The sequence below is a fragment of the Enterobacter cloacae complex sp. 6730903 genome (genome assembly GCF_048283985.1).
Classification (GTDB): Bacteria; Pseudomonadota; Gammaproteobacteria; order Enterobacterales; family Enterobacteriaceae; genus Enterobacter; species Enterobacter hormaechei_C.
Genome location: NZ_JBLVXX010000023.1, coordinates 1 through 57253 on the forward strand (window position 1 = coordinate 1; position 57253 = coordinate 57253).

Annotated in this window: 52 protein-coding genes and 1 pseudogene; 35 read left to right on the top strand and 18 right to left on the bottom strand. The window is 54.8% G+C overall.

Annotated features, from left to right (window positions below):
• Nucleotides 1–162 precede the first annotated feature (162 nt).
• The 7 genes from ACNQ0W_RS13620 to hha all read left to right on the top strand — a co-directional run bounded on the left by ACNQ0W_RS13620 (nucleotide 163) and on the right by hha (nucleotide 7067).
• Complete coding sequence (locus ACNQ0W_RS13620; protein WP_062932472.1) at nucleotides 163–942, top strand: EAL domain-containing protein; 780 nt, start codon at nucleotides 163–165, stop codon at nucleotides 940–942.
• Between the two features lie 13 nt (nucleotides 943–955).
• Nucleotides 956–1543 (top strand): hypothetical protein, encoded by a 588-nt coding sequence (locus ACNQ0W_RS13625; RefSeq protein ID WP_062932471.1) that lies wholly within the window; start codon nucleotides 956–958, stop codon nucleotides 1541–1543.
• 194 nt (nucleotides 1544–1737) lie between these two features.
• On the top strand, nucleotides 1738–2286 hold the full coding sequence (locus ACNQ0W_RS13630; protein ID WP_062932470.1) for a fimbrial protein: 549 nt from the start codon (nucleotides 1738–1740) through the stop codon (nucleotides 2284–2286).
• Nucleotides 2287–2345: 59 nt separating this feature from the next.
• Nucleotides 2346–3065 carry a molecular chaperone gene (locus ACNQ0W_RS13635; RefSeq protein ID WP_062932469.1) on the top strand — a complete coding sequence of 240 codons (720 nt, stop codon included), beginning with the start codon at nucleotides 2346–2348 and terminating at the stop codon, nucleotides 3063–3065.
• A 26-nt stretch (nucleotides 3066–3091) separates the two neighbouring features.
• A complete protein-coding gene (locus ACNQ0W_RS13640; protein WP_074135668.1) occupies nucleotides 3092–5674 on the top strand; it encodes a fimbria/pilus outer membrane usher protein in 2583 nt (860 codons plus the stop codon).
• A gap of 29 nt (nucleotides 5675–5703) precedes the next feature.
• The gene (locus tag ACNQ0W_RS13645; protein ID WP_160863343.1) at nucleotides 5704–6813 is read left to right on the top strand and encodes a fimbrial protein; all 1110 of its coding nucleotides are present in this window, start codon (nucleotides 5704–5706) and stop codon (nucleotides 6811–6813) included.
• Nucleotides 6814–6863: 50 nt separating this feature from the next.
• Complete coding sequence (gene hha, locus ACNQ0W_RS13650; RefSeq protein ID WP_062932466.1) at nucleotides 6864–7067, top strand: hemolysin expression modulator Hha; 204 nt, start codon at nucleotides 6864–6866, stop codon at nucleotides 7065–7067.
• Nucleotides 7068–7098: 31 nt separating this feature from the next.
• Here hha and ACNQ0W_RS13655 read toward each other — a convergent pair.
• Nucleotides 7099–7286 (bottom strand): annotated as a pseudogene (locus ACNQ0W_RS13655) (IS3 family transposase); the annotation flags it as partial.
• A gap of 92 nt (nucleotides 7287–7378) precedes the next feature.
• Here ACNQ0W_RS13655 and ACNQ0W_RS13660 point away from each other — a divergent pair.
• Nucleotides 7379–7765, top strand: coding sequence for a winged helix-turn-helix transcriptional regulator (locus ACNQ0W_RS13660; protein ID WP_062932465.1), 387 nt, complete (start codon nucleotides 7379–7381; stop codon nucleotides 7763–7765).
• 93 nt (nucleotides 7766–7858) lie between these two features.
• Here ACNQ0W_RS13660 and ACNQ0W_RS13665 read toward each other — a convergent pair whose 3' ends face one another.
• Nucleotides 7859–9802 carry a bifunctional 2',3'-cyclic-nucleotide 2'-phosphodiesterase/3'-nucleotidase gene (locus ACNQ0W_RS13665; RefSeq protein WP_062932464.1) on the bottom strand — a complete coding sequence of 648 codons (1944 nt, stop codon included), beginning with the start codon at nucleotides 9800–9802 and terminating at the stop codon, nucleotides 7859–7861.
• Nucleotides 9803–9992: 190 nt separating this feature from the next.
• On the opposite strand from ACNQ0W_RS13665, the gene cysQ reads away from it, so the two are divergent.
• Nucleotides 9993–10733, top strand: coding sequence for a 3'(2'),5'-bisphosphate nucleotidase CysQ (gene cysQ, locus ACNQ0W_RS13670; protein ID WP_015572488.1), 741 nt, complete (start codon nucleotides 9993–9995; stop codon nucleotides 10731–10733).
• On the opposite strand, the gene ACNQ0W_RS13675 is transcribed toward cysQ, so the two are convergent.
• On the bottom strand, nucleotides 10727–11284 hold the full coding sequence (locus tag ACNQ0W_RS13675; protein ID WP_017383934.1) for a YtfJ family protein: 558 nt from the start codon (nucleotides 11282–11284) through the stop codon (nucleotides 10727–10729). The two genes, cysQ and ACNQ0W_RS13675, sit on opposite strands and share 7 nt — an antisense overlap.
• 324 nt (nucleotides 11285–11608) lie before the next feature.
• Between ACNQ0W_RS13675 and ACNQ0W_RS13680 the strand changes: the two genes are divergently transcribed.
• The 4 genes from ACNQ0W_RS13680 to ACNQ0W_RS13695 all read left to right on the top strand — a co-directional run bounded on the left by ACNQ0W_RS13680 (nucleotide 11609) and on the right by ACNQ0W_RS13695 (nucleotide 13370).
• Nucleotides 11609–11815 (top strand): DUF1107 domain-containing protein, encoded by a 207-nt coding sequence (locus ACNQ0W_RS13680; RefSeq protein WP_003856054.1) that lies wholly within the window; start codon nucleotides 11609–11611, stop codon nucleotides 11813–11815.
• Nucleotides 11816–12083: 268 nt separating this feature from the next.
• The gene (locus ACNQ0W_RS13685) at nucleotides 12084–12575 is read left to right on the top strand and encodes an Hcp family type VI secretion system effector (RefSeq protein ID WP_033487883.1); all 492 of its coding nucleotides are present in this window, start codon (nucleotides 12084–12086) and stop codon (nucleotides 12573–12575) included.
• The gene (locus ACNQ0W_RS13690) at nucleotides 12572–12988 is read left to right on the top strand and encodes a polymorphic toxin type 44 domain-containing protein (protein ID WP_074135669.1); all 417 of its coding nucleotides are present in this window, start codon (nucleotides 12572–12574) and stop codon (nucleotides 12986–12988) included. The genes ACNQ0W_RS13685 and ACNQ0W_RS13690 overlap by 4 nt, the downstream gene beginning before the upstream one ends.
• Nucleotides 12966–13370 (top strand): hypothetical protein, encoded by a 405-nt coding sequence (locus ACNQ0W_RS13695; protein WP_033487884.1) that lies wholly within the window; start codon nucleotides 12966–12968, stop codon nucleotides 13368–13370. The genes ACNQ0W_RS13690 and ACNQ0W_RS13695 overlap by 23 nt, the downstream gene beginning before the upstream one ends.
• A 59-nt stretch (nucleotides 13371–13429) precedes the next feature.
• Here the strand turns inward: ACNQ0W_RS13695 and ACNQ0W_RS13700 are convergent, their stop codons facing one another.
• Entirely contained in the window at nucleotides 13430–14767 is a 1338-nt protein-coding gene (locus ACNQ0W_RS13700; protein ID WP_006810357.1) for a hemolysin family protein, read from the bottom strand.
• Between the two features lie 211 nt (nucleotides 14768–14978).
• Nucleotides 14979–15620, bottom strand: a complete 642-nt coding sequence (gene msrA, locus ACNQ0W_RS13705; protein WP_047052607.1) for a peptide-methionine (S)-S-oxide reductase MsrA — start codon at nucleotides 15618–15620, stop codon at nucleotides 14979–14981.
• 224 nt (nucleotides 15621–15844) lie between these two features.
• Between msrA and tamA the strand changes: the two genes are divergently transcribed.
• Genes tamA through ACNQ0W_RS13720 form a run of 3 tightly spaced genes read left to right on the top strand, consistent with a single transcriptional unit; the run spans nucleotide 15845 to nucleotide 21698 of the window.
• A complete protein-coding gene (gene tamA / locus ACNQ0W_RS13710) occupies nucleotides 15845–17578 on the top strand; it encodes an autotransporter assembly complex protein TamA (protein WP_022650273.1) in 1734 nt (577 codons plus the stop codon).
• Nucleotides 17575–21351, top strand: coding sequence for an autotransporter assembly complex protein TamB (gene tamB / locus ACNQ0W_RS13715; RefSeq protein WP_032608368.1), 3777 nt, complete (start codon nucleotides 17575–17577; stop codon nucleotides 21349–21351). The genes tamA and tamB overlap by 4 nt, the downstream gene beginning before the upstream one ends.
• Nucleotides 21352–21353: 2 nt before the next feature.
• A complete protein-coding gene (locus tag ACNQ0W_RS13720) occupies nucleotides 21354–21698 on the top strand; it encodes a gamma-glutamylcyclotransferase family protein (RefSeq protein WP_017383925.1) in 345 nt (114 codons plus the stop codon).
• Between the two features lie 143 nt (nucleotides 21699–21841).
• Here the strand turns inward: ACNQ0W_RS13720 and ppa are convergent, their stop codons facing one another.
• On the bottom strand, nucleotides 21842–22372 hold the full coding sequence (gene ppa, locus ACNQ0W_RS13725; protein WP_006810347.1) for an inorganic diphosphatase: 531 nt from the start codon (nucleotides 22370–22372) through the stop codon (nucleotides 21842–21844).
• A 309-nt stretch (nucleotides 22373–22681) separates the two neighbouring features.
• On the opposite strand from ppa, the gene ytfQ reads away from it, so the two are divergent.
• From ytfQ to ACNQ0W_RS13750, 5 genes are all read left to right on the top strand, one after another.
• On the top strand, nucleotides 22682–23638 hold the full coding sequence (gene ytfQ / locus ACNQ0W_RS13730) for a galactofuranose ABC transporter substrate-binding protein YtfQ (protein ID WP_017383924.1): 957 nt from the start codon (nucleotides 22682–22684) through the stop codon (nucleotides 23636–23638).
• A 132-nt stretch (nucleotides 23639–23770) separates the two neighbouring features.
• Nucleotides 23771–25273, top strand: a complete 1503-nt coding sequence (gene ytfR / locus ACNQ0W_RS13735; RefSeq protein WP_017383923.1) for a galactofuranose ABC transporter, ATP-binding protein YtfR — start codon at nucleotides 23771–23773, stop codon at nucleotides 25271–25273.
• 10 nt (nucleotides 25274–25283) lie between these two features.
• A complete protein-coding gene (gene ytfT, locus ACNQ0W_RS13740) occupies nucleotides 25284–26309 on the top strand; it encodes a galactofuranose ABC transporter, ATP-binding protein YtfT (RefSeq protein WP_160863346.1) in 1026 nt (341 codons plus the stop codon).
• A complete protein-coding gene (gene yjfF, locus ACNQ0W_RS13745) occupies nucleotides 26296–27297 on the top strand; it encodes a galactofuranose ABC transporter, permease protein YjfF (RefSeq protein ID WP_062932463.1) in 1002 nt (333 codons plus the stop codon). Before ytfT ends, yjfF begins: the two co-directional genes overlap by 14 nt.
• A gap of 93 nt (nucleotides 27298–27390) precedes the next feature.
• Entirely contained in the window at nucleotides 27391–28959 is a 1569-nt protein-coding gene (locus ACNQ0W_RS13750) for a methyl-accepting chemotaxis protein (RefSeq protein WP_062932462.1), read from the top strand.
• A 36-nt stretch (nucleotides 28960–28995) separates the two neighbouring features.
• On the opposite strand, the gene fbp is transcribed toward ACNQ0W_RS13750, so the two are convergent.
• Nucleotides 28996–29994: a class 1 fructose-bisphosphatase gene (gene fbp, locus ACNQ0W_RS13755; protein WP_003856070.1), complete on the bottom strand. Its 999-nt coding sequence runs from the start codon at nucleotides 29992–29994 to the stop codon at nucleotides 28996–28998.
• Between the two features lie 179 nt (nucleotides 29995–30173).
• On the opposite strand from fbp, the gene mpl reads away from it, so the two are divergent.
• Entirely contained in the window at nucleotides 30174–31547 is a 1374-nt protein-coding gene (gene mpl, locus ACNQ0W_RS13760; protein WP_017694649.1) for a UDP-N-acetylmuramate:L-alanyl-gamma-D-glutamyl-meso-diaminopimelate ligase, read from the top strand.
• 104 nt (nucleotides 31548–31651) lie between these two features.
• Here mpl and yjgA read toward each other — a convergent pair whose 3' ends face one another.
• Entirely contained in the window at nucleotides 31652–32203 is a 552-nt protein-coding gene (gene yjgA / locus ACNQ0W_RS13765; RefSeq protein WP_017383918.1) for a ribosome biogenesis factor YjgA, read from the bottom strand.
• Nucleotides 32204–32298: 95 nt separating this feature from the next.
• On the opposite strand from yjgA, the gene pmbA reads away from it, so the two are divergent.
• The gene (pmbA, locus tag ACNQ0W_RS13770) at nucleotides 32299–33651 is read left to right on the top strand and encodes a metalloprotease PmbA (protein WP_062932461.1); all 1353 of its coding nucleotides are present in this window, start codon (nucleotides 32299–32301) and stop codon (nucleotides 33649–33651) included.
• A 42-nt stretch (nucleotides 33652–33693) separates the two neighbouring features.
• Nucleotides 33694–34080 (top strand): cytochrome b562, encoded by a 387-nt coding sequence (cybC, locus tag ACNQ0W_RS13775; protein ID WP_062932460.1) that lies wholly within the window; start codon nucleotides 33694–33696, stop codon nucleotides 34078–34080.
• A gap of 70 nt (nucleotides 34081–34150) precedes the next feature.
• Here the strand turns inward: cybC and ACNQ0W_RS13780 are convergent, their stop codons facing one another.
• Nucleotides 34151–34306 (bottom strand): Hok/Gef family protein, encoded by a 156-nt coding sequence (locus ACNQ0W_RS13780; RefSeq protein WP_017383916.1) that lies wholly within the window; start codon nucleotides 34304–34306, stop codon nucleotides 34151–34153.
• A 416-nt stretch (nucleotides 34307–34722) separates the two neighbouring features.
• On the opposite strand from ACNQ0W_RS13780, the gene ACNQ0W_RS13785 reads away from it, so the two are divergent.
• The 10 genes from ACNQ0W_RS13785 (at nucleotide 34723) to ACNQ0W_RS13830 (ending at nucleotide 43387) form a co-directional block, all read left to right on the top strand.
• Entirely contained in the window at nucleotides 34723–35061 is a 339-nt protein-coding gene (locus ACNQ0W_RS13785; RefSeq protein WP_026080657.1) for a PRD domain-containing protein, read from the top strand.
• Between the two features lie 10 nt (nucleotides 35062–35071).
• The gene (locus tag ACNQ0W_RS13790) at nucleotides 35072–35434 is read left to right on the top strand and encodes an SFCGS family glycine-rich protein (RefSeq protein WP_006810339.1); all 363 of its coding nucleotides are present in this window, start codon (nucleotides 35072–35074) and stop codon (nucleotides 35432–35434) included.
• 2 nt (nucleotides 35435–35436) lie between these two features.
• The gene (locus ACNQ0W_RS13795) at nucleotides 35437–35736 is read left to right on the top strand and encodes a DUF4312 family protein (protein ID WP_062932459.1); all 300 of its coding nucleotides are present in this window, start codon (nucleotides 35437–35439) and stop codon (nucleotides 35734–35736) included.
• A gap of 22 nt (nucleotides 35737–35758) precedes the next feature.
• Complete coding sequence (locus ACNQ0W_RS13800; RefSeq protein ID WP_006810337.1) at nucleotides 35759–36535, top strand: DUF4311 domain-containing protein; 777 nt, start codon at nucleotides 35759–35761, stop codon at nucleotides 36533–36535.
• A gap of 13 nt (nucleotides 36536–36548) precedes the next feature.
• A complete protein-coding gene (locus ACNQ0W_RS13805) occupies nucleotides 36549–37190 on the top strand; it encodes a DUF4310 family protein (RefSeq protein ID WP_015572508.1) in 642 nt (213 codons plus the stop codon).
• A gap of 42 nt (nucleotides 37191–37232) precedes the next feature.
• A complete protein-coding gene (locus tag ACNQ0W_RS13810; RefSeq protein WP_062932458.1) occupies nucleotides 37233–38366 on the top strand; it encodes an amidohydrolase/deacetylase family metallohydrolase in 1134 nt (377 codons plus the stop codon).
• Nucleotides 38350–39468: a DgaE family pyridoxal phosphate-dependent ammonia lyase gene (locus ACNQ0W_RS13815; RefSeq protein WP_047052598.1), complete on the top strand. Its 1119-nt coding sequence runs from the start codon at nucleotides 38350–38352 to the stop codon at nucleotides 39466–39468. Before ACNQ0W_RS13810 ends, ACNQ0W_RS13815 begins: the two co-directional genes overlap by 17 nt.
• Nucleotides 39465–40205, top strand: a complete 741-nt coding sequence (gene dagF, locus ACNQ0W_RS13820; RefSeq protein WP_062932457.1) for a 2-dehydro-3-deoxy-phosphogluconate aldolase — start codon at nucleotides 39465–39467, stop codon at nucleotides 40203–40205. The genes ACNQ0W_RS13815 and dagF overlap by 4 nt, the downstream gene beginning before the upstream one ends.
• Nucleotides 40206–40320: 115 nt before the next feature.
• Nucleotides 40321–41457 carry a lactonase family protein gene (locus ACNQ0W_RS13825; RefSeq protein WP_062932456.1) on the top strand — a complete coding sequence of 379 codons (1137 nt, stop codon included), beginning with the start codon at nucleotides 40321–40323 and terminating at the stop codon, nucleotides 41455–41457.
• Between the two features lie 19 nt (nucleotides 41458–41476).
• Nucleotides 41477–43387 carry a BglG family transcription antiterminator gene (locus tag ACNQ0W_RS13830; protein WP_116329935.1) on the top strand — a complete coding sequence of 637 codons (1911 nt, stop codon included), beginning with the start codon at nucleotides 41477–41479 and terminating at the stop codon, nucleotides 43385–43387.
• Nucleotides 43388–43419: 32 nt separating this feature from the next.
• On the opposite strand, the gene nrdG is transcribed toward ACNQ0W_RS13830, so the two are convergent.
• The 5 genes from nrdG to ACNQ0W_RS13855 form a co-directional block, all read right to left on the bottom strand.
• Nucleotides 43420–43884: an anaerobic ribonucleoside-triphosphate reductase-activating protein gene (nrdG, locus tag ACNQ0W_RS13835; RefSeq protein ID WP_047637814.1), complete on the bottom strand. Its 465-nt coding sequence runs from the start codon at nucleotides 43882–43884 to the stop codon at nucleotides 43420–43422.
• Nucleotides 43885–44011: 127 nt separating this feature from the next.
• Nucleotides 44012–46150, bottom strand: coding sequence for an anaerobic ribonucleoside-triphosphate reductase (gene nrdD / locus ACNQ0W_RS13840; RefSeq protein ID WP_062932454.1), 2139 nt, complete (start codon nucleotides 46148–46150; stop codon nucleotides 44012–44014).
• Between the two features lie 368 nt (nucleotides 46151–46518).
• Nucleotides 46519–47091: a fructose PTS transporter subunit IIA gene (locus ACNQ0W_RS13845; protein WP_062932453.1), complete on the bottom strand. Its 573-nt coding sequence runs from the start codon at nucleotides 47089–47091 to the stop codon at nucleotides 46519–46521.
• 1 nt (nucleotide 47092) lies between these two features.
• Complete coding sequence (locus ACNQ0W_RS13850; protein WP_062932452.1) at nucleotides 47093–49690, bottom strand: glycoside hydrolase family 38 C-terminal domain-containing protein; 2598 nt, start codon at nucleotides 49688–49690, stop codon at nucleotides 47093–47095.
• 10 nt (nucleotides 49691–49700) lie between these two features.
• The gene (locus ACNQ0W_RS13855; protein WP_071842881.1) at nucleotides 49701–51098 is read right to left on the bottom strand and encodes a PTS fructose transporter subunit IIC; all 1398 of its coding nucleotides are present in this window, start codon (nucleotides 51096–51098) and stop codon (nucleotides 49701–49703) included.
• Between the two features lie 179 nt (nucleotides 51099–51277).
• Here ACNQ0W_RS13855 and ACNQ0W_RS13860 point away from each other — a divergent pair, with 179 nt between their 5' ends.
• The gene (locus ACNQ0W_RS13860) at nucleotides 51278–51937 is read left to right on the top strand and encodes a MurR/RpiR family transcriptional regulator (RefSeq protein ID WP_015572516.1); all 660 of its coding nucleotides are present in this window, start codon (nucleotides 51278–51280) and stop codon (nucleotides 51935–51937) included.
• Between the two features lie 8 nt (nucleotides 51938–51945).
• Here the strand turns inward: ACNQ0W_RS13860 and ACNQ0W_RS13865 are convergent, their stop codons facing one another.
• From ACNQ0W_RS13865 to treR, 4 genes are all read right to left on the bottom strand, one after another.
• Entirely contained in the window at nucleotides 51946–52692 is a 747-nt protein-coding gene (locus ACNQ0W_RS13865) for an oligogalacturonate-specific porin KdgM family protein (protein ID WP_062932451.1), read from the bottom strand.
• Nucleotides 52693–52826: 134 nt separating this feature from the next.
• Nucleotides 52827–54482, bottom strand: coding sequence for an alpha,alpha-phosphotrehalase (gene treC / locus ACNQ0W_RS13870; protein WP_062932450.1), 1656 nt, complete (start codon nucleotides 54480–54482; stop codon nucleotides 52827–52829).
• 51 nt (nucleotides 54483–54533) lie between these two features.
• Nucleotides 54534–55952 (bottom strand): PTS trehalose transporter subunit IIBC, encoded by a 1419-nt coding sequence (treB, locus tag ACNQ0W_RS13875; RefSeq protein WP_003863402.1) that lies wholly within the window; start codon nucleotides 55950–55952, stop codon nucleotides 54534–54536.
• Nucleotides 55953–56079: 127 nt separating this feature from the next.
• Complete coding sequence (treR, locus tag ACNQ0W_RS13880) at nucleotides 56080–57027, bottom strand: trehalose operon repressor TreR (RefSeq protein WP_015572520.1); 948 nt, start codon at nucleotides 57025–57027, stop codon at nucleotides 56080–56082.
• Nucleotides 57028–57253 lie beyond the last annotated feature (226 nt).

A 57253-nucleotide genomic window follows, 5' to 3' on the forward strand; every position in this document is an offset into this window, starting at 1 on the left:
CCCCTATATTGTTAGATGAATCATCTGATATTTATATAATTTGCAGTATAATATATAAAAATTCAGAAGGGAGGATTATGATTGTTTCATCGCGAATGGATACGCTGAATTAAACGAGGGTAAGGACAGGCAATGCGGTGCAGATAACGAAGGATATGAAACATGCTGATAATGAATGATACATTTGAAAAGAAATTCTCTTACAACTGTGAAATGGATGTTACGCCTTTCCTTCAGCCTGTTATTAATACTTATGATAACTGTATCGTGGGAGCAGAGATCCTATGCAGAGTTAAAACAAAAAAAGGATACATCCTGAATCAGCTGCATATTGAAGAGCTTGAGGTACCAGAACGTGCAGATTATTATGCCAGGGAGCTTTTGTTAAAAACAGCGGAACTCTTAAGGGAAAATGATGGTTTAAGCGAAATCCCATCGGGTTTTGTTTTTTCTCTGAACATCACCAGTGGTCAGATAAAGTCTCAAACTATCAGGAATGCAGTGGCGAGGTTTAAGAGTTATTTCACAACAGAGATAGTGATCCTGCTGGAGATAGTGGAGAGGAATATAACTGAAGCGACCAGCGATATTCTGAATGCAATCGCATTATATGATTCTATCGGAGTAAAGTTTGCAATTGATGATGCAGGAATAAACTCTGCTGCAATGAGGTTTTTTGGTGTCAATAATGTTTCTATTTTAAAACTGGATCGTACAGTTACTCAGATAAAAGAGAACTCTGATTTGGTATACCGGAAGTTAATTGATGGCATCGTAAAAGTGTCTTCTCTGTGCAGGCTACATATTGTTGCGGAAGGGGTGGAGAACCATTATCAAAAAGAGGCTCTGGAAGAGGCTGGCATCATATATATGCAAGGGTATTTCTTTTCACGACCTTTGCCTGTAATTGCTTTTTGTGATTTTATGAAACACTACCGCTGACAGGGCCAATTCCATGACATTAAAAAAAACAGTTATCATCCTGTCCGATGATTATTATTATCTAAATGGGCTGGATGCTTTGTTAAAAAATGTAAAGCACCTGGATCTATGCTGTCATTATGTATATCAAAATCAGCAGGAATGCTTTTTTGATGGCGTCGCTTTTGATATCCATAATGATAAAAGCATCATTATTCTGGCGGTTGATGATTTAAATGTGATCAGACAATTTGCTGCATATTTTAGCACCAATGTCATCTATTCACTGAGAACCATCGGCAAAAGAGAGATGATCCTTTCTTACAAGGGCGCGCTGGTAATAAACAGAAGCCTTTCGATATGGCGGATGTTAGAAATGATTAAAAAATACGGGAGGAATTGTTGTATGACAAGCATATCACTCACCACAAAAGAAGAACAGGTGATTTTTAACTACTTCAATTTGACGGGATGCCAGTTTAAGGATTTTAGATATAAATCCGGGATTAAAAAAATCAGTTATTACAAGCGCTCCGCGTATCAAAAGATAATGGTTAATGGTGATGGTGAAGCACATTTTGTAGTAAGGGCACTAAATCAAATTAGTGCAGGGAAGGTGTAGCCACTGATAATTCTTTAAAAAATATCTCATTAAACAGATGTTGTAGTTAGTACTGCGAATGTTCATAACTCATGCTGCATGTTTTTTGTAGTGCCTGGTGATATTCACCTTTTAAGTAAACGGTTTGATAAGGATGTTTTCACAAAGCCTTATTACAACCCTATCGTGTATAAATATGTTCTAAGGATATAGACATGAAAAAAAGTGCTATTGCGTTAACGCTGTTTGCTGTTCTGGGTGTAACTGTAAGTCCTGCGAATGCTGCATCTACAGGGACCATTACTTTCAATGGTGAACTGACGGCCACTACCTGTGATGCAGTAGTTGATAACCAGGCTGCGGATGCAACGGTTGTTCTGCCAACAGTCGGGACCAATCAGCTGGCGAATCCGGGTGAAACTGCGGGGCGTACGGGCTTCAATATCGCCCTGACTAACTGCCAGGGTACTCTCAAAAGCGCCTCCGCGTTCTTTGAAGCGGGTCCTACAGTGGATTTAGCCAGCGGACATCTTCTGAATAAGAGCGGCACGGCAACGAACGTCAGCCTGCAACTGCGTGATGAATCCTCTGCGACTGGAGATGTCATCGTGGCGGGTAATGGAAATCAGGCTGCCAACACAACCTATCAGAATGTTTCATCTGGCAGTGCAAATCTGCCTTATTCGGTTGAGTATTTTGCTGATGCTGCTACCACTGCCGGGACAGTTATCAGCCAGGTGGTTTACTCCATTCAGTACATGTAATTCAACGTACTTCATTTATCATGGGGGCTTCGGCCCCCTTTCAGAGAGAGGGTGGATTTATGCCTGTGCAGCGGAAGCATAACTTTTTTTTTATTCAGACATTGACCTCACTATTCATGCTTTTTCTGGTGCTGCTTAGCGCGCCCGTAAAAGCCAGTATCGTTATTACCGGTACCCGGGTGATTTACTCTCAGGGCGAGCGCTCTGTCAGTGTGAAACTTAATAATAATGGTAAATCCCCCGTACTTATTCAGAGCTGGGTGGATGATGGTGTTATGAGCAAATCACCGGATACCAGCACAGCCCCCTTTATTGTGACGCCACCGATAAACCGTGTTGATCCCGGAAAAGGTCAGACTCTACAAATCACTTTTACCGGAAAAAAACTGCCTTCAGATAAAGAGTCTGTCTTCTGGCTTAATGTGCTTGAAGTACCAGCCCGCAACAGTTCAAAAAAAGATGATAACTTTTTACAAATTGCTTTTCGTACACGGATAAAACTTTTTTATCGGCCACAGGCGCTTCAGGGAAAATCCATAGAAGCGCCGGATAATCTCGAATGGAAAACCGTAGACGGGAAATTACTGGCGGCGAATAAAACGCCCTGGTATGTATCTGTTTCTGGCGTCAGTGCAAATGGAAAAAAGACAGCAGGGAAAATGATAGCACCTTTTAATGCTGAGTCGTTTCCGTTGCGGGTAAGTCATGGCCAAATGATTCACTTTGACGTCGTCAATGATTATGGAGCAGTCACTGAAAAATCTGCTGAAGTTAAATAAAACGTCTGTTTGACAGGGAATATAACGTGAAAAATCATAATAAATATTTCCGCAAGAGCTTTCTTGCAGCAGCTGTTGCAGGTTTTTGCAGTATATCGCATTCATCTTACGCGGAGCGTACAGAAGCACTACACGAGGATCATCAGTCAGAAGTGACTCAAGACCTGGGGGCCGGGGACGTTGAATTTATCAGTGATGTGCTGATGTTACAAAATAATCAGCCTGTCGATATCAGCCGCTTTTCAAAGCGAGGGTTTCTTTTGCCCGGTAAATATTATGCTTCCATTCGGGTAAATGGTAGTGAAGTAGGGAATGAAAATATCGAGATTAAAACCCGGGCGGATAACTCTGGTTATGTCTGTATTACGCCGGAATTACTGAAAGTGATCCCTCTTGCCTGGGAAAGAGTGAATGAGACCGACACAGTGCGACTACCAAATTCTGATGGCTGCACTGAGATCTTATCTGGCATTCCGAATGCCAGGGTCGAATTCGATGCGGGAGAGCAAGTACTGGATATTACGTTGCCGCAAAAATATGTCCATCGCTCTGCGCGTGGTTTCGTAAATCCGGAGCTCTGGGATAGCGGTATACCAGCAGCATTTCTCAGCTATGGCCTCAACGCCTGGACAAGTCAGTCCAGTCATTACAATTATAAATCGTTGTTTGCCTCGCTGAATACCGGTTTCAATCTTGGCGCATGGTATTTCCGTCATAATGGCTCCTATTCCTGGTCAGAAGACGAGACTAAGAATTATCAGTCTCTGAACACGTATGCTCAGCGGGATATTCCGTTTATCAAAGGCCGCTTACTTGTCGGCCAGTCTAATACCACAGGCAGGGTTTTTGACTCACTGCCATTTTCCGGTATGCAAATTGCCAGCGATGAGCGTATGTATCCGGCTTCGCTGCGGGGCTATGCGCCTGAAATCAGAGGGATAGCCAGAACGAATGCCAAAGTCACTGTACGCCAGAATAACGCCATCATTTATGAGACAACAGTGTCCCCGGGTGAATTCCTCATTAATGATCTTTATCCGACGGGGTTTGGTGGCGATCTGGCCGTGACCGTCCGGGAGGCAGATGGGAGTGAGCATTATTTTCTGGTCCCGTATACGGCAATGCCCCAGTTGATTAGGCCGGGGTCGTACCGCTATTCCTTTACCGCGGGTAAATTACGCCAGCTTAACCTTACCGACAAACCCGAGTTTTATGAGGCAACCTGGCAGCACGGCCTGTCAAATTACCTGACGGGCTATACTGGCTGGCAACAAAGTGACGGTTATTATGCCGCTCAGGCCGGTATGGCATTAGGAACGCAGGCCGGGGCGATTTCTCTGGATATCACCCAGTCGCATGTTTCTTTCGCGGGTAACCCGAACGGTCAGGAATATAGCCATAAAACGTCATCCGGCCAGAGCTACAGACTCAGCTATTCAAAATTTATCCCCCGGACGGGCACCAATCTGACGCTGGCAACCTATCGTTTTTCAACTCAGGGCTATTACGATCTGGCAACAGCCATGATGACAAAAGATCTGCTGGCGCGTGGTTACGGTGAACAGCATCTGAAACGTTCTAAAAGTCGCTATACCCTGACTGCCAGCCAGTCTCTTCCAGCAGGTCTGGGACAGTTCTATACAAGTGCGTCATTACAGAATTACTGGAACAGTAAGGATACCGATAAACAATTCCAGCTCGGTTACAGTAATAGCTGGAATTCAGTCACTTACGGATTGAATGTCAACCGGACATACACCTGGTACGGCAAAAGCGATACCAGCTGGCTTCTGTCTCTCAGCTTTCCTCTGGGGACTGCCGGAGATACACACGTTCCATCCGCGCGTCTGGAAACCGGGCGCAACACTGATGGTTCATGGTCTGAGGCGGCCTCCCTGTCCGGAACTGCCGGCGAAGGCAACCAGTACAGCTATGGGGTAACAGCCCGCAACACCAGCGGCGCAACCGGCAGCAGTCTGTATGTTAACGGGCAGTGGCGGACACCGTATACGTACCTTAATGGCAGCAGCAGCGTTGGCAACCACTACCAGAGCCAGTCATTTGGTGCGAATGGGTCTGTGATCCTGCATTCCGGTGGCGTAACGTTCAGCCCTTACACCTCAGATACCTGGGCGCTAATCGAAGCCAGAGGAGCCGAAGGCGCCAGGGTTTCCACTTACCCTGGTATCCGCATTGATAATGCCGGGTATGCAGCGGTGCCTTATCTGAATGCGTATGAACTGAATGAAGTGGCCATCGATCCAAAGGATGCGACGAACAATGTCGGTTTTGATAGCACATCACGAAAGGTGGCCCCTTACGCCGGTGCAATTGTGAAGGTTAAATATAATACGCAAACAGGTGTCCCCGTACTGATTTCTGCCCGATGGAAAGGAGAACCAGTCCCCTTCGGCGCTGATCTCAGCAATGAGAAAGGTAATTATATTGCGACCGTCGGCCAGGCCGGGCAGACATTTGTTCGTCTTGAGCCTGGAACCCATATTCTCAAAATGAAGGCCGGTAATCAGGGTGAGTGCAAAATGAAAGTCATCGTTACCGAAGATGATTCAGCAATTAATATGAAGAAAGAGGCTCTGGAATGTTACTGAATTCGGTATTATTTCTGTTACGCAGTAGCATGAAAATGTTACTTTTAATTTCATTATTCATTATGATGAAATTTCCTTCTCTGGTGTATGCTGCTCCCGTTTGCGACAATACTAATATTGGAGCCAGGGAGGTAGTATTGCCTGTTAATATAAGTAGTCTTTCACCTGGAGTTGACCTGTCAACGACGACATCATTATTATCAATAAGTGTATTTGGTTCGTCTTTTTTAGGAGTCAGTGGTTCAAATCCATTTAATTGTCACTCGACAAACGGGGATTTTGATAACTATGAAATGTATGTTTTCATTGAGCCATTAAGTGCATATGGTAACTCGTATGTATTTACCATAGGGTATCCAGTCTACAGTGTCATTGCAACGAATGCTCCGGCATTAGGGGTAGGATTCAACTCTGCTGTTACCGTACCTGGTATGTCTGTTCCGGCTTATCTTTTAAGCTCATGGCGGCAGGATAATTCAGGTGGTCTAGGTTATTCAGTACAAGATTCTTCTGGTTATATTCATATTTCACTGGCTAACGCGTCTCTCTTACAGCCTGGTGTTGTAATGGGTAGTGCGCTGCCTGTTTTTGGAATATATGGCATCATCTATAAGAATGATGGTACACCCTATGACGGGAAAAAAATATCTATGGGAACAGTCCATTTTAGCGGAGCACTGGACATCATTCCGTTTACTTGTCAGACCCCCGATGTCATTGTGCCAATGGGAAAATATAAAACGACTGATTTCACCGGTGTGGGAAGCACCAGTCCGTGGGTGGATTTCAATATAGAGTTAAATAACTGCCCGGGGAATTACCCCGGGTATAGAAATGGACTCGTTAAAAATAATATTAGTATATTGATAAATTCCGTTTATGGTAATCCGACCCCTGAATCATTCAGTCTTAAATCAGGTACAGGCAGTGCAACAGGTATAGATATGCAGGTCAGAAAGCAAAATGATACCAGCATGATATCAATGGGAACAGGTTTTGACCCTCTGGGCCCCGTAACGGGAAATACAGGAGTTACGCAATTACGCATCCCTCTACAAGCCAGATATATTCAGTCTGGCGGACAGGTGACTCCAGGGTTGGCAGAATCGGCGCTGACTTTCACAATAGATTATTATTAGTGTGGCAAATAATAAATATGCATCTCAATCATTGAAAAAGAAGAGTCGATATGACCAGACAGGAATGGCTTTTACAGCTCAGACGGTGTACCTCGAAAGATACGTTAGAAAAAATTATAGATAAAAATACCTACTCTCTTTCCATTGATGAAATGGAAATATTTAATTCTGCGGTCGATCATCGACTGGCCGAGCTGACTATGGGGAAACTCTACGACAAGGTACCACCGGAAGTCTGGAAATTCGTGAAGTAAGAAGACGAGACGTCAGGTTTATGGCCGGTTATCCGCGATTTGCTGCGATCCTGTCGAGTACCCGGCCCACTCGCGGAGCTGGCAGATTCAGATCGATTTCAATCGACAACGCCTCATGGTTAAAGCCATCAACGACATTTAACGTACGAAAATGACGACCACAGACCAAAGCATTATCCATAAATCGACAGACCAGCTCTGATTCAGCGCTTCCGCCGTATTGTCTCTTCACATCTCCTTCGTGTTTGTCTGGTGTTGTGGCACACTATCACCATAACTAACTTTTAGTAAGTACGTACAAAAAGGTAAGTATGAAAGCAACAATACCGACGCTCAGCGAGCAAATGCGCGATGGCAACCTCTTTGCGGAACAGTGCCCGTCACGGGTGGTGCTCAAACACGTTACCAGCCGCTGGGGCGTGCTGATCCTGGTGGCGTTACGTCAGGGGACGCATCGCTTCAGCGATCTGCGCCGCAAGATGGGCGGCGTCAGCGAGAAGATGCTGGCTCAGTCTTTACAGGCGCTGGAGCATGACGGGTTTGTCGATCGCGTGTCGTATCCGGTCGTGCCGCCGCATGTGGAGTATAGCCTGACGCCGATGGGGCAGGAGGTAAGCGAGAAGGTGGCCGCACTGGCCGACTGGATTGAGGTCAATACGCCGCAGGTGCTGGCGAATAGGGACGAGCGTGCGGCATGAAATGCCGGGTGGCGCTTGCGCTTACCCGGCCTACGGGATCGAGGATTGCGGGTAGGCCGGGTAAGGCGAAGCCGCCACCCGGCACAATCATCGCTATCTGCTCAAATCCACCTGATAAATCGCAAACCCAATATCATCCGTCGCGACCTTTTTCATCGGATACTGCGCCTTATCCTTGATAAACGCGGCTGCTTTATCGGACGGAGATGTCTCAAAGCGAATATCCAGCTTCGTGTCGCTGTGGATCGGCGCCAGACGCCAGTTGTTATCCACCGCCGGTTGAATTTCACCCGCCTTTTTCGACTCCGCACTGATCCACGCCGCCAGCACCGAACGGTTCTCATCCGGCGAGGCAAAGGCGATGTGGCTGTCACCCGTACCGGCAAACTTGCCGCCATAGGCGCGGTAGTTGTTAGTCACCACCAGGAAAGTGGCATTCGGATCAATCGCTTTGCCGTTGAAGGTCAGGTTTTTGATGCGTTCTGCTTGCGGATTAATGGCCTGACATTCGCCGTCATATTTCGCGGGCTGGGTAACGTCAATCTGATATTCCACGCCGTCGATCACGTCGAAGTTGTAGGTGCGGAAACCGTCCCAGTTAATCAGCGTCTGCGGTTTGCTGCTGTGCGGATCGATCTGGTTGAACTGTCCGGCAGAGCACTCCAGCCACTCCTTCACCTCTTTCCCGGTGGCTTTCACCACCACGAGGGTGTTGGGATAGAGGTAGAGATCGGCGGCATTACGGAAGGTCAGCTGGCCTTTTTCCACCTCAACGTAGCTGGCCGGATCGTTCTTCCGTCCGCCCACTTTGAATGGCGCCGCGGCAGACAGGACCGGCAGATTTGCCAGATCCGGATCGCCCTGAATATAGTGCTCCGCATAGGCTTTCTGCGCCATGTTGACTACCTGCACGGTCGGGTCATCCTGTACCAGCGCGAGGAAGCTGTACATGTTATCAGCCGATTTACCGATCGGCTTGCTGACAAATTCACGCGTCGCGTCGTGGTCATGCTTCAGGACGTCGACCAGCTTTTTATCTTCTTCGGCCAGGGATTTTTTGGCCGCTGCGTCGTAGATCGGACGCGCTTCCGCTTTCGACTGCGTGACTTTCCAGCTTCCGCTGTCGTTATTCAGCACCAGATCCACCACGCCAAGGTGGTCGCCCCACATGCCCGGCATCACCGATGGCACACCGTTGAGCGTCCCTTTTTCGATGTCCGCGCCTTTGATATCAGCGAAATCTTTGCCCGGGAAGACGGCATGGGCGTGACCAAACAGGATCGCATCTACGCCCGGCACCTGGCTGAGATAGTACACGGAGTTCTCAGCCATCACCTGATACGGGTCGGCCGAGAGGCCAGAGTGCGCCACGACGACCACCACATCGGCCCCTTTCGCACGCATCTCCGGCACGTATTTGCGCGCGGTTTCGGTAATGTCGTTGACGGTCACTTTCCCGTCGAGGTTGGCTTTATCCCACGTCATGATCTGCGGCGGCACAAAACCGATATAGCCGATTTTCAGCGTCTGTTTTTTACCGTCCTGGTCGACAACCTCGGTCTCTTTAATCAGATAAGGGGTAAAGAGCGGCTTTTGCGTCTTAACGTCGATGATATTGGCGTTAACGTACGGGAATTTTGCCCCTGCCAACGCGTCGTGCAGGTATTTCAGGCCGTAGTTAAATTCGTGGTTGCCCAGGTTGCCGACGGCATAGTCCAGCGTATTCATTGCCTTATAAACAGGATGGATCTCGCCTTTTTTCAGCCCCTTCGCCGCCATGTAGTCGCCGAGCGGACTGCCCTGAATTAAGTCCCCGTTATCGACCAGCACGCTGTTTTTCACTTCGCCGCGGGCGGCGTTGATCAAACTTGCCGTGCGCACCAGTCCGAATTTTTCCGTAGGGGTATCTTTGTAGTAATCGAAGTCCATCATATTGCTGTGCAGATCGGTGGTTTCCAGAATACGGAGATCCACCGTCGCTGCCTGAACGCTTGCCGCAATCAGCGTTGCCAGGAGCGTTGCGCTAAACTTAATCATCTGAGGAGTCCTTTTTTCGATCCAAGCCACAAAAGAATATGTATGTAGTATTTGTTGCTTACAGAAGTGTGAATGCTGCCAGAAAAAAGGGCGCTGAAACCAGAATTGCTTCACAGATAGCGGAATTGTTCACATTACGATATAACTAAAACAATAAGTTATGCCCACTGCGTTAACGAAGAGGTGGAGAATGTTAGATAAAATTTGTCAGCTCGCACGGGATGCGGGTGATGCCATTATGCAGGTGTACGACGGTGCGAAACCAATGGATGTTGTCAGCAAAGCGGACGACTCCCCGGTGACGGCGGCGGATATCGCGGCGCATGCGGTGATCCTGAAAGGGTTGCAGGCCCTGACGCCGGATATTCCGGTCCTTTCTGAAGAAGCGCCCCAGAGCTGGGATGAACGTCAGCACTGGCAGCGTTACTGGCTGGTCGACCCGCTGGACGGCACGAAAGAGTTTATCAAGCGTAACGGTGAATTCACCGTCAACATCGCCCTGATTGAAAAAGGAAAAGCGGTGCTTGGCGTGGTTTACGCCCCGGTGATGAAGGTGATGTACAGCGCGGCGGAAGGTAAAGCCTGGAAGGAAGAGTGCGGCGTGCGTAAGCAGATCCAGGTGCGTGATGCCCGTCCTCCGCTGGTGGTGATCAGCCGCTCGCACAGTGACAGCGAGCTGGAGGAGTATCTGCAACAGCTGGGTGAACACCAGACAACGTCGATTGGCTCGTCGCTGAAGTTCTGTCTGGTGGCGGAAGGGCAGGCGCAGCTGTACCCCCGTTTCGGGCCGACGAACGTCTGGGATACGGCGGCAGGGCATGCGGTGGCGGCGGCCGCTGGCGCGCATGTGCATGACTGGCAGGGTAAGCCACTGGACTACACCCCGCGCGAGTCATTCCTGAATCCGGGCTTCCGGGTATCACTTTACTGAGTCAGCAGCTTATGCAGCAGGGCAACCACCTGCTGCACCTCATCCTGCGTCAGCGCGCCGTCTTTAACCCACTGTACGCGACCGTTTTTATCCAGCACGACAATCGCTGAACTCTCTTCTTCCAGCTGCCACGCCTTACGCGTCACGCCGTTGCTGTCGACAATAAACTGCGACCAGGGATAGAGCTTCTTATTGCTCTCAAGGCTTGAGCGCACAAACATCCCGGAGCCGGGAATCGCGTCGTCGGTGTTCACGATGGTGGTGGTCTGGTAGCGATCGTGTGGGAGTTTCGCAGCCTTGATCGCTTCCACGAGGGTAGCGTTTTTCTCTTTAGCGGATGTACGCCCGGCAATATGTTGTACAACTCTCACTTTGCCCGCAAGCTGCGCGCTATTCCAGGCTTTATAGCTAAACTTATCATTGTCGAGAATCAATTCTCCCCGGTCAGCAATACCGACCGGCGGGACACGTTGTCCTTTTTCAATGTTGTGTGCGGAAGCCATCAGCGGCAGCAACAGGCAAGCTGCTGCCAGGAGGTTACGTAGGGTCATGGTGTTTCCTTATTGTTAGCAGGTGATCCGACCACTTGGTCATGCGCTTTTAATCATAAGTGCGATCAATAGGCTTTTCCCGCAATCCCGATGCCAGTTTGCGGGCGAACGCACATATCCATGCAAAAACGACGGCATATACTGCGCTGTATCACGCTTTGCAAAGATTATTCTGAATAATTGTAATCAAACGGTAAATAAACTTATGCACACTGGGTAAGTACGAGGTTCTGGTCTATAGTCATTGGGCATCAAAATTTGCGCTCAGGACAGTCGGGCCGATTGTGGCACCGCAAGAGCGTATGATTCGCAGGAGATACAAGAATGAAAATTTTCCAACGCTACAACCCGCTTCAGGTGGCGAAGTACGTGAAGATCCTGTTCCGTGGACGGTTGTACATCAAGGATGTTGGCGCTTTTGAGTTCGATAAGGGCAAAATCCTTATCCCGAAAGTGAAGGACAAACAGCACCTGTCTGTGATGTCCGAAGTCAACCGTCAGGTTATGCGTCTGCAAACTGAGATGGCTTAACCAACGTGCTATGCAGTAGTAGTTAAAAAGACGGCTCCCGATGGGAGCCGTTGATGTTTGTAGCCGTAGTTTCAAATATATTCATTTACTGGATATTTCACGTAATCATTCTGTGATGCGGATAGATTTCACACTTTTATTAAGTGAAACTAAATTTACTTTTTAGTGTGTAACTGTTGATACAGAACAATAAAGGATTAACTGTTTATTGGTCTTTTCTCGTTACGCAGGAACAATGGTTATCTCACTTTGAAAAAGGAGTTTAATGATGGCTATTCCTGCTTATTTATGGCTGAAGGATGATGGTGGTGCGTTAATTAAGGGGGCTGTAGATGTTAAAGGAAGAGAGTCGAGTATAGAGGTTAATGGTTTTTCACATAACGTATCAATTCCTACTGATCCATTGACAGGAAAAATTACAGGAACAAGGAAACATTCAAGCATCATTTTTTTGAAAGAGTTTGATTCCTCGTCTCCCTATCTATTTAAGGCCGTTTGTACAGGCCAAAAATTAATAAGCGCAGAGTTTAAATGGTATCGTATTAATGATGCCGGGCAAGAAGTTGAATATAACAATATGCTTTTGGAGAACGTTACTATTGTTGGGGTTTCACCAATAATGCATGATACAAAAGATGTATTAAAGGAGAAGCATAACCATCTTGAATGTGTAGAAGTACGTTATGAAAAAATCACTTGGAAACATTGTGACGGAAACCTGCTTTTTTCAGATAGCTGGAATGAAAGGGGTAAACAATGAGATATCCGGTAAGTGCAGTGAATCCTCATCCTCCCTATGATATATCTTCCTTCTCCCCCGTAGGAGTATCAGTTGTAAGCAACATGATGATAGCTCGTTTTCACCGTGGTCCATCAGCGTTAACATATCTTTGGTTTTACAAGCAGGTTCGAGGGCATGGCCCCTGGGATTATAAAAATCAATTAGGCAGGCAATACGAAAATTTCGGCAACTTTCATTATGGAGCGGTGGGTATTGCTGCTGGTATAAAACCTGAGATATTGCTACGAGGTGCAGGTATCGCTCAAATTCTGGCGGGAACGAGTTCTCCTGATTTTGAGAACTATCAAGGACCAGATCCTCATGGCGATGATCCTACAGATCAAACATGGATTAGAGCGGGGATAGACTATGCTCAGCGTGCTGGTTTCTAGGAAGAAAATTTATATATTACTCGCAATCCTGATCTCTTCCTATGGCATATGGCGTGCTGTTGATGAGTTTCTCTATATCGAGCAAGACATTATTCGTAAAGAAAATATCGGGAAGGTTTCTGTACTGTATATTACAGAAAGCAATGCGGGAGCTACGACTTCGAATGTATACAAATATTATCTGGCGTCGTCAAAAAAATCGGAAGAAGCTTTTTTAGGCGATGTCAGGAACGGGTATGCTCCATTTCTGATAACTACGGATCCTGAAGCAAAAGTAGAGAGTAAAGAAAACGCTTTATATATCACAGTCAGTGGAAAAATTTATCAATTTAGCAATATATCTTACTCAACGTTTATCTATTTGAATTCATCACCTTTTTAAAAGTTAGGGTGAATCTCGGAGGGTAAAAGAAAGGGCAGCTCACCGCTGCCCTTCATAAATTACGCCGATACCTTCTCTTCCGCATCCGGCAGTTTCGGCACCAGCACGGTCGGTTTGCTATCAATACGCGTTACCAGCAGTTGGTCGATGCGGTAGTTATCAATATCCACCACTTCAAACTTGAAGCCGGAGAACTTCACCGAGTCGGTACGTTTCGGGATTTTACGCAGCATAAACATCATAAAGCCGCCGATGGTCTCGTAGTTGCCGGACTGCGGGAACTCGTCGATGTCGAGTACGCGCATGACGTCTTCAATCGGCGTACCGCCATCGATGAGCCAGGAGTTCTCATCACGCTGCACAATTTGCTCTTCCAGCCCCTGGCCGACCAGGTCGCCCATCAGCGTCGTCATAACGTCGTTGAGGGTGATAATGCCCACCACCAGCGCGTATTCGTTCATGATCACCGCGAAGTCTTCCCCGGCGGTTTTGAAACTTTCCAGCGCTTCGGAGAGCGTCAGGGTGTCCGGCACTATCAGGGTGTTGCGGATCTGCACGCCACTGTTCAGCGCCAGGCTCTGGTTGGCCAGCACGCGGTTCAGCAGGTCTTTGGAGTCCACATAGCCGATGATATGGTCGATATCTTCGTTACAGACCAGAAACTTGGAGTGCGGGTGCTGCGCCACTTTGGTCTTCAGGCTCTGCTCGTCTTCATGCAGATCGAACCAGATGATGTTTTCACGGCCGGTCATGGAGGACGGCACGGTACGGGATTCCAGTTCGAAAACGTTCTCAATCAGCTCGTGCTCCTGCTTGCGCAGCACGCCTGCCAGCGCCCCGGCTTCCACCACGGCATAAATGTCATCGGAGGTGATGTCGTCTTTACGCACCATCGGCAGCTTGAAGATGCGGAAAATGACGTTCGCCAGGCCGTTAAAGAACCACACCAGCGGACGGAACACGTACAGGCAGAAGCGCATCGGGTTGATGATACGCAAAGCCACAGCTTCTGGCGCAATCATACCGATGCGTTTCGGGGTCAGGTCCGCGAATAAAATGAACAAGCCGGTGACCAGGGAGAAGGAGAGGATGAAGCTCAGCTGCTCGGCCAGCTCTACGGACATGTACTTAACAAAGAGGCTATAAAACGCCGGAGAAAACGCTGCATCGCCCACGATACCGCCAAGAATGGCGACCGCGTTCAGGCCAATCTGCACCACGGTAAAGAACATGCCGGGGTTTTCCTGCATTTTCAGAATGCGTGATGCGTTGATGTTGCCCTCGTCGGCAAGCAGCTTCAGTTTGATTTTACGGGAGGCAGCCAGCGAGATCTCCGATATCGAGAAAAATGCACTGACGGCAATAAGACAAAGTATTACTAAAATACTGTTTAACATAGTTTATCCGGCTTCTCGCCAGATCCTCAGAAGGGGAGTTGATACCATTCGTGTGAAGACACATTGAACTCAGCTCGTAGCGTTGAGCCGATTATTTCAGCGGTAGTATAGCGTAAAGACGTGTAAACCTGCCAGAGGTCACGTTTTCGGCAAAAAGTGGCCGGAGGGAGAGGCTGCGCGCCACGCGGTTCGCGTGGCGCTGATGCCATAATCAGTCCTGCTGTGGAGGCAGGCAAACGCCAATGCCGCCGATACCGCAGTAGCCATACGGATTTTTATGCAGGTACTGCTGGTGGTCGTCTTCGGCATAGTAGAACGGTTTCGCGGTCGCGATTTCCGTCGTGACCTGACGTTTATCACCGGCCGCATGCATCGCTTCCTGGAAACGCGTCAGGCTGGCGTGGGCGGCGGCCTCCTGCTCTGGGGTGAGCGGATAGATGGCCGAACGGTATTGAGTGCCGTGATCGTTACCCTGACGCATGCCCTGCGCCGGGTCATGATTTTCCCAGAACACCTGGAGCAGTTGTTCATAGCTAATGACGCTCGGGTCATACACCACACGCACCGCCTCGGCATGCCCGGTCTCACCGGAACAGACTTCGCGATAGGTTGGGTTAGGCGTATATCCTCCGGTGTAGCCCGCAGCGGTGCTGTACACGCCCGGCAGCTGCCAGAACAGGCGTTCTACGCCCCAGAAGCAGCCCATGGCAAACAGGGCGATCTCCATTCCATCAGGAACGTTTGTCATTGAATGGTTGTTTACGGCGTGTAATGTCGCCACTGGCATAGGGGTGTTGCGTCCCGGTAACGCATCGGCTTGTGATACCAGATGCTTTTTATCAAATAAACTCACGGTGGGGCCTCCGGGGTAGCGTTGTTTCGGTTAAGGTTGTCACGAAGCGTTTAATTGAACACAATAAATGCGATGAATGAGTCTAGATTTAATCATAAGAAATATTTGGGTGTTACACCCTTTTTCAACCCGTAATTTGGGTTTTTGGCTTTCAGGCCGTATTTTGCCGCGGAGCGGCACTGCATTTGCTTCCAGGGTGGAAACAGGGATATTCAGGAGAAAACGTGACAAAGATCCGCCAGTTATGTTTAGTCAGCTTACTGCTGACCAGCGGGATTGCCAGCGCGGCGAATGTCCGTTTGCAGGTTGAGGGGTTATCCGGGGCGCTGGAAAAAAACGTGCGTGCGCAGCTTTCTACCATCCAGAGCGATGAGGTCACGCCGGATCGGCGTTTTCGCGCGCGCGTGGATGACGCCATCCGCGAAGGCTTAAAGGCGTTGGGGTACTACGAACCCACCATCGATTTCGATTTACGCCCGCCGCCGGCGAAAGGACGCCAGGTGTTGATTGCCCGCGTCTCGCCGGGCGAACCCGTCCTGATTGGCGGCACGAACGTGGTGCTGCGCGGCGGTGCGCGCACGGATCGTGACTACCTGGATCTGCTCAGCACCCGTCCGAAAGTGGGCACCGTGCTCAATCACGGGGATTACGATCGTTTTAAAAAATCCTTAACCAGCGTTTCGCTGCGCAAAGGCTACTTCGACAGCCAGTTCAACAAAAGCCAGCTTGGCGTTGCGCTTGAGCGACGTCAGGCATTCTGGGATATCGATTACGACAGCGGCGAGCGCTACCGGTTTGGCGATGTGACCTTCGAAGGATCGCAAATCCGTGACGAGTATCTGCAAAATCTGGTGCCGTTTAAAAAGGGCGACTACTACCAGTCCAGCGACCTGGGCGAGCTGAACCGTCGTTTGTCCGCGACGGGCTGGTTTAACTCCGTGGTGGTAGCGCCGGAATTTGATAAATCCCGTAAAACGAAAGTGTTACCGCTGCATGGCGTGGTCTCTCCGCGCACCGAGAACACCATTGAGACCGGTGTTGGCTACTCCACGGACGTCGGCCCGCGCGTGAAAGCCTCATGGAAAAAACCGTGGATGAACTCCTACGGCCACAGCCTGACCACCAGCGTCAGCCTGTCTGCACCTGAACAGCAGCTGGACTTCAGCTATAAAATGCCGCTGCTGAAAAATCCGCTTGAGCAATACTACCTCGTGCAGGGCGGCTTTAAGCGTACCGATTTGAACGATACCGAGCAGGACTCGACGACGCTTGCGGTATCACGCTTCTGGGATCTCTCCAGCGGCTGGCAGCGCGCCATTAACCTGCGCTGGAGCCTCGACCACTTTACCCAGGCAAACGTCACCAACACCACCATGCTGCTTTATCCGGGCGTGATGATCAGCCGTACCCGCTCGCGCGGTGGCCTGATGCCGACCTGGGGCGATTCTCAGCGCTACTCCATCGATTACTCCAACACCGCCTGGGGCTCCGACGTAGACTTCTCCGTCTTTCAGGCGCAAAACGTCTGGATCCGCACGCTGTACGACAAACACCGCTTTGTGATGCGCGGTAACCTCGGCTGGATTGAGACGGGTGATTTCGAACGCGTTCCGCCGGATCTGCGCTTCTTCGCCGGGGGCGACCGCAGCATCCGCGGGTATAAGTACAAATCGATCTCACCTGAAAACGACAAAGGCCAGTTGACCGGGGCGTCAAAACTGGCGACCGGCTCGCTGGAGTACCAGTACAACGTCAGCGGCAAGTGGTGGGGAGCGATGTTCGTTGACGGCGGTGAAGCGGTGAACGATATCCGCCGCAGCGATTTCAAAACCGGCGCGGGTGTGGGCGTGCGCTGGCAGTCACCGGTCGGGCCCATCAAGCTCGATTTCGCCGTTCCGGTGGGCGACAAAGACGAACACGGTTTACAGTTTTACATCGGTCTGGGGCCTGAATTATGAGTTTATGGAAGAAGATAAGCCTCGGGGTGCTGATTTTTATCGTATTACTGCTCGGTACGGTGGCGTTTCTGGTGGGCACCACCACGGGCCTGCATCTGCTGTTTAACGCCGCGAACCGCTGGGTGCCGGGGCTGGAAATCGGCCAGGTAACGGGCGGCTGGCGCGATCTGCGCCTGAAGAATATTCGTTATGAACAGCCCGGTGTGGCGGTGAACGCGGGCGAGTTTCATCTGGCGGTCAAGCTCGGCTGCCTGCGGGACAGCCAGCTGTGCGTAAACGATCTGTCGCTAAAAGACGTTAACGTGGCGATAGATTCCAAAAAAATGCCGAAGTCCGAGCCTGTCGAAGAAGAGGACAGCGGCCCGCTGAACCTCTCCACGCCGTACCCGATTGCGCTTTACCGGGTCGCACTGGATAACGTGAATATCAAAATCGACGACACGACGGTATCCGTGATGGATTTCACCTCCGGCCTGCGCTGGCAGGAGAAAAACCTCACCCTGACCCCAACCTCCCTGCAAGGGCTGCTGATTGCGCTGCCGAAGGTGGCCGACGTGGCGCAGGAAGAGATCGTCGAGCCGAAGATCCAGAACCCGCAGCCGGAAGAAAAACCGCTGGGCGAAACGCTGAAAGATCTCTTCTCGAAACCAGTTCTGCCGGAGATGACCGACGTGCATCTGCCGCTGAACCTCAATATCGAAGAGTTTAAAGGCGAGCAGTTGCGTCTGACCGGCGATACCGATCTGACGGTCTTCAACATGCTGCTTAAAGTCAGCAGTATCGACGGCAACATGAAGCTCGACGCGCTGGATATTGATACTAACCAGGGGTCGGTCAACGCCTCAGGCAATGCGCTGCTGCGCGACAACTGGCCGGTAGATATTACGCTGAACAGCGCCCTGAACATCGATCCGCTGAAAGGCGAAAAGGTGAAGGTGAAAGTTGGCGGCGCGCTGCGCGAGAAGCTGGAGTTCGGCGTGAACCTCTCCGGCCCGGTGGATATGGTGCTGCGCGGGCAAACCCAGCTGGCAGAGGCCGGTTTACCGCTCAACCTTGAGGTGGTCAGCAAGCAGCTTTACTGGCCGTTCACCGGCGAAAAACAGTTCCAGGCTGACGATCTGAAGCTGAAGCTGAGTGGCAAAATGACCGACTACACGCTGTCGTTCCGCACGGCAGTGAAGGGGCAGGGGGTACCGCCCGCCGATATCACCCTGGATGCGAAGGGTAACGAGTTGCAGGTTAACCTCGACAAGCTGACCGTGGCGGCGCTGGAAGGAAAAACCGAGCTGACCGCGCTGCTCGACTGGCAGCAGGCGATCAGCTGGCGCGGCGAGCTGAAGCTGACCGGGATCAACACCGCTAAAGAGGTCCCGGACTGGCCGTCAAAACTGGATGGCCTGATCAAAACCCGCGGTAGCCTGTACGGTGGCACCTGGCAGATGGACGTGCCGGAACTCAAGCTCACTGGCAACGTGAAGCAGAACAAAGTCAACGTAGAGGGCTCGCTTAAGGGCAACAGCTATCTCCAGTGGGTGATCCCGGGACTGCACGTGGCGCTGGGTCGCAACACGGCGGATATTAAAGGCGAGCTGGGCGTGAAAGACCTCAATCTGGATGCCACCATCGACGCGCCAAATCTCGATAACGCCCTGCCGGGTCTTGGCGGCACGGCGAAGGGGTTAGTGAAGGTTCGCGGTACGGTGGAGGCGCCGCAGCTGCTGGCGGACATCACCGCCAATAACCTGCGCTGGCAGGAACTTTCTATTGCCCGCGTACGCGTCGAGGGAGACGTGAAATCCACCGATCAGATCGGCGGAAACCTGGATCTGCGCGTGGAGCGTATCTCTCAGCCGGACGTGAACATCAGTCTGGTCACGCTGGCGGCAAAAGGTAACGAAAAGCAGCACGATCTCCAGCTACGTGTGCAGGGCGAGCCGGTCTCCGGGCAGCTGCACCTGACGGGCAGTTTTGACCGCCAGGCGACGCGCTGGAAAGGCGTGCTGGATAACACCCGCTTCAGCACGCCGGTCGGCCCGCTGGTGCTGTCGCGGTCTGTCGCGCTGGATTACCGCAACGCGGAGCAAAAGATCAGCATTGGGCCACACTGCTGGACCAACCCGAATGCTGAGCTGTGCGTGCCGCAGACCATTGATGCGGGCGCGGAAGGACGCGCGCAGATCAACCTCAACCGTTTCGACCTGGCGATGCTGAAACCGTTTATGCCGGAAACCACCCAGGCCAGCGGGGTCTTCAGCGGTAAAGCGGACGTCGCGTGGGACACCACCAAAGAGGGACTGCCGCAGGGCAGCGTTACCCTCTCCGGGCGTAACGTGAAGGTGACGCAGGAGGTCAATGACGCGCCGCTGCCGGTGGCGTTCGACACCCTGAATGTGAACGCTGACCTGCGTAACAATCGTGCGGAACTGGGATGGCTGATCCGCCTGACCAACAACGGTCAGTTTGACGGACAGGTGCAAATTACCGATCCGCAAGGGCGGCGCAATCTCGGCGGCAACGTCAATATTCGCAACTTCAACCTGGCGATGGTGAATCCGATCTTCTCGCGGGGAGAAAAGGCGGCGGGGATGCTCAGCGCCAACCTGCGTCTGGCGGGGGATGCGCAAAGCCCACAGCTGTTTGGCCAGATGCGGTTAAACGGCGTGGACATTGACGGTAACTTTATGCCGTTCGATATGCAGCCAAGCCAGCTGACGATGAACTTTAACGGCCAAAGCTCAACCCTCAGTGGCTCAGTGCTGACGCAGCAGGGACAAATCAACCTGAGCGGTGACGCAGACTGGAGCCAGCTCGACAACTGGCGCGCCCGTATTGCGGCCAAGGGCAGCAGGGTGCGTATCACGGTACCGCCGATGGTGCGCCTGGACGTGTCGCCAGACGTGGTCTTTGAGGCAACGCCGAGTCTCTTCACCCTGGATGGCCGTGTTGACGTACCGTGGGCGCGCATCGTGGTTCACGAGGTGCCGGAAAGCGCGGTTGGCGTCTCCAGTGACGAAGTTATGCTCAATGAAAATCTGAAACCTGTTGAACAGAAGAGCGCTGGCATACCGATCAATAGTAATCTTATCGTGCACGTGGGGAATAACGTGCGTTTGGACGCGTTTGGGCTGAAGGCGAGACTCACGGGTGACCTGAAAGTGGCGCAGGATCAACAGGGACTTGGCCTCAATGGACAAATCAATATTCCTGAAGGGCGCTTCCATGCCTACGGGCAGGATTTGATTGTGCGTAAAGGCGAGCTGCTGTTCTCCGGTCCACCGGATCAGCCGGTACTCAATATCGAAGCGATCCGTAACCCGGAAGCCACCGAAGATGATGTGATTGCAGGCGTGCGCGTGACGGGCTCCGCCGATGAACCTAAGGCAGAAATCTTCTCTGACCCGGCCATGTCGCAACAGGAAGCGCTCTCTTACCTCCTGCGCGGCCAGGGTCTGGATAGCCAACAGGGCGATGGTGCGGCAATGACATCAATGTTAGTCGGTCTGGGGGTTGCACAAAGTGGTCAGGTTGTGGGTAAAATCGGCGAGACGTTTGGCGTAAGCAATCTGGCGCTGGACACTCAGGGCGTGGGTGACTCTTCGCAGGTAGTGGTCAGCGGCTATGTACTGCCGGGTCTACAGGTAAAATATGGCGTGGGGATCTTTGACTCACTGGCTACACTCACGTTACGTTATCGCCTGATGCCTAAGCTATATCTGGAAGCAGTGTCCGGCGTAGACCAGGCACTTGATCTGCTCTATCAGTTTGAGTTTTAGCAATGCGAATATTTGTTTACGGCAGTTTACGAACCAGGCAAGGCAACAGCCACTGGATGACCAACGCCCAGTTGCTGGGAAATTACACAATCGAAAACTACCAGTTGTACAGTCTGGGCCACTATCCAGGCGCGGTTCCGGGGAACGGAACGGTACAGGGTGAGGTTTATCGTATTGATAATGCCACGCTGGCCGAACTTGATGCCTTGCGCACCAGGGGCGGTGAATACGCTCGCCAGTTGATCCAGACGCCTTACGGCAGTGCATGGATGTACGTGTACCAACGTTCGGTCGACGGGTTAACGTTGATTGAAAGCGGTAACTGGTTAGACAGAGACCAGTTCTGAAAAACGACAACGCCACCGTAAGGTGGCGTTGTCGTTTTGCGCCTCTTGCTGATTGCAGGCCCGTGCAAGCGTAGCGCCGCCGGGCGAAACTCTCCAGGCACAAAAAAGCCCCGACTCGCGGGGCTTAGTCTCAGCAGTAAGAATTACTTCTTAGCAGCACGCTCGAAGGAGGCGATGATTTCTGCTTTCGCCGCTTCTGCGTTATCCCAGCCTTCAACTTTAACCCATTTGCCTTTTTCGAGATCTTTGTAGTGCTCGAAGAAGTGGGCGATCTGCGCTTTCAGCAGCTCTGGCAGGTCGTTCACATCTTTAATGTGATCGTACTCTTTGCTCAGCTTGGTGTGCGGTACGGCAACCAGTTTCGCATCTTCACCCGCTTCGTCAGTCATTTTCAGCACGCCAACAGGACGGCAGCGAATGACGGAGCCTGGCTGCAATGGGTATGGCGTTGGGACCAGTACGTCAACCGGGTCACCGTCCAGAGACAGAGTGTGGTTGATGTAGCCGTAGTTGCACGGATAGAACATGGCGGTAGACATGAAACGGTCAACGAACAGCGCACCGGTGTCTTTGTCGATTTCGTATTTGATTGGATCTGCGTTGGCCGGGATTTCGATCACAACGTAGATGTCTTCTGGCAGTTCTTTACCCGCAGGGACGTTGAGTAAGCTCATGTCGGTGTCCTTTAAAATGGATGGTAAACAAGTGGCAGGTATTATAGCCAACTGGCGCTGAAAGTCTCCGCCTGTTTTCGTCTTCTCTCCCTCGCGCCTTCACTTTTCAGACCGTTTCCATGACAGGATAATCCATAAACTCAGCCGCATTTTAAATGTTGAAATGAAAGCGATTACAAACTTGTGATTAACGTTTTATTCACTTTTCTGAAGTGTGATGTAACGCAATCCGTAACATATTCCATTGGCTATAGTTCATCCGCGGAACATCTTTTAACCAACAATAACCTACCCTACGAGGACGTTCATATGTGGAAGCGCTTACTTCTTGTTACAGCAGTTTCGGCAGCCATGTCGTCTATGGCGATGGCCGCACCCTTAACCGTTGGATTTTCGCAGGTCGGATCTGAATCTGGCTGGCGCGCCGCTGAAACGAATGTGGCGAAAAGTGAGGCTGAAAAGCGCGGTATTACGCTGAAAATCGCCGATGGTCAGCAAAAGCAAGAGAACCAGATTAAAGCGGTGCGCTCGTTTATCGCTCAGGGCGTGGATGCCATCTTTATTGCCCCGGTTGTCGCCACGGGCTGGGAGCCGGTGCTGAAGGAAGCCAAAGATGCTGAAATTCCGGTCTTCCTGCTCGACCGTTCCATCGACGTAAAAGACAAATCTCTCTATATGACCACCGTCACCGCCGATAACGTGCTGGAAGGCAAACTGATTGGTGACTGGCTGGTGAAGCAGGTGGATGGCAAGCCGTGTAACGTGGTTGAGTTGCAGGGCACCGTCGGGGCGAGCGTGGCTATCGACCGTAAAAAAGGTTTCGCGGAGGCCATCGCTAAAGCACCAAACATCAAAATCATCCGTTCTCAGTCCGGCGACTTCACCCGCAGCAAGGGTAAAGAGGTCATGGAAAGCTTCATCAAGGCAGAAAATAACGGCAAAAATATCTGCATGGTTTACGCCCACAACGACGACATGGTGATCGGCGCCATCCAGGCCATCAAAGAAGCGGGCCTGAAGCCGGGCAAAGATATCCTCACCGGCTCGATCGACGGCGTACCGGACATCTACAAAGCGATGATTGACGGCGAAGCGAACGCCAGCGTGGAGCTGACGCCAAATATGGCGGGCCCGGCATTCGATGCGCTGGAGAAATTCAAGAAAGACGGCACCCAGCCTGAGAAGTTGACCATCACCAAATCCACGCTCTACCTGCCGGACACGGCGAAAGAAGAGTTAGAGAAGAAGAAAAATATGGGCTACTAAGCCCTCGCCCCCTCACCCTAGCCCTCTCCCCGGAGGGGAGAGGGAAAAGGGCGGGTTGGGCAGAAAATTAAAGATGGGCACGACATAGTCCCCTCTCCCCTCCGGGGAGAGGGTCAGGGTGAGGGGGAAACCATGACCACCGAACAACACCAGGAAATCCTCCGCACAGAGGGCCTGAGTAAATTTTTCCCTGGCGTTAAGGCGCTGGATAACGTTGATTTCAGCCTGCGGCGGGGGGAGATCATGGCGTTGCTCGGCGAAAACGGGGCGGGGAAGTCGACGCTGATTAAAACCCTGACCGGGGTCTATCACGCCGATCGCGGCGCTATCTGGCTGGAAGGTAACGCCATTTCGCCCAAAAACACCGCGCATGCGCAGCAACTGGGGATCGGCACGGTCTACCAGGAAGTGAACCTGCTGCCAAACATGTCGGTAGCGGATAACCTGTTTATTGGCCGCGAACCCAGACGCTTTGGCCTGCTGCGCCGCAAAGAGATGGAAGCGCGCGCCGCGAAGCTGATGGAATCGTATGGCTTCTCTCTCGACGTGCGCGAACCGCTGAACCGTTTTTCCGTAGCGATGCAGCAAATCGTCGCGATCTGTCGCGCTATCGATCTCTCGGCGAAAGTGCTGATCCTCGATGAACCCACCGCCAGCCTCGATACCCAGGAAGTGGAGATGCTTTTTACCCTGATGCGCCAGCTGCGTAATCAGGGCGTCAGCCTGATTTTCGTGACGCATTTCCTCGATCAGGTTTACGAGGTGAGCGACCGTATAACGGTGCTGCGCAACGGCAGCTTTGTCGGCTGCCGGGAAACCCGCGAGCTGCCGCAGATAGAGCTGGTCAAAATGATGCTGGGCCGCGAGCTCGAGACCAACGCGCTTCAGCGCGCGGGCCGTACGCTGCTGAGCGAAAAACCGATCGCCGCGTTTCACGATTACGGCAGAAAAGGGACCATCGCGCCGTTTAACCTCGAGGTACGCCCCGGTGAAATTGTGGGTCTGGCGGGGCTGTTAGGCTCCGGGCGCACCGAAACCGCCGAAGTCATCTTCGGGATCAAACCTGCCGACAGCGGAACGGCGCTGATCAAAGGCAAACCGCAAACGCTACGTTCACCGCATCAGGCGTCGTGCCTCGGCGTGGGCTTCTGTCCGGAGGACAGGAAAACGGACGGGATTATTGCCGCCGCCTCGGTGCGGGAAAACATCATTCTGGCGCTACAGGCCCAGCGCGGCTGGCTGCGTCCGATCCCTAAGCGCGAGCAGAACGCGATTGCCGAGCGCTTCATCCGCCAGCTCGGTATCCGTACCCCGAGCGCGGAACAGCCCATCGAGTTCCTCTCGGGCGGTAATCAGCAGAAGGTTCTCCTCTCTCGCTGGCTGCTCACCAAACCGCAGTTCCTGATCCTCGACGAGCCCACGCGCGGTATCGACGTGGGCGCGCACGCCGAAATCATCCGGCTTATCGAAACGCTCTGCGCCGACGGTCTGGCGCTGCTGGTGATCTCGTCTGAGCTGGAGGAGCTGGTCGGCTATGCCGATCGCGTCATCATCATGCGCGATCGCAGGCAGGTGGCAGAGATCCCGCTGGATAAACTGTCGGTTCCGGCGATCATGAATGCCATCGCGGCGTAAGGAGTCAAATGTGATGTCCCGTTCTCTTTCGCAAACTGGCGAAGCGAAGCGCCGCTTCAGCTGGCCGACCGGCACGCCGCAAATCGTGGCGCTGCTGCTGGTGCTGCTGGTGGATAGCCTGGTGGCTCCGCATTTCTTTCAGATTGTCGTGCAGGATGGCCGCCTGTTTGGTAGCCCGATCGACATCTTAAACCGTGCCGCACCCGTGGCGCTGCTGGCGATTGGTATGACGCTGGTCATTGCCACCGGCGGGATCGACCTCTCCGTCGGTGCGGTAATGGCGATTGCGGGCGCCACCGCCGCCTCGATGACCGTCGCCGGACATAGCCTGCCGGTGGTCCTGCTGGCCGCGCTGGGCTCCGGTGTATTAGCCGGGCTATGGAACGGCATTCTGGTCGCGGTGCTCAAGATCCAGCCGTTTGTCGCGACGTTGATTTTGATGGTGGCCGGGCGCGGTGTGGCGCAGCTTATCACCTCCGGTCAAATCGTCACCTTTAACTCCCCGAGCCTGGCGTGGATCGGCAGCGGTAATTTTCTGTTCTTCCCGACGCCGGTGATCGTCGCGCTGGTGACGCTGGTGGTGTTCTGGCTTTTCACCCGCAAAACGGCGCTCGGGATGTTCATCGAAGCGGTGGGGATTAACATTCGGGCCGCGAAAAACGCCGGGGTAAATACGCGGCTGATGGTGATGCTGACTTACGTGCTGAGCGGCGTCTGTGCTGCGATTGCCGGGGTGATCGTGGCCGCCGATATTCGCGGAGCGGATGCCAATAACGCCGGACTCTGGCTCGAGCTGGATGCGATCCTCGCGGTGGTTATCGGCGGTGGATCGCTGATGGGCGGACGTTTTAATCTGCTGCTCTCGGTGGTGGGGGCGTTGATTATTCAGGGTATGAATACCGGTATTTTGCTCTCCGGGTTCCAGCCGGAGCTGAATCAGGTCGTCAAAGCGGTCGTGGTACTTATCGTACTTATCGTGCAGTCGCCGCGCTTTATCACTCTCATTAAGGGGAACCGCGGTCATGATAAAACGTAATTTGCCGTTAATGATCACGCTGGGCGTGTTCGTGCTGGGGTACCTCTATTGCCTGACCCAGTTCCCGGGCTTCGCCTCCACGCGGGTGATTTGCAACATCCTGACCGACAATGCCTTTTTAGGCATTATCGCCGTCGGCATGACGTTTGTGATCCTCTCCGGCGGGATCGACCTCTCCGTTGGGTCGGTGATCGCCTTTACCGGCGTGTTCCTTGCCAAGGCGATTGGCTTTTGGGGGATTTCGCCGCTGCTGGCTTTTCCGCTGGTGCTGGTCATGGGCTGCGCGTTCGGCGCCTTTATGGGGCTTTTGATCGATGCGCTGAAAATCCCGGCCTTTATCATCACCCTCGCCGGGATGTTCTTCCTGCGCGGCGTGAGCTATCTGGTGTCGGAGGAGTCAATTCCGATTAACCATCCGATCTACGACACACTCTCCAGCCTGGCGTGGAAAATCCCCGGCGGGGGGCGCCTGAGCGCAATGGGGCTGCTGATGCTGGGCGTGGTGGTGATCGGGATCTTCCTCGCCCACCGTACCCGGTTTGGTAACCAGGTTTATGCCATTGGCGGCAGCGCCACGTCCGCGAACCTGATGGGAATTTCCACGCGCAGCACGACTATCCGCATCTACATGCTTTCGACCGGGCTGGCCACCCTCGCGGGGATTGTTTTCTCGGTTTACACCCAGGCAGGCTATGCCCTGGCGGGGGTGGGCGTTGAGCTGGATGCTATTGCCTCGGTGGTGATTGGCGGTACGCTGCTCAGCGGCGGAGTGGGGACAGTCCTCGGCACGCTGTTTGGCGTGGCGATCCAGGGGCTGATTCAGACCTATATCAACTTCGATGGCACGCTCAGCTCCTGGTGGACCAAAATCGCCATCGGCATTCTGCTGTTTATTTTTATCGCGCTTCAGCGCGGCCTGACGGTGCTGTGGGAGAACCGCCAGAGCTCACCTGTTACCCGGGTGAATACCTCTGTAACAGAGCGATAACATGCTGAAATTGCTTAAACTCTAAACATTTTCCGGTAGCGGCCGATACTCTTTTTTTATGCCCAGAAATATCTCGCTACCGGAAATAACATCATGCTTAAAACGCTATCGATTCGTACCGGCTTGCTCTCTTTACTGGCCGTTATGACCCTTCTGCTGCTGATTGTCAGCGGCATCGGCATTTATGCCCTTACACAAAGTTCCGCTTCTCTCCAGCGCATCAATCATCTTCAGGGTGAACAGATGGTGCAGCTGAATGCCGGCTATACGCTGATCCTGCGCGCGCGAAACGAAGCGGGGCAGGCCGTCCGCATGATGGAGGTCGGCCTGCTGGACGATGCGGCCAGGGCGGTCAAAACCATTAACCAGGAAGTGGCGCTGGCACAGAAAACGCTGAAGGACGTGATCGGCAGCGGCGTGGCGGATGAGCAGGGGCAAAAGCTGCTGGATAACGTCGCCGCGAGCCTGGCGGTGTACAACCAGCAGGGTATCAGCCCGATGCTGAAAGCCCTGAACGAGCAAAGCGCGGACAGCTATTACGATCTGCTGGAAAACAAGCTGGTCCCGGTGGCGAAGCAGTTTGATAACGATATGCAGGCGTTCCAGGCATGGAGCGAGGCGCGCGGTAAAGCGGAGGTGGGCGCCGTGCAGGCGAGTAAAACCCGCGTGCTGATCCTGATTATCGTCGCGGCGCTGCTGACGGCTGGCATTATCGTGCTGGCCTGGCTGGTGCTGCGCCATATGCTGCTCAAGCCGCTTTCAGCCTCGATTGCCCAGCTGGAACATGTGGCGGCCGGGGATTTAACCCATACCCTGAACGCGCCAGCGAGCCAGGAATTTAATCGCCTTAACGCGGCGATCGAAGGGATGCGCCAGTCGCTGATGGACTCGGTTCTGCGGGTGCGTGAGGCCAGCTCGCAGATTGATACCGGCAGCCGCGAGCTGACGGCCGGGAATATGAACCTGGCCCAGCGCACGGAATCCACCGCCACCTCGCTGGAGCAGACGGCCGCCAGCATGGAAGAGATCACCGCCACGGTGAAACTTAACGCCGATAACGCCGAGCAGGCGCACCAGCTGGCGAAGTCGGTCTCCGATACCGCCGATCACGGCAGCGAAATGGTCTGCTATGTCATTGAGAAGATGCGCGACATCTCCGGCAGCTCGGCGCGCATCGCCGATATCCTGAGCGTCATCGACGGCATTGCCTTCCAGACCAATATTCTGGCGCTGAACGCCTCCGTTGAAGCGGCGCGTGCGGGTGAGCAGGGGCGAGGTTTTGCGGTCGTGGCGGGTGAGGTGCGTAATCTCGCCAGCCGCAGTGCTGATGCGGCGAAAGAGATCCGCTCGCTTATCAGCGATTCGCAAACCCACGTGAACGAGGGCAGCGAGCTGGCGCAGCAGGCCGGTGAGACGATGGACGAGATCGCCACCGAAGTACTGCGTATGACCAAACTGATGCGTGAAATTGCGACGGCGTCTCAGGAGCAGAGCCGCGGTATTGAGCAGGTGAATATCGCCGTCAACCAGATGGATGAAACGGCGCAGCAAAATGCGGCGCTGGTCCAGCAATCATCTGCGGCAACACGTTCCCTGGAGGAGCAGTCGCGCGAGCTGATGGAAGCGATGGCCTCCTTCAAGCTGACGACGCAAACGGCCTGAAAAAAAGGGAGCCTGCCTGGCTCCCCTTTCTACGCGTTACGCGTCCGGGAATTCGCGGATCATGCGTTCAACGTCATCCACCATATGGCGGTTGCCGACGAAGAATGAACGGCGCTGGTGCAGGCTTTCCGGCACGATATCCAGAATACGCTCTTTACCGTCGCTCGCCTTGCCGCCTGCCTGTTCGGCCAGGAACGCCATCGGGTTGCACTCGTACAGCAGACGCAGTTTTCCGTCCGGGTGGCTGGCGGTGCTTGGGTAGAGGTAAATACCGCCCTTCAGCAGGTTACGGTGGAAATCCGCCACCAGCGAGCCAATGTAGCGCGAGGTGTACGGGCGCTGGGTGGCTTTATCCTCTTCCTGGCAGAATTTGATGTACTTCTTCACGCCGTTCGGGAATTTGATGTAGTTGCCTTCGTTGATGGAGTAGGTGTTGCCCTTCTCCGGGAAGCGCATACGCTCCTGGCACAGGCAGAACACGCCCAGGGACGGATCGTAGGTAAAGGCATGTACGCCGCAGCCGGTGGTGTACACCAGCATGGTGGACGAGCCATACACCACATAACCGGCAGCAACCTGTTTACTGCCCGGTTGCAGGAAGTCTTCTTCCGTCACCGGCGTGCCAACCGGCGTGACGCGACGGTAGATGGAGAAAATCGTACCGACAGAAACGTTAACGTCGATGTTGGAGGAGCCGTCCAGCGGATCCATCAGAACAACGTATTTCGCGTGTTCACACCCTTCGAATACGACGATCTCATCTTCTTCTTCAGAGGCGATACCCGCAACGATGTCGCGCGCGCGCAGTGCAGCTTTCAATTTTTCATTGGCGAACAGGTCGAGTTTCTGCTGAACCTCACCCTGAACGTTCTCGGCACCGCTGGCACCCAGGATATCGACCAGACCGGCCTTGTTGATATCGCGGTGGATGATCTTAGCGCCCAGCTTTATTGCCGACAGCAAAGCAGTGAGCTCACCCGTAGCATGAGAGAACTCGTGCTGCTTCTCGACAATAAATTCACCTAACGTTTTCATAACACTTTCCCTGCATCTTATGTTGAGTAAAGCGGTTGATGTCCAACAATCTTAACAAACATTCAAATATTAGCGCAGAGGTGAATCGCGCCAGCAAAATACGGATTTACCTGAAATGCGTTTCACAGCCGCTGACATGTGAGTAAAATGTGCGCCACATTGAAGAAGGATAGTGACGTATGCGCATTCATATATTGGGGATTTGTGGCACTTTCATGGGCGGACTGGCAATGCTGGCGCGCTCGCTGGGCCATGAAGTGACAGGTTCGGACGCCAATGTGTATCCGCCGATGAGCACGCTGCTCGAGAAGCAGGGAATTTCTCTGATTCAGGGATATGACGCCAGCCAGCTGGAGCCGCAGCCGGATCTGGTGATCGTGGGTAACGCCATGACCCGTGGGAATCCATGCGTTGAAGCGGTGCTGGAACGCAATATCCCGTACATGTCTGGCCCGCAGTGGCTGCATGATTTTGTCCTGCGCGACCGCTGGGTTGTCGCCGTTGCCGGGACGCACGGCAAAACCACCACCGCCGGTATGGCGACCTGGATCCTCGAAGCCTGCGGCTACAAGCCGGGCTTCGTGATCGGCGGCGTACCGGGGAATTTCGACGTCTCCGCGCGTCTGGGCGACAGCCCGTTCTTTGTGATTGAAGCGGATGAATACGACTGCGCGTTCTTCGACAAGCGCTCCAAGTTCGTGCATTACTGCCCACGCACGCTGATCCTCAACAACCTTGAGTTCGATCACGCGGATATCTTTGACGACCTGAAAGCGATTCAGAAACAGTTCCACCATCTGGTGCGCATTGTTCCGGGTCAGGGCCGCATTATCCTGCCGGAGAACGACATCAACCTGAAGCAGACTATGGCGATGGGGTGCTGGAGCGAGCAGGAGCTGGTTGGCGAGCAGGGGCACTGGCAGGCGAAAAAGCTCAACGCGGATGCCTCCGAATGGGAAGTGCTGCTCGACGGTGAGAAAGTGGGCGAGGTGAAGTGGGGCCTGGTGGGCGAGCACAACATGCACAACGGCCTGATGGCGATCGCCGCGGCGCGTCACGTGGGCGTACTGCCTGCGGATGCCGCCAATGCGCTGGGCTCGTTTATCAACGCCCGTCGCCGTCTGGAGCTGCGCGGTGAAGCCCACGGCGTGACGGTGTATGACGATTTCGCGCACCACCCAACGGCCATTCTGGCGACGCTTGCCGCATTGCGTGGCAAAGTTGGCGGCACCGCGCGCATTCTGGCCGTGCTGGAACCGCGTTCGAACACCATGAAAATGGGCATCTGCAAAGACGATCTCGCACCGTCCTTAGGGCGTGCCGACGAGGTCTTCCTGCTGCAACCGCAGCATATTCCTTGGCAGGTGGCCGAAGTGGCAGACGCCTGCATTCAGCCGGCGCACTGGAGTGCGGACGTGGATGTCTTAGCGGATATGGTGGTGAAAGCCGCACAGCCTGGCGATCACATTCTGGTGATGAGCAACGGTGGGTTTGGTGGGATCCATCAGAAGCTGCTGGACGGTCTGGCGAAGAAAGCCGCGGCCGCAGAGTAAAAAAAGCCCGGTGGCGCTAGCGCTTACCGGGCCTACATTTTTTCGCACGACCTTGTAGGCCGGATAAGGCGTTTACGCCGCCATCCGGCGCAAACCCGCACAGATTACTCTTCGTTCTCAGACAGCTCGCGCAGATACTGGAAAATCAGGCGCGCAGACTTCGGCGGCTTATTCCCTTCTTTCTCTTTCTTCGCGTTGCGGATAAGCGATCGCAGCTGCTGGCGGTCGGCATTCGGCCACAGGTTCAGCACTTCAGGTACCGCGTCATCACCTTGGTCGATCAAACGATCGCGGATCTGCTCCAGCTTATGGAACAGCGCAACCTGCTGATTGTGGCGGTTTTTCAGTTTGTCCAGCGCCTGACGGATCGGCTCCACGTCGCGCTGACGCAGCAGTTTACCGATAAGCTGAAGCTGGCGGCGACGCCCTTCTTTCTTGATTTTCTGTGCCAGTTCAATGGCATCACGCAGATCCTGGTCGAGCGGGATCTTATCCAGCGCGTTTTTACCCAGTTCTACCATTTCTGCGCCAAGCTGTTTTAACTCTTCGGCGTCACGTTTAATTTCACTTTTACTGACCCAGATGATCTCATCATCTTCGTCTTCGATGTCATCACCGGGAACGTCGTCGAGCCAGTCTTCGGGCTGCTTAGTCATGTCAGGCTCCTTAAAAAAAGAGGCTAATGTTACCAGTTAAGACGCGCACTGAAAAACGGTTCTCTGTTAGACTTCACTTAACTCTCTCTTACAGTATGGCATTTGCGATGAAAGTAACCTCACAAGTTGAAGCGCAGCGTAAGATCCTGGAAGAAGCCGTCTCCACCGCGCTGATGCTCGCTTCAGGTAAATCAGATGGCGCCGAAGTGGCGGTCAGCAAAACCACCGGCATTAGCGTGAGCACCCGCTATGGCGAAGTGGAGAATGTAGAATTTAATAGCGATGGCGCGCTGGGGATCACCGTGTATCACCAGAATCGCAAAGGCAGCGCGTCGTCTACCGATCTGAGCCCGGATGCCATCGCCCGTACGGTGCAGGCGGCGCTGGATATCGCGCGTTACACCTCCCCGGACCCTTACGCTGGCGTGGCCGATAAAGAGCTGCTGGCGTTTGACGCGCCGGATCTCGATCTGTTCCATCCCGCGGAAGTGACGCCGGATGAAGCCATTGAGCTGGCCGCGCGAGCCGAGCAGGCCTCTTTGCAGGCTGACAAACGCATCACCAATACCGAAGGCGGCAGCTTTAACAGCCACTACGGCATTAAAGTGTTTGGTAACTCCCATGGCATGTTGCAGGGGTACTGCTCAACCCGCCACTCGCTTTCCAGCTGCGTCATCGCCGAAGAAAACGGCGATATGGAGCGTGATTACGCGTATACCATTGGCCGCGCGCTGGGAGATTTGCAGTCTCCGGAGTGGGTGGGAAAAGCGTGCGCCGAACGCACGCTGTCTCGCCTGTCGCCGCGTAAACTCTCCACCATGAAAGCCCCGGTCATTTTTGCCAACGAAGTGGCAACCGGTCTGTTTGGTCATCTGGTGGGGGCGATTGCGGGCGGTTCGGTGTACCGTAAATCGACCTTCCTGCTCGACTCGCTGGGCAAGCAGATCCTGCCGGAATGGCTGACCATCGAAGAGCACCCACACCTGCTGAAAGGGCTGGCCTCCACGCCGTTCGACAGCGAAGGCGTACGCACGGAACGTCGTGATATCGTGAAAGACGGCATTCTGACCCAGTGGCTGCTGACCAACTACTCCGCGCGTAAGCTGGGGCTGAAAAGCACCGGGCACGCGGGCGGCATTCATAACTGGCGCATTGCCGGACAGGGCCTGAATTTTGAACAGATGCTGAAAGAGATGGGCACCGGCCTGGTGGTCACCGAGCTGATGGGGCAGGGCGTGAGCGGTATCACCGGCGACTACTCTCGCGGTGCAGCGGGCTTCTGGGTCGAAAACGGTGAAATTCAGTATCCGGTGAGCGAAATCACCATCGCCGGCAACCTGAAGGACATGTGGCGCAATATTGTTACGGTCGGTAACGATATTGAAACACGCAGCAATATTCAGTGTGGTTCTGTATTACTGCCGGAGATGAAAATCGCCGGGCAATAATCCCTGTAAGAGCGTGATTAATAATAAAAAAGGAAGTGAGCAATGCGTAAACACCTGTTAGCGATCGTCGCGGCTTCAACGCTGGTTCTTGGCTCATCTGCGTTTGCTGCCGATCTCGAAGACAACATGGACATCCTCAGTCAAAACCTGAAGGTGGTGCAGAAAACCGACAATGCGGCGGAAATGAAAGACGCACTGACGAAGATGCGTGAAGCCGCGCTGGATGCGCAAAAAGCGACGCCGCCGAAGCTGGAAAGCAAAGCGGCGGACAGCGCCGAGATGAAAGACTACCGTCACGGCTTTGACGTGCTGGTCGGCCAGATTGACGGCGCGCTGAAGCTGGCGAACGAAGGCAAAGTGAAGGAAGCCCAGGCGGCAGCCGATCAGTTTGTCGCGACCCGCAACACGTACCACAAAAAGTATCGTTAATTGGGTGCCTGAGCTGTACGTCCTCTCCCCGTATGCGGAGGCGCATGATGCGCCCCCGCATCGTTGCTCCCTACTTGCCGGAGCGACAATCCATCCGCGCTGTCACTTCAAGCGAGCCGTTACGAAAACGGATCTCGCACAGTGTTTTCCTCGTCACCAGCGTTAAGATGATTATTGTCAAAGAAATAATCATCAAAACCCCGATACTTGGGTTTCTGCGTTTCATGGATGCCTCCTTGCTTTAAAGCGGGCGAGGTAGCGAACTCCACGGTCCGACGTGTCGTTTCGAGCCCCCGCCCTGATTTTTTATCAGGCGGGGCTTTCCACTTTCCGTCCCATGCCTGAGACGGTCAGTCTCAAGCACCCGCCGCCACTCTAGCGAATCTCCATAAGAAAACCTTATCCACGTCACATTTCTACGAGCCTGCTCGTAATCTTTTCCACTCCGCTTAGCAGTCTACTGCCGCGTAATAGCGTGATATTCATCACGTAAATCTAGCGATTTATACAGATTCACCGCATTTATGTGGCACAGATCACTGCCGCTGCTCGCCTTTCCACTTCGAAGTGGAAAACAACTCGCTACAAACAATTCCCCCTCGACGTTAGTTTTATTCCAGAGCCATTAACGGGGTAAGACGAGTGATTAACGGAGCGGTAATGAACGACGTTGGGGAACAGGCGGTGCAAACAGAACAGCTCGCGAACACCATGCTTCAGCAGGTCTACGCCCTGCTGGCCCGGCACAACATCATTCCCAACGCGGTACAGGAGCAGATGCTGACCTCCCACGTTCGCGCAATGGCGCACCGGTCCGTGACCGGCGAGCCGCTGCCGGAGGTTGAAGCAGAGCTGTTCGACGAAATTTCACCAGATTCAATGCAACTCGCCCGTGAAGTGGTAGCGCAGTTCGGCAACCTTCCTGATGAAGAGGCCTGGCTGCTCTCCGTTCACTTCGAAGTCGCGAAAGACAACCTTTAAGGAGCAACACATGGAACAGATTACAGTCGTGATTGGCGATCGCCTGGGTAAAGGTCAGAAAGTGGCTGCGGGTGTGGAAAAAGCCGGCGGACGCGCGGTTGTCGTACCGGGCATGGCAGCGGATATGAAGCTCGGTGACGTGATGAAAGCAGAAAACGCCACCTTCGGGATCTCCTTCTGCGGCAGCGGCGGCGCGGGCGCCATCACCGCTCAGACCAAATATGGCTACAAGGCCAAATACGGCATGCGCTCCGTGGATGAGGGGGTGACCGCCATCAACGAAGGCTGCAACGTGCTGGGCTTTGGCTTTATGGATAAAGAAGAGCTGGGCGAGCGTCTGGTACAGGCGTGGCAGAAGAAATACGGCGCGTAAGTATGAAAGAACAGTTCACAACCACGGTGAGAGTGAAGGGGAAGGGCGACGCCAAAGCGTGCGCCTTTGCCGACGCCCTCAACCACGTTCAGGCCGCGGTGATGAAAGCCTCACCGCATATCTTACTGCGTATTGAGCCACAGGATGTGCAGGTTGTTCAGGCGCAAGAAGCGGTGCGAAAAGAAGCGTTTCTGTTCTTCTTTTTGCGCCGGGAAAGACGCACCTACAGCGTGGAGCTGGATGTGACCGTCAACGTGACCGCCATCAATCTCGACCAGGTGGACTTCGTCACGCAACGCTGATTATTCATAAAAGGGCAGACTGATGTTCTTAATTATATTAATAAAATCGCTCATCATTGGCGGCCTGGTTGGCGTCGGTGTTGGCGCCGGGGCTGCACGCATGTTTCATGCGCCTACCACTCAGGGTATGGGCGCGTTTCGTACGTTGGGGGAACTGAACTCCTGCGAAGGGGATCCGGCGTCCCACTTCTCCTTTGGGTTAGGTTTCTTCTTTAACGCCTGGGCCTCTTCCGTGGCCGCAGGTGCCTTCACACAGGACGTTGACCACCGCATCATCCCGAACTGGGGTGCTGCTGCACTGATGATCAAAAACCGTAACGTCGGTGAAACGCTGCATGACCCGCGCAAAATGGCGATTGCCTGCGGCATCATCGGCATGATTGTCGTGACCTTCCTTAACCTGACCGCCTCCTCCGTTCCGGCAGCGCTTCAGGTCACCGCCGTGAAGGTGCTGGTACCGGCGGCTAACCTGCTGGTCAACACCGTCATGCCGGTGATCTTCTGGCTGGCGGCCATCGACGCGGGTAAAAAATCGGGCTTCTGGGCCACCATCTTCGGCGGCGCGGCGCAGCTGATCATGGGTAACGCCGTACCGGGTCTGGTACTGGGTATTCTGATCGGTAAAGGCGTGGAAGAGAGCGGCTGGAACCACGTCACCAAAGTGATGATGGCGGCGATCGTCCTGCTGTTCGTGCTGAGCGGCTTCTTCCGCGGCTTCGACATGAAGATGATCGAATCCTTCCATCTGACCGTGCCGAACTGGCTCGACATGATCCACAACTCGCTCAGCGGTAAATAACAGGAGCCTCTAAATGGAACAGAATAAAGGTTTTTGGTATGCCGACTGGTCGTTCCCGATCTTCGTTGGCCTGCTCTCCTCCGGCGTCTTCGCCGGGACGCACATGTACTACCTCTACGGCATCGGCGCGTTTAACGAAGTGGCCTTCGTGGCGATGCTGAAAGCGGGAATCGATACCGGCGTCTACGGCGCGGTGGCGGCATTTGGCGCGAGCTTCCTGTTCGCCCGAATTATCGAAGGGTCGCTGGTGGGTATTCTTGATATCGGCGGGGCGATCCAGACCGGCGTGGGCCTCGGCGTACCGGCGCTGCTGCTGGGCGCGGGGATCATGTTCCCGGTGACCAACTTCATTGCCGCGCTGATTACCGGCCTGGTGATTGGCCTGGCGATTGGCTACGTCATCATCCTGGCGCGCAAGTTCACCATCAACCAGAGCAACTCCACCTACGGTGCAGACGTGATGATGGGCGCGGGTAACGCCTCCGGCCGCTTCCTCGGGCCGTTGATTATCCTCAGCGCCATGACCGCCTCCATTCCAATCGGCGTCGGTTCGCTGGTGGGCGCGCTGCTGTTCTACATCTGGCAGAAGCCGATTACCGGTGGCGCCATCCTCGGCGCAATGATTTTGGGCTGGCTGTTCCCGGTCGCCCTTTAATACCCGCGGGCGCTTCGGTGCCCGCTTTATCAGGAGATCCTCATGTTTGATTTACTCCTGCGCCGTGCGCGCCTCGCCGACGATACCCTGACCGATATCGCCATTCAGGACGGGAAGATTGCCGCGACAGGCGACATTGACGCTCCAGCCCGCAAAACGGTTGAGCTTAACGGTGACGTGTTCGTCAGCGCGGGCTGGATTGACTCCCACGTCCACTGCTACCCGAACTCCCCAATTTACCACGACGAGCCGGACAGCGTGGGCATTGCCACCGGCGTCACCACCGTGGTGGACGCGGGCAGTACCGGCGCCGACGACGTGGACGATTTTTACGCCATCACCCGCAAAGCCTCCACCGAGGTGTTTGCCCTGCTGAACATCTCCCGCGTGGGGCTGATCGCCCAGAACGAGCTGGCCAATATGGCGAATATTGACGCCGACGCGGTGAAGCAGGCGGTGAAGCGCCACCCGGATTTTATCGTTGGCCTGAAGGCGCGCATGAGCAGCAGCGTGGTCGGTGAAAACGGCATCACCCCGCTGGCGCGCGCGAAAGCGATTCAGAAAGAGAACGGCGACCTGCCGCTGATGGTCCACATCGGCAACAACCCGCCGAACCTCGATGAGATTGCCGAGCTGCTGAGCTCCGGCGACATCATCACCCACTGCTACAACGGCAAGCCAAACCGCATTCTGACGCCTTCCGGCGAGCTGCGCGCCTCCATCACCTCCGCCCTGAAGCGCGGCGTGCGTCTGGACGTCGGCCACGGCACGGCGAGCTTTAGCTTTGAGGTGGCGAAACGCGCCATCGCGATGGGCATTCTGCCGCACACCATCAGCTCGGATATCTACTGCCGCAACCGCATCAACGGCCCGGTCCGCTCGCTGGCGAGCGTGATGTCGAAATTCCTCGCCATCGGCATGTCATTGCCGCAGGTGATTGACTGCGTCACCGCCAACGCCGCCGACGGCCTGCGCCTGACGCGCAAAGGCCGCATTCAGTCTGGCCTCGACGCCGATCTGACGCTGTTTACCCTCAAGCGCCAGCCGACGGTGCTGACGGATGCCGAAAACGACAGCCTACAGGCTGAACACATTCTGGTGCCGCTTGCCGCGATCCGCGCGGGCAAGGGCTACATGACCGAACAAGGGAGCACGGAACATGCCTTCGATTTATGAGAAGTACAACTTAAAGCAGGTTATCAACACCTCTGGCCGCATGACGGCGCTGGGTGTCTCCACGCCGCGCCCGGAAGTGGTGCAGGCGGCAATGGACGGCATGAATCACTACTTCGAGATGAAGGATCTGGTCAATAAAACCGGGGAATACATCGCGAAGCTGCTGGAGGTGGAAGGGGCGACGGTGGTCTCCTGCGCGTCGGCGGGCATTGCCCAGTCCGTGGCGGCGGTGCTGGTGAAAGACAGCGACTGGCTGCTGGAAAACCTGCACGTCACACCGATTGAAAACAACGAAATCGTCCTGCCGAAAGGCCACAACGTGAACTTTGGCGCGCCGGTCGGCACCATGGTGGCGCTGGGCGGCGGCAGGCTGGTGGAAGCGGGCTACGCCAACGAATGCTCTGCCGATCAGCTGGCGGCGGCGATCACCCCGCGCACGGCGGCGATCCTCTACATTAAATCGCACCACTGCGTGCAGAAAAGCATGCTCAGCGTTGAGCAGGCGGCGGTTGTGGCGCGTAAACACGACTTACCACTGATCGTTGATGCCGCGGCGGAAGAAGATCTGCATACCTATTACCGATCCGGCGCCGATCTGGTGATCTACAGCGGCGCGAAGGCGATTGAAGGGCCAACCAGCGGCCTGGTGATCGGCAAAACCCAGTACGTTGAGTGGGTGAAGCGCCAGACGGCGGGCATTGGCCGCGCGATGAAGGTGGGCAAAGAGGGCATTCTTGGCCTGACCTGCGCCATCGAACACTACCTGACGGCCACCAAAGAGAGCGGGGCCGAGATGGTGGCGAAGATGACGCCGTTTATCGACGCGTTGAACACCCTGAACGGCGTCACCGCGCGCGTGGTCTGGGACAGCGCCGGACGCGACATCGCCCGCACCGAGATTAAGTTCGACGAAGCCACCACCGGCGTTGGCACCGGTGAACTGGTGAACGCGCTGAAGCAGGGCGAATACGCCATTTACTTCCGTGGCTATAAAGCCAACGAAGGGATTATCGAAGCGGACGTGCGCAGCGTAAATGCTGACCAGCTGAACATCGTGTACCGCCGCATTAGCGAAGTATTAGGACAGGAGAAAAACGCATGAAACTGACCCCCAACTTTTACCGTGACCGCGTCTGCCTGAACGTGCTGGCAGGCTCAAAGGCCAACGCCAGCGCCATTTACGAGGCGGCGGAAGGTCATGTGCTGGTGGGCGTGCTCTCCAAAAATTACCCGGACGTGGCGAGCGCGGTTGCGGACATGCGCGAATACGCAGCCCTGATTGATAATGCGCTCTCCGTGGGGCTGGGTGCGGGCGACCCGAACCAGTCGGCGATGGTGAGTGAAATCTCCCGCCAGGTGCAGCCGCAGCACGTTAACCAGGTCTTTACCGGCGTGGCCACCAGCCGCGCGCTGCTGGGGCAGAATGAGTCGGTGGTCAACGGCCTCGTCTCCCCGACCGGTACCGTCGGCATGGTTAAAATATCCACCGGCCCGCTGAGCAGCAACGCGCCGGACGGCATTGTGCCGGTAGAAACCGCTATCGCCCTGCTGAAAGATTTCGGCGGTAGCTCAATCAAGTACTTCCCGATGGGCGGCCTGAAATGCCGTGACGAATACCAGGCGGTGGCGGAAGCCTGCGCCCGTCACGACTTCTGGCTGGAGCCGACCGGAGGTATCGATCTGGAAAACTATGAGGCGATCTTGCAGATCGCCCTCGACGCGGGCGTGAGCAAAATCATCCCGCATATCTACAGCTCGATTATCGATAAAGCCAGCGGTGATACGCGTCCGGAAGATGTGCGTACGCTGCTGGCGATGACGAAGAAGCTGGTTAAGTAGAACCTGCCCCTCACCCTAACCCTCTCCCACCGGGAGAGGGAACCTTTACCCCCTCTCCCTTTGGGAGAGGGCTGGGGTGAGGGGAAACAAACCGCACACACCCGAAGGAGCCACCATGCACACCCGTACCCTGCTTGTCGCTTCACTCTCTTTACTTGCTACCTCTGCTATCGCTCAAACCCAGTACGCCTGGGTGGGCACCTACAACCCCAACGGCGAAGGGCTGTACCGCTTTACCGTCGACCCGCAAACCGGTGCGCTGAACGATAAAACACTGGTGAGCAAACTGCCGAACGCCGCGCAGTTAACCGTCTCACACGACGGCAAAACGCTGTATCTGGCAAGCGAAGTGGAGCAGGGCGTGGTGCAGGCGTTGCGCATCGGCGATAACGGCGCGCTGAGCGAGCTGAATCAGGTGGCCTCCGGCGGCGCGGGGCCGGTGTATCTTTCCCTGACGCCGAACGGCAAACATCTGCTGGTGGCAAACTACGTCAGCGGAACTGTTGCGGTACTGCCCGTTAACGCAGACGGCAGCCTGGGCGATGCTACGGACACCCATCAGGACAAAGGCGAACCGGGCGCGGCGAAGCCGGAAGCTGCCGTCGAGGGCAGTTTTGCCATCAGCGATCATAACGGCCCGCATGCGCACATGATCGCCGCCGATCCGAGCGGGAAATACGTTTTTTCCACCGATCTCGGGCTGGATCGCATCTATCAGTACTGTTTTGACGATCAAACCGGAAAGCTGACCCCGAACGATCCGCCGTTTATCAGCGCCTCCTCAAAAGGGGCCGGGCCGCGCCACTTCGTCTTTACGCCGAAAGGCGATGCCCTGTGGCTGATTAACGAAGAGGCGTCTACGCTCACCCATTATGCGCTGGACAGTAATGGCAGGCTGAAAGAGGGTAAAACGGTTTCAGCCCTGCCGGACGGTTATAAAGGCACCAGTTTTGCTGCCGGGCTGGCGCTAAGCGCCGACGGGAAGCAGCTGTATGTCGCTAACCGTTTGCATAACAGCATCGGGCACTTTACCGTAACGGCGGAGGGTACGCTGACGCATCAGGATGATGTCTGGACGCGCGGCGACTATCCGCGCACCCTGACGCTCGATAAGCAGGGTCGCTGGCTGTACGTCATGAACCAGCGCAGCGACAACATCACCCGTTTCCGCGTGGCGCCGGACGGCAAGCTGAGCGCCGAGCCAGACTATACCCCGGTCGGCAGCCCATCCCAGATGGTCATTTCACCCTGAGCAGTAAGAGGACAACGACGTGCGATTTCCGAACCAACGTTTAGCGCAACTTTTCGATCTGTTGCAAAACGAGACGCTGCCGCAGGACGAGCTGGCGCAGCGGCTGTCGGTCTCCACGCGAACCGTCCGGGCGGATATCACCGCCCTGAACGCGCTGCTGGCCAGCCACGGCGCGCAGTTCATTTTGAGCCGGGGCAACGGCTATCAGCTCAAAATTAATGATGTGACGCGCTATCAGCAATTGCAGGCGTCCCACCCGCGCGCGCTGCGCATTCCGCGAACCGGACCGGAGCGCGTGCACTATCTGGTGGTGCGTTTTCTGACGTCTGCCTTTTCCCTCAAGCTGGAGGATCTGGCCGATGAGTGGTTCGTCAGCCGGGCCACGTTGCAGAGCGACATGGTGGAAGTGCGTGAGTGGTTTCACCGTTATAACCTGACGCTGGAAACCCGCCCGCGCCACGGCATGAAGCTGTTTGGCAGCGAGATGGCGATCCGCGCCTGCCTGACCGACCTCCTGTGGGAGCTGGCGCAGCAGGACAGCCTCAACCCGCTGGTGACCGACGTGGCGCTGAATGCGGGCGTGGCGGAAAAGATGGTGCCGGTGCTGCACGATGCGCTGACGCGTCATCACATTCGCCTGACCGATGAAGGCGAGCTGTTCCTGCGCCTGTACTGCGCGGTGTCGGTGCGGCGCATCAGCGAGGGGTATCCGCTGCCGGAATTCCACGCGGAAGACGTGGAAGAGAACGTGCGTGAGGCGGCGAAAGATATCGCGGTGGCTATCCAGGAGCTGGCGGGCAAAGCGCTTTCGCCGTCAGAAGAGAGCTGGCTGTGCGTGCACATTGCGGCGCGGCAGATCCAGGAGATCGCCCCGAGCGCCATTAACGCCGACGACGACGAAGCCCTGGTCAACTACATTCTGCGCTACATCAACACCCACTATAACTACAACCTGCTGAGCGATGAGCAACTGCATGCAGATCTGCTCACGCACATCAAAACCATGATCACCCGCGTGCGGTATCAAATCATGATCCCCAATCCGCTGCTGGATAACATCAAGCAGCACTACCCGATGGCGTGGGATATGACCCTCGCGGCGGTGTCGAGCTGGGGCAAATACACCCCGTATGTGATCAGCGAAAACGAAATTGGTTTTCTGGTGCTGCATATCGGCGTTGGGCTGGAGCGCCATTACAATATCGGCTACCAGCGCCAGCCGCGGGTGCTGCTGGTATGCGACGCCGGTAACGCGATGGTACGCATGATCGAGGCGGTGCTTCAGCGTAAATACCCGCAGATTGAGGTGACGCGCACGCTCACCCTGCGCGAGTACGAGCTTGCCGATGCCATCGCCGAAGACTTTGTGATCTCCACCGCCCGCGTGAGCGAAAAATCCAAACCGGTGGTGATGATCGCCCCGTTCCCGACCGATTATCAGTTAGAGCAGATCGGCAAGCTGGTGCTGGTGGATCGCACCCGCCCGTGGATGCTGGAAAAATACTTCGACGCGGCCCATTTCCGCATTCTCGACAAGCCTGTCGACCAGCAAACGCTGTTCTGCGAACTGTGCGGGCAGCTTGAAAGGGAAGGTTTTGTTGGCGCGGAGTTTCTGGATTCGGTTATTGAGCGTGAAGCCATCGTCAGCACCATGCTCGGCGACGGCATCGCGCTGCCGCACTCCCTCGGCCTGCTGGCGCAAAAAACGGTGGTCTACACCGTGCTGGCGCCGCAGGGCATTCAGTGGGGAGATGAAACCGCCCATGTCATCTTCCTGCTCGCCATCAGCAAAAGCGAGTACGAAGAGGCAATGGCGATTTACGACATCTTTGTCACCTTCCTGCGTGAACGCGCGATGGCGCGTCTGTGCCAGTGCGAGAATTTTGCGGCGTTTAAGGCTGAGGCGATGGAGAGTTTGAGTCGGTTTTGACGTTCACGCGGACAGAGGATATCCGCCTGCATTCAACGCAGATGATGCACAACCTGGTTGCTGCTGCCACGCCAGATAAGCATAGGATCTTTTAGATCCTGCACGAACTTGCCGTCGACCAGAACGTTAATCAGATCCACCACTTCCATCTGCTGCGCATTCAGTTCATCCAGCTTATAGCCCGTCCAGACCCAGATGTCTTTTCCCGCGCACTCGCGGCGGATGCGTTTTACCAGCTTCAGGATCGCCGGCACGTTTTGCGGATGGAGCGGGTCGCCGCCAGAGAGCGAGATCCCCTGGCGTTTGATGCGCGTGTCGTTCAGGTCGTTGATGATTTTATCTTCCATCTCCGCGGTGAACGGCATGCCGGAATTGAGTCGCCAGGTGCTTTTGTTGTAGCAGCCGGGGCACTCGTGAACGCAGCCTGATACAAACAGGGTACAGCGGGTGCCGGGTCCGTTGACGATGTCGACGGGGTAGTATTGATGGTATCGCATAGAAAATGTCCAGAGAATGTGTGCGCGCTGATGCCCTCACCCCGGCCCTCTCCCACAGGGAGAGGGGGAAGAGTTCCCTCTCCCTTGAGGGAGAGGGGTAGGGTGAGGGGGAAACCCTGCGCAGAACTTACCCGATCTGCCCATTCCCCAGATGTTTCACCCTGCGCTTCACCTCTTCCTGCTTACCGGCGTTAAACGGACGGGCGTCCGGGCTGCCGAGGTAGCCGCACACGCGGCGGGTCACGGACACGCGGGCCGCATCGTGGTTACTGCATTTCGGGCAGGTGAAGCCTTTGCTGGTGCACTCGAACTCACCGGTAAAGCCGCACTCGTAGCACTCGTCGATTGGCGTGTTGGTTCCGTAGTACGGCACGTGCTGATAGCTGTAATCCCACACGTCTTCCAGTGCCTTCAGGTTGTGCTGAATGTTCGGGTACTCGCCGTAGCAGATAAAACCGCCGTTCGCGATGGGCGGATAAGCCGCTTCGAAGTCGATCTTGTCGTACGGGTTCACCTTCTTCTCAACGTCAAGGTGGAAGCTGTTGGTGTAGTAACCTTTGTCGGTCACGCCTTCCACGATGCCGAATTCGGCGGTGTCCAGACGGCAGAAGCGATCGCAGAGGTTTTCGCTCGGCGTGCTGTACAGGCTGAAACCGTAGCCAGTTTCCTCTTTCCACTGGTCTACCGCATCGCGCAGGCGCTGAACAATCGCGATACCCTTCTCACGCAGGGCGTCGTTGTCATAGATGTGCTTGTCGCCAAACAGTGCGTTAATCGTTTCGTGAATGCCGATATAGCCAAGAGAGATCGACGCGCGACCGTTTTTGAAGATCTCCGACACATCATCGTCCGCCTTCAGGCGCACGCCGCAGGCCCCTTCCATATAGAGAATTGGCGCGACGCGGGCTTTCACCCCTTCAAGACGGGCGATGCGGGTCATCAGCGCCTTACGTGCCAGCTGTAAACGTTCATCCAGCAGCGTCCAGAAGGCCGCTTCATTCCCTTTAGCTTCCAGCGCGATGCGCGGCAGGTTCAGGCTGATGACGCCCAGGTTGTTGCGCCCGTCGTGGATCTGCTCGCCGTTCTCATCTTCGTACACGCCGAGGAAGCTGCGGCAGCCCATTGGCGTTTTAAACGAACCGGTGACTTTCACCACCTGGTCGTAGTTGAGGATGTCCGGGTACATACGCTTGCTCGCGCACTCCAGCGCCAGCTGCTTGATGTCATAGTTCGGATCGCCAAACTTGTGGTTCAGGCCGTCGCGAATGGCGAACACCAGTTTCGGGAACACCGCCGTTTTACGGTTTTTACCGAGGCCGGAGATGCGGTTGCGCAGAATAGACTGCTGGATCAGGCGTGATTCCCAGCTGGTGCCGAGGCCAAACCCGAAGGTCACAAACGGCGTCTGGCCGTTGGCGGTGTGCAGCGTGTTTACCTCATATTCCAGCGACTGGAACGCGTCGTAGCACTCTTTCTCGGTGCGGGAACGGGCGTAACCGTCGGCATCCGGGATCTGCCACTCTTCCGCCGTTTTACGGTGTTTGTTGAAGCTTTCGGTCACGAACGGGGCCAGCACTTCATCGATGCGGTTAATGGTGGTGCCGCCATATATGTGGCTCGCCACCTGGGCGATGATCTGCGCCGTGACCGCCGTCGCGGTGGAGATGGATTTCGGCGGCTCAATCTCGGCGTTACCCATTTTAAAACCGTGGGTCAGCATGCCTTTCAGGTCGATCAGCATGCAGTTAAACATCGGGAAGAACGGCGAGTAGTCGAGATCGTGATAGTGGATCTCACCGCGCTCGTGCGCTGATACCACATCGCGCGGCAGCAGATGCTGGCGGGCATAGTGCTTGGCGACGATACCGGCCAGCAGGTCGCGCTGGGTTGGGATCACTTTGCTGTCTTTGTTGGCATTTTCATTGAGCAGCGACGAGTTGGTTTGCTCTACCAGGCCGCGGATCTCCTGGTTCAGGCGCCCGCGTTTCTCACGCTGGACGTCACGGTCGTGACGATACTCAATGTAGGCGCGCGCCAGCTGCTTGTACGGACCAGACATCAGCTGGTTTTCAACCGCGGTCTGGATCTCGTTGATATCCACCTGGCTGCGTTCATGCATCTGGCTGCTAACGACTTCTGCGACGGTGGCGCAGTAATCTGCGTCATCGACTCCCGCTGCTTTAGCTGCACGCAGAATGGCTTCTTTGATGCGCTCTGATTTAAACGGCACTTTACAGCCATCACGTTTCATCACATGCGGTGTCATGATCACTCCATTTTAAAAACAGGTTATCCACAGAGGTGGAGAAGTATTCACCGGGCGTATTCCTCGCCGCGGCAAAGACTTCCCGCGTGCCCAGCCCGTGTTATCCACAATTCCGGCCAGCGTAAGCGCCGTCTTGTTGTTGGAATAGTAGACGATAAATACAAGATGTTGGGTCGGCGTGCATTTTAAGTGCTACATATAGTGATTTGCATCAAACAAGTTTGCGATTTTTTTGATGCAGGACAAAGTAAAAAGACGAGAGTACAAACGGCGGGCGCTGGGGCAATTGTAAAGACGCGAAGGAAAAATCTGATTAATTATTCAACAAAAACAAGCGCTCAGCAGAGCCTGTGCTGAGCGCTGCCCGATTAACTCACCCCGCAGACCCAGCTCAACCCTGCCTGCAAAAAGGCTACGGTAATGACGCTGCCCAGTACCAACGGGATGAGAAGAGAGCTTTCGGGGGCCTCGTCCTGTTTTTGAGATCCTTCATCACTCAGGGCAGACATCGCCTCTTCCCGGGTGCTCGCCGCCAGCAATTGCTCACGCACCCGCTCATCCGTGAGTCTGCTGGTCAGCGTCGTCAGCAGTTGCATATGCGTACTGCCTGCTTCCGCTGGCGGAATGGCGAGCAGGAAAACCATCCTCACCTCTTCATCACCCTCCAGCCCCGGCCAGCATATCGGATCGTCAAAGAGCGCCAGACAAAATGCCGCCTGTTGCACCGCCTCGGTTTTACCGTGCGGGACGGCGAGCGCTTCACCCAGCGCGGTAGGGCCTTCACTTTCGCGTTGTAAAACGCTTTCGATAAATGCCTCTCGATCGTTGATGACATTCCGCCTGGCGAGCGGCTCGCTGAGCCAGCGGATCACTGCTTCCGGCGTGCGTTGGGGCGGGTTGATAAACACCAGATCGGGATGCGTCAATGCAAGCAAGTTCATATTAAACCTCAATCAAAAAATCACAGGTTGCGGAGGGGAGGATCGCCGTTACCGGCTGCACGGACTCTTCCAGATAGTTAATCTGACGAAGCCCCGCCAGGCTTTCCGGGACGGGAACGGGCTCCGTGCCGGCGTTAAACACGCGGACGACCGTACCTTGCGACTGCTGCGCATGGGGCAGAGCGGAAAGGATGAGCGGCTCCGGCAGGGTCATTAACGAGAATTGTGCCGGAAGCCTGCGTTCGGGCAGACGCAACGAAAAGCGCTCAAGACGGTGATCGAGCGTGTGTAGCGTTTGCCGTTGGTAGGTGAAAGGCTGTCCAGCCGCCTGATTTTCCAGCTGGCGCAGCGTGAGGTGATCGGCGTTGTCGGCCAGCGCGACGGTGAATGAAAAACGCAACGGTTTCAGCAACTGGGCATCAGGAGTCTCAACCACCGTATTATTGATGCCGGAGGCCCGACCCGGTCGCCATTTGAGATCGCTGCGTCCGAGCACGCCCGTCGATTTAAACATCGTCAGGGCAATAGCAGCGGGTTCGCTGCCGATAATCTGAAATTCTTTCATGCCACGACTAGTCACCACCAGCGCTTTACCCGGTTCCGCGACAGCGATAATGCCCTCGCTGGTTTCGATATCCACGGGCATCTCGCGATAGCGTTCTTGCCAGTGTTCACCGTCATATCCCGTTTCGCGCTGGATGATTGCGAAGGGCTGTGAGGCGATAGCGTGACGGGTGTGAACATCGCTGCCGATCAGTAAACGTAGCCGGTGATCGCAGTGGCTGTTTTCCAGCGAAGCCTCGACATACAGATTCGGATCGTCGTGGCGTAATTCGCAGAACAGACGAATGGATAACGGCGTTCGGGCCGTATCCTGACGGCTGGCGAGATCCTGCGGAAGACGCATTGTGGCCTCGACGGTCAGCTTTTCGACAAGCGGCGTTTTTACGCCGTCGACGAGCGTAAAATGCGAACAGCGCGTCGGCGCGTCGCCCGCAAGCGGTGAGAAATCGTAGCTGTCGCCCGCGTCCGCGCAGTCTTCAAAGGTAAAGAAAGAGGAGATGCGTCTGCCGCTGCGTTTGTCTTCCAGGGTAAGCGTTCCGGCGTCCAGCGACAGTCGATAATGCGCATTCTCAATCTCGCTGCTCTTTATCTTTTCAGGCGCCCGGAAAGGCGCACGGTCTTCTTCAACGTTAACAGTCAGATAGCCAATCGGCGGCAGAACCGGTGTCTTTACCGCAACGTGCCAGCGGTAATAAGGAGGAAGGGGCGTCTCGCACTCGCCCTCGGCGGTAAGGGAGATCGCCGTTCCGCCGGGCAGAATGTCTCTTTCCAGGACGTCGAAAGAGAGGGGCTGCCCCTGATACGTCAGGGCGATATTATCCGCCCGGTTATACAGGGTGGTTATCACCACGCGCTGCGTTGGGGTAGCCAGCGGGTTAAAAATCAGCAGGTCGCCATCCTGAACGCAGGCGGCGGCCAGGGTTTTCACTACCAGATTCCACAGGCTATGGCACAGCTGTTCGGTTTGTTCCAGACGATGCAGAATGTCGCGGTTGGTGGCATCGCTATTGCAGCCGCCAATGGAATCGTGGGCATGGTTTCGCAACAACTTTTTCCAGAGGGTGTCGACTACCGCGAGGTTGACCGGAATCCCCTGGTGACGCGCCATTGCGATTGTCGGCTCCAGCTGTCGCAGGATGAACTGTTCAACCTCATCGTTTTTCTTTTTGATGTCGTAGCGCACAGAGCCGATCGTTTTATGGATGCGGGTGTAGCGCGGCGATTTCAGCTCTCCTTCCAGGAGCTCAAACTGTTCACGCTGCGCGCGAAGGGTTTCTACATAACGCTCCAGAGAACTGATGAAGTAACGGTCCTGATCCGGGGACTGTGCGCTGGCGACCTCCAGGATTTTCGGCAGCGCCGGGTCGATGCTGACCTGATCGCCGCCGCAGGGCAGGAGCAGGTCGTTTAGACCGGCCCGTGAACGCAAAAGTGTGGTCATCGGGTAGATTTTTCCCCGGAGATGGGAGGCTTCCGAACGCATGTTTTTAGCCGCGCCATAACCGAGCGCCATCGCACAGGCGATGACGGTCGCACCTGACGGTGCGCGCCAGAGGAACTGGCTGCTTTTGGCGTGCCTGTCGTGATCGATACCGCGCCAGAAGACGATATTGTCGATATTGCAGCCCTGCAAGATCGTGGGCATTTGCGCATTGTGGCCGAAGGTATCCGGAAGATACCCGACCTGCATCGCATGCCCCAGCGCCCGGGCAGCAAAAATGCCGTACTTCAGGTTGCGGATAATCGATTCGCCATGCACGTTGTAGGTGTCCGTCTGGGTATACCATGGCCCTACGAAGATCCTTTTTTCTCTGACCAGCTTTTCCAGCCTGGCGCGATAATCAGGATTGATGGCGAGAAAGTCCTTCACTACCGCCATCTGTCCGTCAAGGTGATAGCAGGTGTAAGCGGAGTCCTGCTCCAGCGTGTTGATGACGTCCGCAAAATTATATGACGCCAGCACCATGCTGTCCTGACGGGTGAAATACCACTCCTGATCCCAGTGCGTATGGGCAATGACGTGGATCTGATTCATAACGTTCCCCTTATCTGGCGTTCTTTGGGCTGACATAGAGCACGCCCAGGGCGCAAATCAGTGCGCCAATAAAGACGCTCGCCAGGTAGCCCGCCACGTTGGTTGCCAGCGGCCAGCCCCAGACGGCTGGCAGAGGCAGCGTCTGCTTCACGCCGAGGGTAATGGCGACCAGCGCGCCGGCGACGGCACCGGTCATGAACACCGGGATCAGACGTGGGTTTTTCAGGATGAACGGGATCGCGCCTTCGGAGATCCCAATCACGCCCAGCAACAACGAGGTGCTACCGACGGTTTTCTCTTCCTGGCTAAAGACATCCGGTAATCCAAAGCGGCCGTTGAGGAACGCAGCAAAGCCGACGCCAATGGAGGGGATCACGATGGAGAGTTCGCGGGCGGTTAAATCAAACGTCTCGCTCATGCCATTCAGGCCGAGCGCGACCGAGCCTGCCGCCTTGTTGACCGGACCGCCCAGGTCGAACGCGGTGCCCGCGGCAATCATCGCGGAATAGAACCCGCGTCCTGTGTCACCTGCCGAGGTAAAAAAGACCACCATCAGCTGGTTAAGCGAGCCAAAAATCGGGTTAATCAAATATTCCATGACCATCACCAGCGTAATGCCGGTGATCAGCGGGACGAGCAGCATGGTTTTAATGGTGGTGAGCTGCTGGCGGACGTGAATCGAATCATTGAGCCAGCGCACCAGATAGCCCACAAAAAAGCCGATACCAATGGCGCCGAAAAAGCCGGATGGCATAAAGCCTTCGATATCAAAGAAGCGCTTATAGACTTCGTCTGACATGATGCCGCCAATAAGACCGGGGATGAGCGCCGGTTTACCGGCAATGGAAAACGCCAGATACATCGCAAAAACGGGATACATGAACTTAATGGTCATAAAGCCCACTTTATCCAGCACGCTGAACGGCGAATGTTCGATGTTAATAAACTGCCCGGTTATTTTGGCCGTCGCCATCATCAGCCCGCCCATCACGACCACCGGCAGCATATAGCTGATGGCCGCCATAATATGGCCAATAAAAATCTGGTAAGCTGAACGCTGAAGATCGTCTTCTTGTGCGACAGTGGTGACGTTTTTTTCCTTTGCCAGCGCCTGACGCAGATAGCGATCGGTATGTTTGATCAGCTCTTGTGTGCGGGTTTGAAGGTGAGGAATGTTTTCAAAACGCTCGGCATCCTGAATGGGAACGTCGGTTGCCAGAATAATGGCCGTAGCGGAGGCGATATCCTGTTTTGTTAAGCGGTTTTTAACGCCGTCGCTGCCCTGCGTTTCGACCTTTACTTCGATATTGTGCTCGTTAGCCCATGCAATAATTTTATTCGCCGCCATAAAGGTGTGTGCGATACCTGTCGGGCAGGCCGTTACCGCGACAACTTTTTGTTTCGTCATTGTCATAATTCCCTGGATGTGAAAACAGGGGAAGTATAAAGAGAACCTAAAACAGTTTTTAATGTTTGCTAATACTAATTACGTATCGTGATACGCGTAAATGCAATGTGTGAAGCGCCTTCCAGAGACTATTTCTCTGTTGTGTTAATATCATCTCGGGATTAAACGGGGCGTAATAGATGAATTCATTCCAGGGAAGTGAACGTTTGATATTTGAATACATTCAGCATCATGCGTGTAATATTTCTAATATATCGGCAAAAGAGATTGCCCGTGATACCTTTACCACGACAACATCCGTTAATCGTGTATGTAAAAAAATGGGCTATAAAAGCTATACCGAGCTTCGGTACCGTTTTTTACGCGACCATTTTACACCTGCACCTGCTACACCCGACGTGGGGCCGCAGCCGGATGATATTGTGACAGACGTGTCCAGGTTGCTTACGCATTCCAGCCATATCTATCTTTACGCACGGGGAGCCTCGCTCACCAGCCTCAACTACCTGTCGCGCTTTTTGTCGCTGGCGAGCCTGCCGCACCTTATTTTGAATGACATGCACCAGCTGACACGGGTATCGAAGGGGACGCTGGTGTTGATCAGTAAATCCGGGGAGACGCAGTCGCTGATTGAAATGGCGCGTAACGCGCTGCGCAAAGGGTTGAAGATTATTGCGATTACCCGTCAGGGGTCGACACTGGCGTCGATCTCAACGCTATGCTGGCCGTTACCAATCGACATTAACGCGGTTTCGCTGTATCAGCGGGAAGGGCAGCTTGAACTGTTAAGCGCCGTGGACCGTATCGGCTGTAGGCTGCTACAGCACGATACGGTGTAGTCAGGCCGTCAGAGCTGCTTCACTATCCCCAGACGTACGGCGTAATCATTTTCATGGTTGCCGTCATCATTGATGTACGTTTTATCCAGTGAAACCAGTTCGACGTAAGGCGTCCAGCCGTCGTCAAGCTTGTAGTTGAATGCAACGGTGTGCTCCCAGTAGGTGTCATCCCCGGTTCCCTGATCGACGTTATCCTGCCAGCGGAAGCGCGGGTTATAGGACATACCGAATTTGCCGATGTTATACGCGAACCAAATGTCGAACTGGTGTGACTGGCGGCGGGTATAACCGCTGCCGTCGAGTTCTTTGTCGCTGTGCGCGTCATTGACGGTGTTATAGCGGTAACGGGCGGAGAGATTCAGACCGTTATCGAAGGCTTTCCAGCCCTGAATGAAGGGGCGGTAATGCGTATTGCTGGCGGTGAAAACCGTCACCATGCCAGGCGCAACGGCGAAACCATTTCCCAGATCAAAACGCCAGCGCGTTTCGATTTCCTGTGCCGCTTCCGTTAACCCTTTGTCGTCAGGGTTATATCTGTCGGTATCACCAAAAAACGTATCGTTATGGTTTTGAGCGGCTTCAACGGAGAAGTAAAAACCGTTATTCGCCTGATGCATGACCTTAATGCGTGAATCATTTACGTCTGAGCGTGTATTATGACCAAAGCGAAGATCGACGGACGTATTTCCGCACCATCCCTGCGTGCTCAATAATAATGCACTAATACACGTTGCTTTAATAATTTTCTTTTTCATAATATCCTGCCGAGCTTATTTAATTGGCAGGCTATTTTTATTTTGTGTGCGCCATATTGTAAAAGTTATCGTCGTACATTTAGCGTATCGCTAAACATAAAAAAAGAGATACAGCATGCTGTATCTCCTGAGGTTTATTCCTGCACCCACCAGATAGCTTCAAACGGGCGCAATAGCAACGTATCCGGTCGGGAGGGAACCTCGTCATAGTTACTGAGTGCCACCCGCCATGCTCCCTCTACGGGGGCGGGCTGCCACTGCTGGCGCGCGTGGCTCAGGTTCGCCACCACCATCAGCGTTTGTCCCTGCCACTGGCGGCGGTAGCACCACAGGGAAGGGTGGTCAGGCAGGAGATCCTCATAATCCCCCCACGTCAGTACCGGCAGGGTTTTGCGCAGGCGAATCAGCGACTGATAGGTGTAGAACACCGAATCGGGGTCATCCAGCGCCGCGCGGACGTTCACGGTTTCGTAGTTGTCGCAGACGCCAATCCACGGCTCGGCCTCGGTAAAGCCCGCATTATGCGAGGCGTCCCACTGCATCGGCGTGCGGCCATTATCACGTGACTTACTCGCCAGAATCGCCAGAAGTTCATCCGTATCGCGACCGTTAGCCCGCTGTTCGGCGAACATGTTCAGACTTTCCACGTCGCGGTAGTCGGTGATACGGCTGAAATGCGGGTTGGTCATACCCAGCTCTTCACCCTGGTAGATATACGGCGTGCCCTGCATCCCGTGCAGTACCATGCCGAGCATTTTCGCCGCCGCCACGCGGTGTTCCCCTTCGTCACCAAAGCGCGACACGATGCGCGGCTGGTCATGGTTACACCAGAACAGCGCGTTCCAGGCTTTATTGTGCATCCCCTGCTGCCAGTGGCGGAAAAGGGTTTTTAGCGCCACGAAGTCCGGCTTCGCCTTCGTCCATTTTTCGCCGCCGGGGTAGTCCACCTTGAGGTGGTGGAAGTTAAAGGTCATCGACAGCTCGCGGCCGTCAAGAGATGCGTACTGCTGGCAGTTCTCCAGCGAGGTGGAGGACATCTCGCCCACCGTCATCAGGTTACGCGGCGTAAAGACGTCCCGGCTCATCTCCTGAAGATATTCGTGGATGCGCGGCCCGTCAGTGTAGAAGCGGCGACCGTCGCCGAGGGTATCGTCCGGGAAATCCTGATCTTTTGAAATCAGGTTGATGACGTCGAGACGCAAGCCGTCCACGCCGCGATCGGCCCAGAACTCGCACACTTTTTTCAGCTCGGCGCGCACCGCCGGGTTTTCCCAGTTGAGATCCGCCTGCTCCGGCGCGAACAGGTGCAGATAATACTGCTCGCTTTCGGCGTGCCAGCGCCAGGCGTTGCCGCCAAATTTGGAGCGCCAGTTGTTGGGAAGCGTATCCGGCGTACCGTCGCGCCAGATATAGAACTGGCGGTACGGACTCGCTTTATCCAGCGACTCACGGAACCAGGCGTGCTGCGTGGACGTGTGGTTAAAGACCATATCCAGCACGATGCGGATGCCGTGTTCATGCGCCAGGGCAACCAGTTCGTCAAAGTCGTCCAGCGTGCCGTAGGTCGGGTCGATGGCAGTGTAGTTCGCCACGTCGTAACCGTTATCCACCTGCGGGGAGATATAAAACGGCGTCAGCCAGATGGCGTCAATGCCGAGGGTTTTCAGGTAGTCCAGGCGCTGCGTCACGCCGCGCAGATCGCCCGTGCCGCTGCCGGTGGTGTCCTGGAAACTCTTTGGGTAAATCTGATAGATGACGCCGTTCTGCCACCAGTGAGGAAGGGTATTCATAGTGCGTTCCTGCAAATGCGAAGGGGCGCAACTGCGCCCCGAAAGAGAGAATTAAACAATCTGCAACGTGCCCTGACGGAACTTACGCTGGTAAACCACGGTAGTCAGCGCCATTGGGATGATAATCGCCACCGCCATCGCCAGCGCAAATACCTGCCAGAAAGCGGGCTGAATGGAGAGGATACCCGGCAGGCCGCCGACGCCAATCCCGTTCGCCATCACGCCGTTCAGACCGCACAGCAAGCCCGCCAGACCGGAGCCGATCATCGCGCAGAGCATCGGGAAGCGATATTTCAGGTTGATACCGTACATCGCCGGTTCAGTGACGCCGAGGTAAGCGGAGATGGCAGCCGGAACGGAGATCTCTCGCTCGTTGTGCTTACGGCTGACGATGATGATGCCGGTTACCGCCGAGGCCTGCGCAATGTTAGACAGGGCGATGATCGGCCAGACAGGCGTACCGCCGAGGCTCTGGATCATCTGCATATCAATCGCCAGCGTGGTCTGATGCACGCCGGTGATCACCAGCGGAGCGTAGAGGAAGCCAAACAGAGCGGCACCGATTGGCGCGAAGCTGCCGGTCATCAGATGACGGACCGCGAAGGCCACGCCGTCGCCAATCATGCGGCCAAACGGACCGATAAAGGCATGCGCCAGGAACACTGCCAGGATCAGCGAGCAGACCGGGACCACCACCAGATAGAGGTAATCCGGCACGATGCGCTTCAGGCGCGTCTCAATAAAGCCCAGCGCCAGACCCGCCAGCAATGCCGGGATCACCTGCGCCTGATAGCCCACTTTGGCGATGGTAAACAGGCCAAAGTTCCACACCTCTGGCGTTTGCTGACCAAGTAAGTAAGCGTTCATTAACTGCGGAGAGACCAGCGTCACGCCGAGCACGATACCGAGAATTGGCGTTCCGCCCATCTTGCGCACCGCGGACCAGCAGATCCCGACCGGCAGATAGAAGAAGATCGCTTCGCCAATCAGCCACAGGAAGTCATAGATGCTTTGCAGCGCCGGGTACATCTGCGCCAGGGTTTTGCCGTCGCTCATTGGCACATCGCCGATGACGTTACGGAAGCCCAGAATTAAGCCCCCGCTGATCAGCGCTGGCAGCAGCGGGAAGAAGATCTCCGCAAAATGGGAAATCAGCTGCTCATGCCATTTCATATTCTGGCGCGCGGCCTTCTTCGCCTGCTCTTTATCGGCGGAAGAGTGCCCGGTAGTCGCCAGCAGAGCCTGATAGTAATCGCCCACTTCGGTACCAATCACCACCTGGAACTGCCCGGCGTTGGTGAAGCAGCCTTTAACCATGGAAAGCTCTTCAATGGCCTTCGGGTTGGCTTTGGCCGGATCGTTCAGCACGAAGCGCAGGCGGGTAATGCAATGGCTGACGGTGGCGATGTTATCGCGTCCGCCGACCAGGACGATCAGCTGATCGATATCTGTTTGTTTGACTTTACTCATCATGAAACCTCATGACAGATGGTGATAGGGGTTATGACCTGTGCGCAAGCCTACTCCTTCAACGTGACGGCGAAAATGGGAACGTTCCCGAAACCGGGCGAAGATCACAATAATCTATTCAAAAGAATTATGAGAGATGGGCAGGAATAACGATCTGACGGGGTTCGGTACGCCCGGTAATCTGCTCGATCAGCTGCGCGGCCGCCTGCCGGCCAGACTCGGCGTAACCCGGATCAACGCTGATAATCTCCGGGTGTAAGAACTTCATCAGTGGCGTGCTTCCCACGCTCGCTAATTGCAGTTCCCCGATGCGCTGCTCCTGCAAATATTTGCTCGCCCCCAGTGCAAGGGTATCCGTGGCGCATACCAGGGCGGTGGTTTGTGGCGTCAGCACGCTGGCGACCTGTTCATATCCCTGTTTCATACCCAGACCGGGCAGCGCAGCCACGGCGGGGAGATTGTGTTTTTTACAAAACGCCAGGTACGCTTCATGGCGACGCTTGCCGGTAGTGATGTCGGCATGGGGCACGCCGAGATAGCTGATATGCCGATGGCCCTGTTCATACAGGCGCTGCATCAGGATCACGATCGCCCCTTCGTCATCGTAACAGACAGAGGCGAACCCGCTGGCATCGCGCGCCAGCAGCACCAGTGACGGCTGCCAGGGTTTAAGCACGTCCTCTTTTAGCCCGGTAAATCCGAACAGCACCACGCCATCAATATTACGGCGCTGAAGCATACCGAGATGCTCCTCCACCATTTGCGCGGAAAACTTACTCTCCATCATGATCGGATCGTAGCCCTGCTCGTAGAACGCGGGCAGCATGGTCTGTACGGCGAGGTTTTCGGAGAGGGAATCCAGACGCGAGACAATAATGGCGACCACTTTATCGCTCTGCCCGCGCATGGCGCGCGCGGAGCGGGAAGGGGAAAAACCGTGCTGATTCATCACCGCCTCGACGCGCTCGCGTGTGCGCTCGCTGACACCGCTTTCGTTGTTCAGCACGCGTGAGACAGTCGATTTCCCCACGCCGCTTAAACGCGCGATGTCTTTAATCGTAAGGCGGTTCTGCATGCTGTATTCCCTGTAACAACGATAAAATAATCAATTGAGCCTAATGCTATCCTGCGAATTCGCTATGGGCAAAGTCTGGTTTACGTTCGGTTTATTTGCAGGGCGTTATAATACCGCCCGATTAGTCACAAACGGTATGGATAAATCTCTATACTGCGCGCCGATACCCAACTTTTTACTTACCGGAGGCCACATGGATCCCGATCCCACACCTCTCCTGACACGG

What these genes read in the sequence shown, in the direction of transcription:
- ACNQ0W_RS13620 (WP_062932472.1), top strand. Translation starts at nt 163, where the DNA reads ATGCTGATAATGAATGATACATTTGAAAAGAAATTCTCTTACAACTGT.
- ACNQ0W_RS13625 (WP_062932471.1), top strand. Translation starts at nt 956, where the DNA reads ATGACATTAAAAAAAACAGTTATCATCCTGTCCGATGATTATTATTAT.
- ACNQ0W_RS13630 (WP_062932470.1), top strand. Translation starts at nt 1,738, where the DNA reads ATGAAAAAAAGTGCTATTGCGTTAACGCTGTTTGCTGTTCTGGGTGTA.
- ACNQ0W_RS13635 (WP_062932469.1), top strand. Translation starts at nt 2,346, where the DNA reads ATGCCTGTGCAGCGGAAGCATAACTTTTTTTTTATTCAGACATTGACC.
- ACNQ0W_RS13645 (WP_160863343.1), top strand. Translation starts at nt 5,704, where the DNA reads ATGAAAATGTTACTTTTAATTTCATTATTCATTATGATGAAATTTCCT.
- hha (WP_062932466.1), top strand. Translation starts at nt 6,864, where the DNA reads ATGACCAGACAGGAATGGCTTTTACAGCTCAGACGGTGTACCTCGAAA.
- ACNQ0W_RS13660 (WP_062932465.1), top strand. Translation starts at nt 7,379, where the DNA reads ATGAAAGCAACAATACCGACGCTCAGCGAGCAAATGCGCGATGGCAAC.
- ACNQ0W_RS13665 (WP_062932464.1), bottom strand. Translation starts at nt 9,802, where the DNA reads ATGATTAAGTTTAGCGCAACGCTCCTGGCAACGCTGATTGCGGCAAGC.
- cysQ (WP_015572488.1), top strand. Translation starts at nt 9,993, where the DNA reads ATGTTAGATAAAATTTGTCAGCTCGCACGGGATGCGGGTGATGCCATT.
- ACNQ0W_RS13675 (WP_017383934.1), bottom strand. Translation starts at nt 11,284, where the DNA reads ATGACCCTACGTAACCTCCTGGCAGCAGCTTGCCTGTTGCTGCCGCTG.
- ACNQ0W_RS13680 (WP_003856054.1), top strand. Translation starts at nt 11,609, where the DNA reads ATGAAAATTTTCCAACGCTACAACCCGCTTCAGGTGGCGAAGTACGTG.
- ACNQ0W_RS13685 (WP_033487883.1), top strand. Translation starts at nt 12,084, where the DNA reads ATGGCTATTCCTGCTTATTTATGGCTGAAGGATGATGGTGGTGCGTTA.
- ACNQ0W_RS13690 (WP_074135669.1), top strand. Translation starts at nt 12,572, where the DNA reads ATGAGATATCCGGTAAGTGCAGTGAATCCTCATCCTCCCTATGATATA.
- ACNQ0W_RS13695 (WP_033487884.1), top strand. Translation starts at nt 12,966, where the DNA reads ATGCTCAGCGTGCTGGTTTCTAGGAAGAAAATTTATATATTACTCGCA.
- ACNQ0W_RS13700 (WP_006810357.1), bottom strand. Translation starts at nt 14,767, where the DNA reads ATGTTAAACAGTATTTTAGTAATACTTTGTCTTATTGCCGTCAGTGCA.
- tamB (WP_032608368.1), top strand. Translation starts at nt 17,575, where the DNA reads ATGAGTTTATGGAAGAAGATAAGCCTCGGGGTGCTGATTTTTATCGTA.
- ACNQ0W_RS13720 (WP_017383925.1), top strand. Translation starts at nt 21,354, where the DNA reads ATGCGAATATTTGTTTACGGCAGTTTACGAACCAGGCAAGGCAACAGC.
- ppa (WP_006810347.1), bottom strand. Translation starts at nt 22,372, where the DNA reads ATGAGCTTACTCAACGTCCCTGCGGGTAAAGAACTGCCAGAAGACATC.
- ytfQ (WP_017383924.1), top strand. Translation starts at nt 22,682, where the DNA reads ATGTGGAAGCGCTTACTTCTTGTTACAGCAGTTTCGGCAGCCATGTCG.
- ytfR (WP_017383923.1), top strand. Translation starts at nt 23,771, where the DNA reads ATGACCACCGAACAACACCAGGAAATCCTCCGCACAGAGGGCCTGAGT.
- yjfF (WP_062932463.1), top strand. Translation starts at nt 26,296, where the DNA reads ATGATAAAACGTAATTTGCCGTTAATGATCACGCTGGGCGTGTTCGTG.
- ACNQ0W_RS13750 (WP_062932462.1), top strand. Translation starts at nt 27,391, where the DNA reads ATGCTTAAAACGCTATCGATTCGTACCGGCTTGCTCTCTTTACTGGCC.
- fbp (WP_003856070.1), bottom strand. Translation starts at nt 29,994, where the DNA reads ATGAAAACGTTAGGTGAATTTATTGTCGAGAAGCAGCACGAGTTCTCT.
- mpl (WP_017694649.1), top strand. Translation starts at nt 30,174, where the DNA reads ATGCGCATTCATATATTGGGGATTTGTGGCACTTTCATGGGCGGACTG.
- yjgA (WP_017383918.1), bottom strand. Translation starts at nt 32,203, where the DNA reads ATGACTAAGCAGCCCGAAGACTGGCTCGACGACGTTCCCGGTGATGAC.
- pmbA (WP_062932461.1), top strand. Translation starts at nt 32,299, where the DNA reads ATGGCATTTGCGATGAAAGTAACCTCACAAGTTGAAGCGCAGCGTAAG.
- cybC (WP_062932460.1), top strand. Translation starts at nt 33,694, where the DNA reads ATGCGTAAACACCTGTTAGCGATCGTCGCGGCTTCAACGCTGGTTCTT.
- ACNQ0W_RS13780 (WP_017383916.1), bottom strand. Translation starts at nt 34,306, where the DNA reads ATGAAACGCAGAAACCCAAGTATCGGGGTTTTGATGATTATTTCTTTG.
- ACNQ0W_RS13790 (WP_006810339.1), top strand. Translation starts at nt 35,072, where the DNA reads ATGGAACAGATTACAGTCGTGATTGGCGATCGCCTGGGTAAAGGTCAG.
- ACNQ0W_RS13795 (WP_062932459.1), top strand. Translation starts at nt 35,437, where the DNA reads ATGAAAGAACAGTTCACAACCACGGTGAGAGTGAAGGGGAAGGGCGAC.
- ACNQ0W_RS13800 (WP_006810337.1), top strand. Translation starts at nt 35,759, where the DNA reads ATGTTCTTAATTATATTAATAAAATCGCTCATCATTGGCGGCCTGGTT.
- ACNQ0W_RS13805 (WP_015572508.1), top strand. Translation starts at nt 36,549, where the DNA reads ATGGAACAGAATAAAGGTTTTTGGTATGCCGACTGGTCGTTCCCGATC.
- ACNQ0W_RS13810 (WP_062932458.1), top strand. Translation starts at nt 37,233, where the DNA reads ATGTTTGATTTACTCCTGCGCCGTGCGCGCCTCGCCGACGATACCCTG.
- ACNQ0W_RS13815 (WP_047052598.1), top strand. Translation starts at nt 38,350, where the DNA reads ATGCCTTCGATTTATGAGAAGTACAACTTAAAGCAGGTTATCAACACC.
- dagF (WP_062932457.1), top strand. Translation starts at nt 39,465, where the DNA reads ATGAAACTGACCCCCAACTTTTACCGTGACCGCGTCTGCCTGAACGTG.
- ACNQ0W_RS13825 (WP_062932456.1), top strand. Translation starts at nt 40,321, where the DNA reads ATGCACACCCGTACCCTGCTTGTCGCTTCACTCTCTTTACTTGCTACC.
- nrdG (WP_047637814.1), bottom strand. Translation starts at nt 43,884, where the DNA reads ATGCGATACCATCAATACTACCCCGTCGACATCGTCAACGGACCCGGC.
- nrdD (WP_062932454.1), bottom strand. Translation starts at nt 46,150, where the DNA reads ATGACACCGCATGTGATGAAACGTGATGGCTGTAAAGTGCCGTTTAAA.
- ACNQ0W_RS13845 (WP_062932453.1), bottom strand. Translation starts at nt 47,091, where the DNA reads ATGAACTTGCTTGCATTGACGCATCCCGATCTGGTGTTTATCAACCCG.
- ACNQ0W_RS13850 (WP_062932452.1), bottom strand. Translation starts at nt 49,690, where the DNA reads ATGAATCAGATCCACGTCATTGCCCATACGCACTGGGATCAGGAGTGG.
- ACNQ0W_RS13855 (WP_071842881.1), bottom strand. Translation starts at nt 51,098, where the DNA reads ATGACGAAACAAAAAGTTGTCGCGGTAACGGCCTGCCCGACAGGTATC.
- ACNQ0W_RS13860 (WP_015572516.1), top strand. Translation starts at nt 51,278, where the DNA reads ATGAATTCATTCCAGGGAAGTGAACGTTTGATATTTGAATACATTCAG.
- ACNQ0W_RS13865 (WP_062932451.1), bottom strand. Translation starts at nt 52,692, where the DNA reads ATGAAAAAGAAAATTATTAAAGCAACGTGTATTAGTGCATTATTATTG.
- treC (WP_062932450.1), bottom strand. Translation starts at nt 54,482, where the DNA reads ATGAATACCCTTCCTCACTGGTGGCAGAACGGCGTCATCTATCAGATT.
- treB (WP_003863402.1), bottom strand. Translation starts at nt 55,952, where the DNA reads ATGAGTAAAGTCAAACAAACAGATATCGATCAGCTGATCGTCCTGGTC.
- treR (WP_015572520.1), bottom strand. Translation starts at nt 57,027, where the DNA reads ATGCAGAACCGCCTTACGATTAAAGACATCGCGCGTTTAAGCGGCGTG.